Raw genomic sequence first — 57,135 nt, 5'->3', positions numbered from 1 at the left:
AGCCTTCATCCAACAACTGCACCGCAGAATTCACCTGCCCCGGCGCACAGCCAATTTCACCAGCAATCCGCTGAGAAATCCGCAAAGCAACATCCGCAGGCAATGCACCAGCTTTGGCAGAAGAGGAAGAAGAAGCAACAGAGCTCAGATCAGACATTCAAATCTCATAGGCTTATTAATATTGAAAGCCCACCCTAGGTCCCCAATGCGGGCAAAACTAGGTGCGAGAAAGGAATATGAACAGGGAAAGGGAGGCGACTTATTGGTAAATCAAATTTAATATGGAGTAACAGTTGGAGGCATCATGAGCTCTCATATCCATTCCGAGTTCAGTTAGAAACTTTCATAGAACTTCTTCTCTTTTTTATGATAATTGTGGCAACCGCAATTTATTGGTGCATTTAGGAACTCAAGAAAATGAATAAGCCTAAGATCTTTCTAAGCCACATTACCGAAGAGGCCGATTTTGCGAGTGCTTTTCGCTCGGAAATTGAAAGTTCTTTTCTTGGGATGGTAGACGTGTTTCAGTCCTCCAGCCAGAATAGCCTTCGCGTTGGGCGAAACTGGCTAAACGACATCACAGAAGCACTTCGTGATTGCCAAGCAATCATCGTCTTTTGCAGCCCTTATAGTGTGGGAAGACCTTGGATCAACTTTGAATGCGGAGCCGGATGGGCTAGAGACATCGAAGTTGTACCTGTCTGTCACTCCGGCACAAGACCAGTTGATCTACCTGTCCCAATAAATCTATTGCAGGGCATTGAAGGCGACGATGCATCGAAACTCCAGCAAATTTTTGATATGATTGCCAGCAAGCTTGGTGCTCAATCGCCGTGTGTTGATACGAGAGAACTAGCGCGAAAAATTCACACGCTCTCATTAGCCTATGTTGAAGAGGTAGAAATTACCAAGCATGTTCGCACGCTCAAATCTATAAACCTAGAGCTGTTTAACATAATCTGTACCTCCCCAGCAAATGTAGTGCAAGCAATTGAAGGAGTACCTCAACTCTTAGTAGAGAGATGTCGGCAACCTTTCGAAGCTCTACAAACACGAGGAAAGCTGCAATATGGCTTTAACATGAACGCGGTTGCATTTGGGGGACCTGGAGGCGGTGGAAACTTGGGAACTTTGTCATTGCAATTAGATATGACACTTGTTGAGTTATTTAAAAAAGTTGCAGATGAAGAAGAGGCATAACACACTCTATAAGTGAGGAGTTAGCAAGTCACTCAACCGAGAGCTAACGGAAATACGACTGGCTCTGAACTCTTATAGGAGCCAGTCTTCATCAAATGAGCAACATCATTCCAATAATAGGATGAAAGCTTAGCTACCCTTCTAGCGCTTCAATCATCTCCACGCGCGTTGTATGTCGCCCACCTTCGAACTGAGCGGATAGGAATGCATCCACGATATCAAGTGCAACTCCTTCGCCAATCACGCGAACACCCATAGAAAGCATGTTGGCGTTGTTGTGCTCACGGATCATGCGAGCGGAGAATGTGTCACTACAAACCCCACAGCGAACACCTTTGACCTTGTTTGCTGCCATCATGATCCCTTGGCCAGTATCGCACAAAACAATCCCAAACCGGCAATCACCGGAAGCAACAAGCTGCGCAGCTGCTTCTCCATGCTTTGGGTAGGGTGTGCTTTCAGGCGTTGTCGACCCAATATCGACAACTTCCCAACCCTTCTCAGCGATATGAGCAGCAACGATTTGTCGAAGCTGAATACCTGCATGATCACTAGAAAGAACAACCCGTTTGTTGGATGACATGAAGAAAAATTCCCGTTTCTTGAAGGCTGAGGCAATTCTCAGATGAGATGGGTACCTTGTTTCACTTCACCGCACCACATCTATCAGCGCCACACCTTCATTCACACCGTCTCCCCAGTCTGCTCAGCAACTCTCCGCTTCCCCTTCGTCGTCCCCAGATAGACCGACCCAATAATAACAAACAACGCGATAAAGCGCTGAGGGGTCATCGCTTCACCCAGCAGAACAACACTAAGAATAGCGCCGCCAACAGGCACCGCGAAATTGACCTGAGACATTCTGTTGGCACCAATTTTCGGGACCAGATAGAAGTAAATCAGATTGGCGCACGCTGTTGAGATCACGCCCAGATAGACAACGGCGCCCAGAGAAGAACTAGTCAACTCAATGGCTGAAAAGTCTGTGGCTGTAGCAACAGCATAAAGCCCGATGGTGACCGTCCCCACAATCATTGAACCAGCCGCCATCTCCAACGGCGGGCGCTTCACATACTTTCTGATGTAAACCGTTGAGGTTGCGTAAGAAGCTGTTGCAGCGATGATGGCAAACTGCCCCGCAACCTGCACACCCAATCCAGAAAGCGCACCTGGCCCAACAAGGATCGCGACACCAGTCAATCCACCCAGCACACCAAGTGTTGTTCTGAGCGTGAGTGCCTCTTCAGGCACAAGCCACGCAGCAAGCAACAAAGTCACCATCGGGGACGTCCCCATGAGGATAGAGGTCAAAGCGCTATCAACCGACTGCTCTCCATAACTGATAAGCAGAAAAGGAAGTGCACTGCCCAGAAGCCCTGTCACCGCATAGGAAATCCAGTCGGCGGGATCTTTGGAAAGAGAAAGACCACGTATTTTCAAAGCACTAAAGACAATCAAGCTGCCAACAAGCATCCGCCCGAAAACCAGCAATGCCGGTTCTAGGGAAGCAACGCCAATCTTGATCACGACATAAGACGAGCTCCACATGGCGGCGAGCAGTAGCCACAAGGAAAGATGAAAAAGAGTTGTCTTGTGCATTTTCTGAAATCCGGTAACTTGCTACTATATTAGAAGCATTACACCGCTTCGATTTTAGAAGCAAGGAACATGCACTATGAGTGAAGAAGACCGTCCAGTCGCAAAACACGGCGAGCCTGTACCCGGCTCTCAAAGCGGGCAACCGATCATGGTCCTGTTCGACCTGCTCAGCAGGCGATGGGCGATGGGCATACTATGGGGGCTGAGCGAGAAAAACCGCACATTTCGCGAGCTTCAGGCCTATTGCGGCTCTGCCTCACCAAGCGTTCTGAACACACGCCTCAAAGAACTGCGCAGCGTCGGTCTCATTGAAAAAGCCTCCGACGGTTACACCCTGACCAAGACAGGCCGGGAACTCTATAACCGCCTGGAACCTTTAGGCGACTGGGCAATGGAATGGGTGCCGACGATTTAGAGAGTGCATCCAACAGCACAAAAGCGGCTCAGAAACGACCTGAATAAAATATCGGCCTACGCGAAAAGTCAAAGAAAATAGTATTGCCATTTTTTCCATGGGCTTCTGAACTTGGCGAGCAGCTGGCACACCTATACCATCAGCAGCATTTGAATCACGAGCACAGCACCCCAGACGGAATGGAGCATAAGCATGGCAGTTTCTAAGAGTGATCTAGAGAAGTACGCTTCAGTGACCACGGACAAGCTCCGCTATTGCGATGCGGACAGCCAGGGTCATGTCAACAATGCCGTGTTCAGCACATTCTTAGAAACCGGACGGACCGAACTGTTCATCCATGAGAAGCTAAACCTGTTCACAAAAACCAGCGGCTTCGCTCTGGCAAACCTCAACATGGATTTCCTGCGCCCTGTGTTCTGGCCCGGAGAAGTGCAGATCTACACCGGCATCGCCAGAATTGGCGGAAGCTCACTGGAGCTTCAGCAACTCGTTGTCCAAAACAACGAAATCGCCGCTTCAGCCAAAACAACCATGGTTCAGATCGACCTGACTACAAATAAAGCCAAGAAGTTCACCGATGACATCCGTGAGGAGCTGTCGAACTACTTGTTACCAGCAGCTTGAGGATGACAAGCAATGCACTAGTATTTCTATCACCCTTAAGTGAGCAGTAATCTTCTATGACTCTTTCTCACATTGCGCCCTACTGACAATGCAATCTCACAGTGATACTCCTAAGGAATGCAGATAGTTATTCTACCAGGCTTGGATGGAACAGGTGTTCTCTCGTGGAAGATCCATGAAGCTCTGACACCACATCATAAGGTCGTGACGCTATCATATCCGCCAGATTTATCCCAATATGATGAATTAAAGAATTGGGTTCACACGCAACTTCCTGACGAACCTTTTGTGATTGTTGCGGAATCTTTTTCGGGGCCACTTGCTATCATGATTGCAGCAGAACATGCTGAGTTCCTAAAAGGAGTTACTTTCGTTGCAACCTTCGCTCAAAAGCCGCGAACTTTACCTGTGATATGCGCCTACCTATTTCAAATCATACCGATAAATTCTGTTTTCTTAACGCAGCTGGCACAACCCTTCCTGATGGGAAATTGGTCTAACCGTCAGTTTACGAGTAAATTTAGGCAGGCATTAAGCAAGGTTCCAGCTTCAACACTTGCAAAGCGACTGGCTGGAACTCTCCAAGTCAACGTCATTTCGATGCTTACTGAGATAAACGTTCCTATGATGTACTTAAGGGCCAAAAATGACAGATTGGTACCACGCCGAACGTCAGCTCCATTTAAACATGCCGCAGTCACGATTTATGAGATTGAAGGCCCTCACTTCCTGCTACAGGCAAACCCCAAGGAAACAGCTGCGAAGATATCTGAGTTCGTAGAAAGCTTAGATTGAACTGCGACTGAAACGGCAGTCCAATTCTCAATTACACTCATGTGAACTTCGGCGCATTACATGCAACAGCGATATACAAACCAGCACCGTACCAACATGCATCAAGACTCAACTTTTTATAGTATCTGGCTGTAGCGGTCAGCCCTCACCGCACCACTGTAATCTTCTTCGCAGCACGCGTCACAGCCGTGTAGAGCCAGCGGGTTTTGTGCTCGCGGAAGGCCCAGCTTTCGTCGAACAGCACCACATCATCCCATTGAGAACCCTGAGATTTATGCACGGTCAGCGCATAGCCGTAGTCAAACTCGTCAGCCCGGCGGCGGATGGCGTAAGGGAGCTGCTCGCTGCCTTCCTCAAACATCGCTGGCAGTACCTTCACCTTGACGGCTTTCTTGGAAAAATCATCCTCTGAAATCACGTCAAAGCGTAGCGTATTGCCGCGTGGCGGACGCAGGCGGGAGACTTCCCAGAGGCCACCATTCAGCAAGCCCTTGGTCTTGTCATTGCGCAAGCAAACCAACTTGTCACCTACAGACGGCATCTGCGTGGTGAAGCCCTTCAGGTCACGGATACGGCCATTGTAAAGGCGACGCGTCTTGTTGGTACCAACGAGCACCTGATCAGAGGCAAGGATGCGCTCCTTGTCGATCTCCCGGCGGGAAATCACGGCGCTGTCACCATACTGGCCAAAGTCCAGCTCTTCCCCATAACGAATGTCCATAGACATGCGCACGATCGGATTGTCTTTCGCCTGACGGTGAACCTCGGTGAGCATAATGTCCGGCTCAGCCTCGGTGAAGAAACCACCACCACGCACAGGTGGCAACTGCGCAGGGTCACCCAGCACCAACACCTTCTTGCCAAAGGAAAGCAGGTCGCGGCCCAGCTCTTCATCCACCATAGAACATTCATCGATGATGATCAGATCCACTTTGGCAGCAGGACTATCGCGGTTGATGGCAAATTGCGGGCTTTCATCCTCGTCTTCATCATCCTTCTTCGTCCCCTTGGGGCGATAGATCAACGAGTGGATGGTCGACGCATCCGCACACCCTTTTTGGCGCAAAACATGCGCTGCCTTACCGGTGAATGCACCAAAGGCCACTTCACCGTCCAAACCCTCTGCCAGATGGCGAGCCAGCGTGGTCTTTCCAGTTCCGGCATATCCAAACAAGCGAAACACCTGCGGCCCGTGAGAGCGTGCCCAGCGCGCCACTTCAGTGAGTGCATCATCTTGTTGCGGAGACCAATCCATTCCAGACCACCTGTAATAACTTTCTCAAACGTCAATGAGTAATAAACGAAGCTGACCTGAAACGCCCTCGTTTTCTTAAAAAGGTCAACAGGACACTCCAAATTGAACGTGTGAAACTTACGCGGAATTCAGGCACTGTCGCTAGGGTTGCATCAGCCTATCAATTTCGGAGCAACCCCATGCCACTGTGGAAGACATGTGCCAGCGAAAGTCCCGACATCTACGCCACGGCCCGCGCCGTTGAAGGCTTAGCCAAAGCCCGCATTCCAGAAACCGGAGTGAGCCCTCAAGAAGCCTACAATCTTGTGCGGGACGAGCTGTATCTGGATGGCAATGCACGGCAGAACCTTGCCACGTTCTGCACCACGTGGGTGGAGGATGAAGTCCACAAACTCATGGCTGATTGCATCGACAAGAACATGATCGACAAGGATGAGTATCCACAAACGGCAGAGATCGAAGCCCGCTGCGTTCACATCATTGCTAGCCTCTGGAACTCGCCGGAAGCCGAAGAAACGATCGGTTGCTCTACAACTGGCTCCTCAGAAGCCGCCATGCTGGGTGGCCTTGCCCTGAAATGGGCATGGAGAGACCGCCGCAAGAAGGAAGGCAAACCCCACGACAAGCCCAATATGGTTTGCGGCCCTGTTCAGGTGTGCTGGCACAAGTTTGCAAAATACTTTGATGTGGAACTGCGCCAGATCCCGCTCAGCGAAGGCTCCCTGCATATGCGGCCTGAGCAGTTGAAAGACTACGTGGACGAAAACACAATCTGCGTCGTCCCCACATTGGGCGTGACCTTCACTGGCGTTTACGAACCTGTCAAAGAGATTTGCCAGGAGCTGGATAGGCTTCAAACCGAAACCGGTCTGGACATCCCGGTCCACGTGGACGCCGCATCCGGTGGCTTCGTCGCGCCTTTCCTGCATCCAGAACTGCTGTGGGATTTCCGCCTCGACCGCGTGAAATCCATCAACGCCTCCGGCCACAAGTTCGGCCTCGCACCTCTGGGTGTGGGCTGGGTGATTTGGCGCGATAAAAAAGAGTTGCCGTCTGATCTGGTGTTCAACGTTGATTATCTGGGCGGCAACATGCCCACCTTCGCGCTGAACTTCTCCCGCCCCGGCGGACAGATCGTCATCCAGTATTACAACTTCATGCGATTAGGATGGGATGGCTACCGGGACATCCAGTCCGCCTGCGCAGAAAATGCTCAGTATCTGGCGGAAAAGCTAGCGGAACTTCCTGAGCTGGATATCCTTTACGATGGCAACGGCGCCCTGCCCTGCGTGTGCTATCGGCTCAAGCATCCGGACAAAGCTCACTACACGCTCTACGACCTTTCAGAGCGCGTGCGCATGAATGGATGGCAAATCGCATCCTATCCGCTGCCATCAGATATGGAAGATACGGTTGTCCAGCGCGTCATGATCCGCCACGGCGTTTCTCACGATGCCGTCGAGCAGCTCTACTTGGATATCAAGAAAGCCTTGAACTATCTGGACAAAAACAACATCAAGTGGTCCGAGGCAGGACCAAGCTTCTCTCACGGATAGAGCATATCCCCGAAAAGTGGAAACCGGTTTTCGGAAAAGGATATGCCCCAAACAAACCCGTGAGAGAGGATCTTTGAGTATCAGGCCAGCTGTTCCAGCAGCTGCGCCAGATAGTCTGGCTCATCAAGATGGTTCTCAACCATCAGCTCAAACTCTTTGTAAGTCGCCACGTACTGCACAGCCCCCATCAGATCACGGGTTTCATTCTCCCGTGCGGCCAATGGGTGAGACGAGCCTTTAAGCCCTGCAAAGTAAGCATCAACAAACGCTTCGCCCAGCGACTTGTCGATCTCACAAAGGAACGGATAGACGCCAGCCACATCATAAACCGGCAAATCCCAACGGCATTCATCCCAATCCAGAATACCAACCAGCTCACCAGAGTTCTCGCTGATCAGCGTGTTCGGCGGGCCAAAATCACCATGGATCAGATGCTTGGTCTCATTCAGCTTCGCCAGCGCCTCAAGGGCATCATTCAGTGACGCTTCCACATCAGTCCAGTACTCAGAAGTCAGATACTTGCCGTCAATGTTCTTGGAAGCTTCCATCTCGGAAAGCGCGTCCAGCAACGCAGTGCCAGATTTCAGCGTCTCCTTGCTGACACCCGGACGTTCTTCCTCCGCAAATTTAAACGCATCCCGCTCCTCCCAAAGCTTGATGTGCAGATTTGCCAGAGCCTGACCGCTTTGCTTGCAGGTCTCAACCTTGTCAAGTGGAGGTGTTTCCCCTTCGATCAGCTCAAAGAGAGAGTAATGCGCACCTTCCACCTCGGTCACGCGCTCCTGATTAACACCATACAGCGCCTTCGGAACCTCATAACCAATCAGATCATGAAGCAGGTCCAGACATTTGAACTCGGAGAGGATCTGCTCTTCGGTTCTGTTTGGATTGTGACGACGAAGAACCACGGGCTCGTCACCGTCTATCTCTCCCAACCATGTTTCATTGGCATGGCCTTCTCCAAAAGAGGACCACTTGGTGTTTTCCGGCAAGGCAAAAGCTTCATCAAGGAGCTTGATTTCCTGCTTATTCATTTGCATCCCCCATTAACTCGCCAAAATCTCCCAGTGCATAGCGTGTGTTGCCATCACGACCCGTCACGCGTTCTGCATTCAACATTGAATTGACGATTGCTTCTTCTGTAGCTTCTGCTGCTGCTCTAAACACTCTGTCAATTCGCCGCTCATCCATTTGTTCCACCGAATGCGTACGTTTTCTGCTCTTAATGTCCACCGGATCCGCAGTTGTGAACGCTAAAGCTATATCGCCACTTCCATGACCAAGGAATGAACCAGTTCGTGCAAGTCCTACGGATGTCCGTCTGGCAACTCGCTTCAACTGTCGCTCACTCAGTGGCAGATCCGTTCCAACGATCATGATGATGGAACCTTTCTCAGGCCCACTCTCATCACGTGCTAGCTTCTCTTCAATCTGCGGACCAATGTGCCGTCCAGCCAATGTAAAGTCCGGCATGCGGCCCATATTGGAAAGCACCAGAGCACCCACATGGTACTCTTTATTGCCGAGCTTCACCTGACGAGAGGCACTCCCAATGCCCCCCTTCAGCCCATAACAGGACATGCCGCGACCTGCACCAACTGCACCTTGTTCAAACTCGTCTGAAACTGCAGAAATCGCCTCCAGAGCATGATTGGGCCGAACATACAACGCACTGATCTTGTTCAGAAAAGCATCATTACATTCAAACACAACAGGGTTGATGGTTCCCATCACGAAATCGATGTCTGGCGTTTCTGCCAGCGTATGCTGGATAAGCCCCTCACTCACAGCACCAACGCTCAGCGTGTTGGTCAGCAGGATAGGTGTTTCCAGCTCTCCCAGTTCCTCAACCTGCACCAGTCCGACACTCTTACCGAACCCATTGAAAACATGGGAAGCCGCGCGGGTTCTCAGGTTAAAGGCGTTCTCATCGTGAGTGGTAATTGCTGTCACGCCAGTCTGGCAGTCTCCATCCGAAAGCGTCACGTGCCCAACTTTGACACCCGGAACATCACAGATTGTGTTCCGCTGACCCTTTGGCAAAGACCCAATATTGATTTTCTGAAACATTCCAACCTCTGGCACAAATCGTATTCCACTCAGGTGTACCAGTCCTATTTCATAGTTAATCAGCAAACAACGCCACCAAGGCAAATGGTGGCTCATTTCAGGAAAGATCCGCCTCAATATTGGCCGACCAATTTCACCTCCAGTATAACCTCCCTGTATACATCCGATGGTTTTCCCGTTTTAACTCATCAAGAATTTCAATAAAATCAACGAAAATAAGTGTAAGCAGCTAATTGCAAAATACCCCGAAATATCGGAAAATGGTCTACCAATTAACTGTCACCACATTCCAAACATCAGAATCTTTCCTGCATCATATCAACCACTCCGGCTGCAGGAAACTGATAGGACTGGCCAAAAGTGACGCATGCTGCCTGATACACTTTGAACAATGAGGACAAAATGACCGCAGAAATCATCAGCTTTGGGGAGCCGTTGTTCGAGTTCAATCAGGTCAAGGAATACAGCGGTGAAGGCCCGGACTATCTCTCCGGCTTTGGTGGTGATGCCTCAAACTTTGCGTGCTGCGCAGCCCGTCAGGGCGCTAGCGTCGCAATCCTGACCCATCTGGGTACTGATGTTTTCGGCAACAAGTTCATTGATCTTTGGGAGAAAGAAGGCGTCCAGACCCACCTTGTTGAACGCAACGCCATTGCGCCAACCGGTATTTACTTCATCTCTCACGACGAGCAAGGTCACCACTTCAGCTTTGCCCGCAAAGGCTCCGCCGCATCGCAGATCACACCAGAGCAGCTACCAGCAGATGCAATCCGCGCAGCGAAGCTGTTCCACGTCACCGCAATCACACAGGCCATCTCCACCAGTTCTTGCGACAGCGTATTCAAAGGCATCGAAATTGCTAAAGAGGGCGGTACGCTCACCTCTTTCGACACCAACCTGCGCCTCAAACTGTGGGATCTGAACCGCGCCCGCGGCATCATCCACGAAACTGCACGTCTCGTTGATTTCATCATGCCAAGCGTTGATGAAGCCGAAGTGCTGACCGGCCTGTCTGATCCAGACAAAATTTGCGACTTCTACCTCAACCTCGGCTCAAAGAACGTTATTCTGAAGCTGGGTAAAGAAGGCGCCATGTACGCCACCGCATCTGAGAGAAAGCGCGTGGCAGGTAATCCGGTTGAGGCTATCGATGCAACAGGCGCAGGCGACTGCTTCTCCGGCTCATTCTTCACCAATGTGGTGGCAGGCAAGTCACTGGAAGAGAGCCTCAAGTACGCCAACGCCGCAGCAGCGTTGACCACTCAGGGCTACGGTGCAGTTGCTCCAATCCCAACACGGAACCAGGTCGAAGCCTTTATGAAGGCCCGAGATATCTGATAGGCAGGTATGAGAGTAGGCTCGCTCTAAAACAGCGGGCCTTTTTCTATTTGAACTGATCGCCAAAGAAGCCGATGTGATTGCGCATTTCCCGGCGCGCACCTTCCACATCCCGCGCGCGGATCGCATCCAGAATGGCCTTGTGCTCTTCAATGCCATGACGACGCGCAAATTCCGGCAGCAGCGGGTAAAGCCCCTTGCTCATGTTCATGCCCACGAGGATCTGCGGCTTCATTAGCTCATAAACAGCAGCGGCATATTCATTCTTCGCAGCCTTCACCACCGCAGCATGGAACCGCATATCACCATCAATGGTACCGACGGAGTCCAATCCATCGCTATGGATCTGCGCCAACGCAGCATCCAACTCTTCCATTTCCTCGTCTGTCCAGCGCTCAGCAGCCAGTGCCGCCATCTCGCCTTCAAACGCCATACGAGTTTCCTGGCATTGGATGACATCACCAATACCAGAGATCGCAAACTCACCAAGGGTTGGAGCAAATGGAGTTGGGGTGACGTGCTCTTTGATGACAAAACTGCCTGAACCACGCACAGTCTTGATGTAGCCTTCCTTGCGCAGGCGCTCCATCGCACCGCGCACAACAGGCCGCGAGACACCGTACCGCTCACAAAGCGCGTTTTCAGTCGGAAGCTTCAAGCCTTCCGGAAATTCTCCGGAATCGACAGCTTCTTTCATCTTGTCGTAAACCGCATTCGAGAGGTTTGCAGGACGGGCCACCGCTCACTCCAATTATTCTTGTTTTTCTTAGCTGTTTGCAGCTTTTGGAATTGCATTAATTTACAACAGCCCGCCTGAGCTAACAAGCTTGCCACCCTAAACCCGGCCAAAGCACATAGTGCAAAAACATCAGCAGAGAAATCTGAGAAAAATCAAAAAACTACGCCAATTGTGAGTTCATCCAGATAAGCGAACAACCATGTCTGCTTAAGCAACTGCGACATTATGTAGTCTACTTATTTACAGCGCATCTTTCTAATATATCTGAGAGGGATTGTGGGGTCTCTCCAAGGTTGGGGGTGTTATTATGCGTCGACTTCCTTTCAAGACTATTCAGTGTGCGGCAACTGACTTCTGTGGCACTTTGGCTGTCACCAGTATCCTCGTAGGCCTCCTTTATCTGATCTTCACGCTGACCTGAGTTCTCTGCGTTTTCCAACAGCTTAGGACGCAGCATCTGTTGGACAGGTCAAACTCTGCTCTGGCGAACTTCCGCAACTTGAGTCATTCTTGACGGTGACGTTCAAGTAATCTTCAGATGACTGTACATGACCGATGTTCTGCAACTAAGCCCTTATGCACCCGATGAAATCAACGAGGAGATGGATCGCCGCTTCTCGCCCGCCCGCTATTGGGAGTTTCAGCAGGACGAAGACCTGAAAGCGCAAATCCTGCCAAACATTCGTGTGGTCGCCACCAAGGGAGATGTGGGCCTGCCAACAGAACTCATGGCCTCCCTGCCCAATCTAGAGCTCATCACTGTCTACGGTGCTGGGTACGACAAAATCGATCTGGATCAGGCCCGCAACCGCAACATCATCATCACCACGACGCCAGACGCACTGACCGAAGCCGTTGCCGATCATGTGGTCGCCCTCGCTCTCGCCTCCTCTCGCAGAATTGCAGAGGGAGACCGCTTTATCCGCAGTGGCGGTTGGCTCGAAGGTAAACTCGGCATCGGCTACAGCTTACGCGGCAAAACACTCGGCATTTTCGGGTATGGGCGCATTGGTAGAAAAACCGCAGAGATTCTCGGCGGTACATTTGGCATGCATGTCTTGTATTGCGACAGGAACAGCGACCCGGCCAAGGACAGCCAATGCAGAGCCACACCTCTTGAGCTGGCAAACGAATCTGACGTACTGGTTATCGCCGCCTCAGGCAGTCCCGACACAAAAAATATTATAGATATTAATATATTAGAAGCACTCGGACCTCAGGGCCTTCTTATCAATATTGCCCGCGGTTCATTAGTAAACACTCAACATTTGATCGCTGCACTTGAGAGCAGAAAACTCGGCGCAGCAGCATTGGATGTATTTCCAGGTGAGCCCAATGTTCCCAATGAACTGATCAGTTCACCCTACACAACACTCACACCCCATCTCGCAAGTGCCACACTGGAAACGCGACTGGAGATGGGACGCCAAGTAATTGAAAATATTTCATCTTATACGCGAAATGGAGAAGTATTTAGCCGACTAAATTTCTAACCTATACGTAACCCCAACAACATTTACTTAGAAAAAACAAAAATATAGCTCACACCCACTCGATTCAGGTGTTATTGTTACCTGCGAGTTCCACTTACTTTATAAATAAAGCAAATTCATGCCTTTAAAAAAATCCAGAGTTACTGTGTCCGATATTGCGAAAGCAGCGGGGGTATCGGTGGCGACCGTGTCGAATACAATAAACGACACCGGCCGCATGACGGAAGAAACCAAAGCTCGCGTAAAGAAAGCAATGCAGGAACTGGGCTTTGTAAGAGATTACAACGCCGCCAAGCTCCGTTCCGGCCGCTCTCGCCTCATTGGCGTACTCGTGCCGGACATCTCAGTCCCGTTTTATGCCGAATTCTGTACCTCACTGGAAGCCGCGCTTTCAGAACACGGCTATCTGCCTGTGATCGCAAATGTCGGAGAGGACACCAAGCGCCAGCAGACCATGCTGGAGGAAGTCATCGGCCATGGGGTTGCCGGCATCGCTATCAGCCCAAGCGCAGGCACCAAACGTAGTGATTTCGAAATCGCCAGCACACGCAAGATCCCTGTCGTCACCTTCTGCCGCGAGATTGAAGGTCTGGCCATGGATTACATCGGCTCCAACAACTATCAGGCTGCCCAGCTGGCCACCAAACACCTGCTGGAACAAGGCCACCGCAAGTTCGCGATGATCGCAGGCCTGCAGGAAACAATGCCGGGCCGCGAGCGCAAGCGTGGTTTCTACGATGCCTTGAAGGCAGCGGGCATTCCTGAAGCAGATATCCATGTGGAAGTATGTGGCTTTGACCGTGAATGTGGCCGCATCAAAGCGCAGGAGCTAATCTCAAACCAAACCGAGTTCACCGCCCTGCTCTGCCACAACGATCTGGTCTCAGTCGGCGCAGCAGCAGAGCTAAAGAAAGCAGGCCGCAATATTGGCGAGGATCTCGCCGTGGTCGGCTTCGACAACCTGCCAGAAGGCGAAGCATGGACACCGGCCCTCACCTCAGTGGAGAGTTACCCACGCACCATCGGCAAGGACGTCGCCAACTTGCTCATCAAACGCCTTGATGGAGACACCGCGCCAACCATGACGGAGCGTGTAGAGCCGCATCTGTTGGTACGCGACTCTTCCAGATTTCAAGTCTGACGCCCTTACTCAGGACGAGGCTCGTCCCAGAGGTTTTCCCAAGTGTAAGGGCTACCAGGCAGGAAATACTCATCGCCAGGAATGAAGCGATGGTTCTTGTCCAGATGTGCAATACGGGACATGTCGTGCTCATCAAGATCACACGCGAGCGCCGCAAGGTTCTGCGCAAGGCGCTCAGGGTTGCCTGACTTCGGCACAACGATGATGCCGTTCTGGATCGCCCATTTCAGCACCACCTGAGATGTGGTCGCATCATGCTTCTCGGCAATCTCCTCAATAACAGGATGTGCCAGAACAACCTCCTGCTTCTGCTGCTCAGTCAGATCAGCAGGAATGCCGCGGCCAAGCGGTGAGTAAGCCGTAATCGCGATGTTGTTGTGCAGGCAGTAAGAGCGCAATTCATTCTGCTGAAGGAACGGATGCAGCTCCACCTGATTAATCGCAGGCGCAACCCGCGCTTCCATGATCAGGTCTTCCAGCTTGTGAGTGCTGAAGTTGGAAACACCGATGGTGTTCACCAAGCCCTCATCAAAACACTCTTCTAGCTCACGCCACGTGCTCATCAACGGCACGTCCTCAAGCGAATAGTAATCCGCGGAACTGGTCGGCTTCTTCACGTTCTTCTTCAGCGCAACAGGCCAGTGCATGAGGTAAAGGTCGAGATACTCCATCTGAAGATCTGCAAGCGTCTTCTCCAGTGCGCCTCTCACATCCTCAGGCTTATGAAAGCTGTTCCAAAGCTTGGAGGTGATGAAGAGGTCGCTGCGCTTGATGCCGTCTTCCTTCATTGCATCCGCAATTGCCTGACCGATCTCCGCTTCATTGTCGTACATCATCGCGCAATCGATGTGACGATACCCAGCCTTCAAAGCCGCACGCAGCGCAGGATAGGTTTTGCCTTCTCCAAAGTTCACCGTGCCAAGGCCCAGCATTGGCATCTTGTAACCGGTGGAAAGTGTCTTAGATCGCATGATGCCCCCTCAAAAAAGAAAACCTGCCAGCATACGCCAGCAGGTTTCCTTACAACGTATTGTGCACCAGATAAACACCAGCGCAAACCATTTCAGCTCATCAAAGAGCCAAATACTCTAAGCCACGTACTTGTTGAGTACCTCAAGAGCAGCCAACTTGCGGGAAAGGTCTCCCTCCAGCCATTGCTCCATGGCACCAAGGACTTTTTCCTGAGAATAACAACGCAGGCACGTTGCAGCTCCCGGGATAAGAACCCCGTTTTCCATCTGCGCAGCTTCGAAGATATCGTCCAGCGCACCAGTATCTGCTTCAGCGCTTACAAGCTCCAGAGCAGTCACCCGCAAACGGCGGCGCGGACTTGATAGATAGCTACGCACATCAATGTTAGCCTCAGCTTTTCCGGCCAAAACTTTCAGTGCAGACGCGGACACAGCATCGGTCTTGTCCTTCAATGCGGCTGTCACAACCTTCTCAGCTTCCGGCTTGGAAGAGGTGCCAAGCAGCTCCACACGCATAGCACGCACGGCAACATCGTTCTCAGGCGGCAGAGTTAGAATGCGATCAATCACATCCTCGGAAAGCTCAAGGCCGTTCTCGACCAGATGCACAAGGCTTTGGCTCGCGGCAAAGCGCACCTGCATCTGACGATCAGAAAGTGCAGAGACCAATGCATCAATCAATTCCGGACGCTTCGCATCACCACAGATACGCAGAGCCAGCAGACGGATGTCCAACGCTGGATCATCAGGACGACCCGGCACAACACGCTTCTTCTCGATCAGCTCATTCGCCAACTCAAGGAAGTGCATGTCTTTCTTGCCAAGCTCAACAGGCTCTTCTGCAAGCTTCTCAAGCTCATCTTCAGTGTTCAGGATAGCGCCAAGGGTAGAACCCGGGAAGGCAACAACATTGTCCGGCAGATCTTCAGCTCTCTCAATCGCACCTTCTGGCACCTCTTCAGAGACCACCTCGTTTGCACCGGAGGTCACCTTCGCAACCAGATCCTCAGCAGCAGGCTCTTCCACGACAACCTCGTCTTCAGCAACGGTCTCTTCCGGTGCCTGCGGCTCGATCACATTGCCTTCACGGTCAATCTGAACACGTGGTGGCTTATCTTCGCCTTTGCCGTTGTTGCCTAGGTCAGACGGATCTTTCTCTTTCGCAGTGTCGAGAATATCCTGATCATGCGCTTCAGGCATCAGTTTGCCGGATACAGCCCAGACCAGCTGCACAGATGCGTTGTCTGCAATGTCACCCTCACCTTCAGCCAACTTGGCAAGAGAGCTCAAAGCAGCAAGGCGGATTTCCTGTTCAGCACTGGTAACCTGCTCCTGCAGAACAGCCAGCCCTTCAATGCTCGGCTTCTCCCCATGCAGCACGATGAATGCCTTCAGAACAGCTTCTTCCGTGCGATGGGTCGCAATTTCAGTCAGCAGTGAGGTTGCAACTTCACTTTCAACCTTCGCCAAGACCGGGATAAGAGCGGCAACAAACACATCGCTCGCGCTGCGCAGGGAACGTTCAATCCGCTCAATCAACGCATCCGGCTTGGTGATCTCAATGGAAGCCATCCGCTCCAGCGCCATCACGCGTAGAGTTTCTTCCTCATCCTCAAATGCCACTTTTTCAAGCTTTGAATAGGAGATCTTACCTGGAGCCTTTAGAGCCAGCCGGCGCATCTGCGGCTCACTATCTGCCAGCAGAACAGCCAAATCAGCTTCCTCTCCACGCGCCATTAGCACTTCAGCCGCTGCAACGCGTACATCCGGATCAGCATCAGCAAACAGTGCCCGCAGGATCTCACCAACGCGCTCATCTTTCGCAGAAGACAGCGCACGCGCCGTATGCTCGCGCACACGAGCGGAAGCATCAGACGCCAGCCCAGCCAGTTCCAGCAGGCCAGTCACACCCATTTCAGCGAGCGCCACAGTCACTTCCGGCCAGACTTCCTGACCAAACGGATCCCGTGCAGCTTCCAGCAAAGTAGCCGCCGATGCTTCACACTTGAGCGTGCCAAGCGCCAGAATGGACTTACGCTGCACATCCAGCCAGTCATCCCACTCAGCACCGTAACCATCCCAGGCAACGTCATCTTCGCAGCGATCTTTGGCAAGCTTCGTCAGCCACTCCTCAGCAACTGTTCCGCCCACAATTGCAAGGCCATCAATAGCCGAGAGCTTCACTTCCAGCACTGGGTCGTTCAGCAGGCTCCAGAGAAGCACATCAGCATCAAGGCCTTTGCCCGCGCTGATCAGAGCTTCAACCGCATCACTGCGAACGTCTTCATCCTCATCCCGCAAAGCTTCTGCGAGCGCAGTCTGAGCTGTCGTATTTCCAAATTTTCCAAGAATTTGAGCGGACAAACACTTTTCACGCTCTTCGCCGTTTGCAAGCAACTCACACAGGATCTTCACGAGCTTATCGGTAGCTTCGGTCTGCTCGATTGCAAAATCCTGATCCAAACGCCTGGTGGAAACCGTCATGATTGGCTTTTCTCCTCAAGCGTATTCTCGAAAAGTGGGCACCGGATCACGGCAAGAATACGCAAAACTAAAACTCAAAGCAGATTGAAGGTTCAACATCGAAAGCCAACCGCTTCAAGGTCCACTTCTGCAAAAAGGCCAACCTCTGCAAGCCCCTTGGCACAAGCGGAAAAAGAACTGGCGGGGTGCGCCCGCCAGTTCCTGATTTCTTATGCAATATCGCGACGTGCGAAAGACATAGACCGGAAACTATCCTTGTATGGGCTTGTGCCGATCTTCTTGATGCGACCAACACCCATCTTGTAGTTGTAGTTACCGCTGATCCAGTCAACCACGCGGCCAGACAAAGCGTTCGCTGGCTGTGCAGTATGCAGGAAGTCCATGTAAAGCATGCCCTTCTTCAGCGCTGGGGTAACAATTGCTACCGCAGTGATCGCCGCTTCAGTCAGCTCGATGTGGCCTTCGTCCATCAGCTTGGTGAAGGTGAAGTCATCGCCTTCAATACCCACTGTGGTGTCTGTCTGAACCGGAATACGGTCAGAATAGAGCATCACGTAGTCACCGTTCTCGATACCGCGCTCTTTCGCATCATCTGGGTGGATTTCAACCCAGTTTTCAGGCCAGCGCTGTACGATGTAAGGACGACGGCGGTCATCATAACCAGACTGCCAACGCTCGTTGATACGACCGGAAGTCACCCAGAGTTCATCATCCTTCGGCTTCATCCATGCCCAGTAATCGGAGAACAGGCTCCATGGGCTCTTCTGGATGTTACATTTACCAGTCTGAGAGTTGAAGTGAGTGAGCTTCTTGTTGTAGCGGTTGGAACCACTTGGACCAGTCGCAGACAGTTCACGGGTGGTATCATGCAGACGCTTGGTACCCTGCAGGGTGCCATCTTCAAGCATAACAACCGGGCCCTGAATACCGTCAGTACCGAACTCGGCAAATTTCTCGTGAAGTGTCTTGCCTTCCTTCTGCGCAGCAACCTTCAGCATAAAGAAGTCTTTACGGCTACCACGGGAGAAGCGGGCTGCTTCTTCAAGCACTTCGTTGGAGTCTTTCCAATCGTAGCCTTTGAAGCCCATCTTCTTCGCGAGGTTCGCAACAATCCACCAGTCAGGTTTTGCTTCACCCGGTGCATCGTAGAATTTTGGATACAGACGCAGACGACGCTCACCGTTTGCACGGGTGAAGGTGTCTTCACCCCAACCAGCAGCTGGGAAGACGATGTCAGCGAAACGTGCACCAATTGGATCTACGAGGTAGATGTCCTGGTTCACAACAACCATACCACCGCTGTCTACACGCTTCTTCAGTGTGTCGATGATGGTTTGCTTGTCGTAAGAACGCACCTGATTTGGGTTCTGAACGGTCAGCTCTTCAAACTTCGCAGCAAGAGACTGAGAACCACACATGGACTGGATCCAGGTGTTCCCGATCACGTGAGCAAAGCGGGTGTGACCACTCATCAGATACCGGTCGGTATCCATTGCGCGGCGACGACGGCCTGGCAGTTTCTCTGGAGACTTGTTGCGTGGGTAAGAACCACCCTTCAAGCCACCACGCTGGTGACCACCAGCACGACCGATAACCTGACCTGGGCGACCACCACAGCCACAGATAATACCAAGGGAAGAAATCGCATTGGTGTTACCGGTGTTGTTGGACCAATAGAAGCCCTTCTCGATCATGATGGACGTCTTAGGACGGGATCCATCTTCACGAGGTTTCGCCATCCACTCAGCAGCTGTGTAGATTTTCTCTACATCGATTTGAGCGATTTCAGCAGCTGCAGTTGGTTCAAACTCATCCTGAGCCATCAGCCACTTAACGAAGTCTTCGTAGCCTTTGGTCTGGAATTTGCCCCAAGTGGTACGCCATTGCCATGGAGTGTTACGGGTACCCTGACCGAAGCCTGAGGAGCTTTCCCATTTGTTGTTGACCCAGTCACGGATCCACTCAGCGTCCTGCCAGCCATTTTCGATGATCACACGAGCAATCGCGTTCACAACGAGAAGGTCAGTACCAGGCTGGATGTCGAGCCACAGACCGCCATTCTTCTCAGCGTAAGCCACACCAGCGGTCTTACGTGGGATCATGAAGATGGTCTTCTGACCATTCTGGATTGCAGGCATCATCCAGTCAGTAAACAGGATGGTTTTGGACTCGTATGGGTCCGTACCGCAAACCATCAGGGTCTCAGCATCTTTCCAGTCCTGATAGGATGGACCGAAGTTGTCGAAACCAGCATCACGGAAGCCCGGTGTGGAGGTCACATCAGACGGAGTGTCGTGGAAAGTGAAGTTCGCAGTGCTAACAGAGCGCAGAGCATACTTGGAAATCGCATAGGTGTTTTCCATGTAGCCATAAGAGAATGTTTTCACGCAGAAAGCGTTCTCGCCGTGCTTCTTGATAACGTGCTTACCAACTTCCGCAGCAACTTCCAGCGCCAGATCCCAGGTTACTGGCATCAAAGTGCCGAACATGCGGATCATTGGTGACTTCAGACGATCGCGAGTTGGGGTCTGAGGGTTGTAAACCTTCTTCGCCAGCGCACCACCACGGATGGAAGAGTTACCATTGATGTTTACATGCTTGGTATCTTTATCCGGAATGATGATCACATGGTGAGGTTCACCCTTGTGCAGCACAACGTTGTACTGGTTAGGAGCAACCCATGGGCCCAGCGGATCAACCGGGAAATCCACGCCAAAGGCGTTTTCAGCGGCTTTCTCACCACCTACTTTTCCGCCCTTAACAGGCCAGCGATAGATCTTATAACCACACGCTACGATACAATAATCACAAGCAGTGGAAAGAACATCAGCGTCTACCGGAGGCAGCGGAATGTTTGTTCCAGGAATGTAGTAGGGAGTTGACATGATTTACTCCTCACCCTTTGAGATTGTCGTAGCGGCCATAGATCAGCCCGAACATACCAACAGCGTAGATATCGTCGCCGTCCAGCTCGAGAAGAACCTGAGGCAGACTCTGGTAAGCCTGGCCGGAGATGAAGATACCGTGACGGGTTAGGTCAAAGGTGGTCAGGTGCAGCGGGCATGGGCCCAGCGCCTTATCACCTTTCTGATAGGTACCCTGCAGCGGACCACCCTGGTGAGTACAGGTGTAGTTGAACGCGACAATGTCCTTGTCAGTACCGATACCGCCGCCAGCTTCCTTGCCCAGCTTAACAATCATGGACTCGGAGTAAGCGCCATCATCTGGGTAGCTGAAGTCAAATGGCTCGTCTTCTTTCAGGTCAGAAAGCTTACAAATGAACTTGCGCTCATAAGTGGAGACCATTGCAGGCACCTTCGCGGAGGAAGGACCAGACTTCAGTGCCACCATTACGGTGAAGGTAGAAATACCGGAAGTCAGCAGGAACTGACGGCGTGTCATCACGCAGCGTTTGCCAGTTTTTGCGATTTCCTCAGGGCCGTTAACGACCTCAATCATCTCAGGAGAGACGGACTTAGGTTGATGTGTCATCTCCATCTCCTCTTAGTTCGTTACAGCCGGAAGCGGTTCATACTCAGGAAGATCAGGTGTTTCCATGAGAAGACGCTCGCCAGAGAAGCTTTCTACGAAGGCCACCAGATCAGCTTTCTCTTTGTCGGTCAGACCAAGAGGTTTGATCAGGTTAGTTTTCGTTGCTGCCCAGTCGTTAGTGCCACCACCCTGGTTGTAGAATTCAACTACGTCTTCCAGAGTTTCCAGCATGCCGTTGTGCATGTAAGGAGCGGTGTACTTGGTGTAACGCAGAGAAGGCACACGGAATTTACCGAGGTCAGCTTCCTGCTTGGTCACGAAGTAAAGGCCCGGATCGTCCTTCCACTTGCGATATTTCTCTTCCGTGGAGCCTTTTGCATAAAGCTCGAAGCGGAAGGTGATCTGTGCAAGCTCATCATCTTCCCAGCCGTCATAAGCTGGAACGCCGAGGTTGTAGTACTTCTGGTTGGAGATCAGAGCACCGTCGTGACAGGTTGAACAACCTGCTTTACCGGTGAACAGTTCCATACCACGCTTCTGCTGGTCAGTCAGAGCATCGTCGTCGCCCAGCATGTACAGATCGAACGGAGTATCGCGCTGAACGATGGAACGTTCAAATGCAGCAATCGCCATGTAAGCGTCGCGCATCAGCGGATATTCTGTGCCGAACACGTCATTGAAGCGCTCACGATATTCAGGAATGAACGCAAGGCGTGCTTCCATCATGTCGTCTTCACCGTTACCGGCAACACCACCACGTGCAGCTGTGCGGGCTTCAGCTTCCAGAGATTTGGAAACACCAGTCCAGAACAGATTGCCGTAATAAGCAGAGTTCACGATGGTAGGTGAGTTACGCCAGTGAACAGTACCTGGGTAGCCCAGAGAGATCTTGTCCGGGAAATCCCAGCCAAGTTCTGGAAGGTGACAGGCCGAACAAGGCATTGCACCGTTACCGGACAGGCGTGGATCGAAGAACAGAAGCTTACCCAGCTCAACCTTTTCAGGTGTCATTGGGTTATCTGGTGGAGAAGGAGGCTCTCCCAAAGGAGCCAGTTCTGCCGGGCGTTTTTCAGCCGCTTGAACACCAGCTGCCACTGCAACAATGGAAACACCAGCAAGTGCAATCGCACTAATGGTTTTTTTGAATGTTGTCATTTTAGCAGCCCCCTAGTTCTTCTTGTTTTTCCAGTCTTCGATCAACTCGTAAGAGTAGTCGTCGGCTGTCCAGACATATTCAGGAGTATCGAAGCTGTCGCCAGACAAGGACTTGAGGAACGCGACCAGATTGGCTTTTTCGCTGTTCTTCAGGTTGAGTGGCTTCAGACGTGAGTCTTTGTTGACATCATCACCACCGCCCTGGTTGTAGAATTCTACAACGTCTTCAAGGGTCGCCAGCATGCCGTTGTGCATGTAAGGCGCGGTGTAGGTCAGCTCACGAAGAGTTGGGGTCAGGAAGGAACGTTTGTTCTCTTCTTTGTGATCCCGGATGTATGCACCCTGATCTTCACGCAGGTTCATGTAGTTTTCTACACCCATGAACTTCGCATAAGTCACATAGGTGATGTGACGCAGTGGATCAGACCAGATGTCCGGGTTGTTTGGAACACCGGTATTATGTGGCTGATCATCAGTGAAGCGGTTGCCGGAGTGACAGGAAGAACATCCTGCTTTGCCCATGAAGAGTTCATAACCGCGTCTCTCAGCGACGGTCAGCTCACCACGGTCAAACGCGGAACCTTGAGATGTAATGGATTTAAGGAATGCTTCCAAAGCACCACGAGCACCACCGTTGGATGGTTCGCCCTTGCCCGCAGCTTTAAACATTTCAACGTAAACAGGATCCTGCTTAAAGCGCTCCTGCATAATACGCATATCCATGTTCATGATGTAGGTCTCTGTGATCATACCACGAGAAACGTCGTTCAGGTTGGTACCCAAACGGCCATCATGCATCCATGCAGCACGGTGTCCGACGTTCGCCAATGTTGGCGTGTTACGGAAACCTTCTGTACCTGTATATGCAGTAGAAAGCTGTTCGCCGTCTGTGAACGCCTTAGCTGGATCATGACATGTTGAACAGCTAAGGTTGGTGTCACCAGACAAACGGCTATCATAGAATAAGCGTTTTCCCAGTTCTACAAGAGCAGGATTCTGCTCAATTTTTGCAACAGGCCCTAAATCTGTTGCGAATGCCGCAGTGCTTGTCATCAAAGCAATCGACATACCGACGAGAAGGCGCATTGTTACCCCCAGTTTGCCTAGGATGACGCCGCCTGGATTCGTTGCCAAGCGGCGTCGATCCCCGAATACGCATTATTTCTGCATGGGGTTGAACTGCATTCATTGATTGCAATCAGAAGCTGGATTTAAGAGTTCTAAACAATGATATTTTTTCACCTTCATCCGGTAACAAAATGTTGAATAAAAGTAATCCTTAGAATATTGATTTATATCAATGTCCTTTACTACAGGGGACTTTACGCCAAATCACGTAATAAGCGGGGAGCTTAACGCATGTCGGGGACAACCCCTCCTAAGATAGCGTCATCGCCTGACCAACCATCTTTTGAATGTGTTCATGAAACCTGCGGTTTTAAGGGCGAAGAATGCATCTGCCGCCCTATGCATCTTCACTTCGACAGAGCTGAACTTCGCACCGCCCGAACCATCGAGCTGAACGAAGGTGATCAGCTGGCGCCCGAAGACTTTCCGGAACCAGTCGTCTTTGCTGTTCTCACTGGTGTGATTGCTGTCGAGAGTCATTTAAGTGATGGCCGCCGCTCTCTGCTAACACTCCGCTTCCCGGGTGAATACCTCGACATGAATCGTGCGGACAGACACGCATCCGGTGAGGTTGTCGCGCTTGCGCCAACATCCGTAAAGCTTGTCCCGCGCAATGTGTTCGAAGAACTGCTCCTGCGGGATGGCAACCTGCGCCGCATTTACTGGCGCCGCGCAACAGACATCATGCATCAGCAGTTCGACCATTCCTCTGATCTGGGCAAGAAGACCCCAACAGAGCGCATGGCCTCCTTTATCTTTGAACTGCGCAACCGCATGAACATCCCGCGCTTCGTGGAAGAGTTCACTCTGCCAATCTCCAGACAGTCTATCGCGGACTATCTCGGCCTGCGCGCTGAAACCGTCAGCCGCGTTCTGAAGAGCCTGGAGAAAGAAGGCGCAGTCAAACTTATCGGCAAGCACAAGATTGAGGTTCTGGACTTCAAAGGCCTGCGCAAGATCGCCAACGGCGCCCGCCCACGCCTATCCAACCACCGCTGATCTAACTGACAAACACAAGAGCTGGCGAACCACCAGCTCTTCCAGCCCTACTCTTCCTCTACATTATTAATACGTGCTGTGATCTCATTAAGACGTGTCAGGCTTTGCATCGTCATGGGCAGCATGATGGCAGCTTCCACAAATTCCCATGAATAAGCGACAATAGAGAAGATCATCCCCGTGCTCATATCCGGCAGCCCTGCTGCAAGCACCAGGTTGGTAACGATAAAAGCAATTTGGAACAGGAAGATCACGCCATAAACGATCGCTTCCGTATCTGAAAGCCGCACTTCATGAGTTCGCAAAGCTTTCAGATGTCGCCAGACACCTTTCCGGCTACCCCGCTCCAGCACATTCACCTGATTTTCGCTCTCCGCATTCAGCGAGGAGTTCAGAAGATAGAATCGGCTATTAAACATCGAGTAGGTCAGCAGCATCAGGAGAACAACTGCAAAAGCAGAGACTGACAGTAACAAATGGAACCCAGCAAGCACCACCAGAGCTACAATGATCTGAATAACAGCTGAAAGTACCTCAGGAACTTCACCTTCCAGATAGTCCACCAGCTCCCGGCTCATGTTCAGCCGCGCAGCCCGCTTCGAGACCGGCTTATTCTGATGCTTCTGATCCAGTGCAGCGCCAAGATGAACGCGGATGGTACCGTAGGCGCGGGTATCATAAATCCGTCGGGCAACAGCAATCACCGTCAGCCCGACAAGCACGGCCCCCATTATAATGACATTATCATAGGCACCCTGCAGCAGGTCATCGATGGCAAACCCGATCAGCAGCGGAATTAACGCCATCAGAAAGTTCTCTGCAAGCACACCAGCCCATGTCAGACAGATCCGATAAGGAAAGGTCTTCACAATGGTAGAAAGCCCAAGATGCCCCTCTAAACGCATTAGGTCCTCAACACGAAGATAATAGATTGTCATTTTAGATAATATATTATCTCATTGTGTCAAGGCTTGCCCGTTGTAGAGCTAAGCCATCATCTCCTCAACACCAACCAACTCAAACGAACCAACCGGCGTTTCCACCCCGTTCAGCAAAACCGCCAGCTTGTGCTCCCCATCGTAATACCGCCGGGTCGTAATGGGCCGCATGCTATGCTGACCTGTAACAGAGAGCTTCTGCCCCGCACGCAATTCCCCGCGCTTCCATTTGAACACCTTGGGTGCCAAAGTCCCGTTGGCTTTCCGATGGTAGATTACAAAATCCAGCATGTAAGAAATCGGCTGGTCGGAAGAGTTCGCGATCTCAGCAGCAAAGGAAAGCTTGGAGCCAAACTCGACACGGCTATCCCGCAGCTCACAAGAGACAACCTGCGCATGTTCAGGATCATACCCGAGCACCGCAAGGCTCGGCAGATGCGCGGCTTTCACGTTGCTCCGCAGAGCATGGCGTACCATCCGCTTCCGCCGCTCAGAAGGCTCTTCCATCCATCTCTTACACACCTCAGCTGTCAGATCTGGATGATCCTTTGAGATGTCATTGAGATGATTGGCAACAGACCGGCGCACATACTCGGTCTCGTCATCCTTCAACGCCTCCAACAAAGGCAAACACTTCTCCGGCGCTTCAATGAACCCCTTCAAGCGCTGCCCCCATGGCAGCCGTGGTCGCGTCCCCTCAGAAACGAGCCGTCGCACATGGGCGCTTTCATCCTTGGCCCATTCAGCCAGCAACACCATCGCTTCGTCTTCATAGCGCTCAATGAAAGCACGAATGGCAAACTCAGCAGAAAACCGACTGGTCATCTCTTTCATGGCCGCCATGGAAAACTCAAAGTGTTCCAGACCATAAAGCAGAACGTAATCCGAGTACGGCATGGTGATAAAACCATAGAGCCCATCCCCTTCATGCTCCCAGACAGGTTCATCATCCATAGCCAGCGGGGCAGAAAGTGTTGCCATCATGATCCAGAGCGCGTCGCTGTAATCTTCTGGCAGATAACGACGCAGACAACGTGCCAAATGAAGTGAGCGCTCCTTCAGCTCCAGGCCACTCAATCCCTCCAGCGCTTCCACCATAAAACCAGCACTGTCAAACGCAGGATGAACCTTCGCCAAAGCGGAGGCCACACGTTGGATAGAGGTTTGATTGAAGACCTCTTTAAAAGGCTCAGCCATAAGTCCCCACCACGCTAAAGAACTCCATTGCACCCGCTTTACGAGGCTGATGCTCACGGCTCATATCAATCATTGAAAAATACGCCTGCCCGGCTTCATGCTGACCAGCCGCAGCAAATGCCCGCTCACTCGCGCTGCTGTCCGCCCAAACCACAATATCAGCGTAAGCACCATCCTCATGCTTCACCAGTGAACGACGCACAAAGCCCTTATGCCTATCCAGAAACTCACTCTGAAACCGCTCAGAAGCAGCGATAAGATCCGCTTCCGTCTTATCAGCAGCAAGATGAAAAGGAGCAAACTCAATCACTTGGTTGGTCATCATTATTATCCTTAAAAGTCTCGATGACCCGTTTGTATGGACAAATATGCCATTTAATGACACATTTCTTTCATGACCACAGAGAGAACCAGAGCAACGGCACTAGAACGCCTTGATCGACTTGAGCAGATCGAAATGCTGCTGAAGTCCGGCGAGTGCCCGACAACCCATGATCTGGCGAAAGAACTCGGTATTTCTCAAAGAACCCTGTTCCGGGATCTGGAGCTGCTCCGAGAGCGCGGCCTGCCGATTGAAGCGGACAAAGGCCGCGGCGGCGGCATTCGCCTGCAATCACGTTGGGGAGTTGGTCGTCTCAAACTGGAGTATAAAGAGGCCATCGATCTGCTTATCAGCCTCGCCATCGCAGAGAGCATGCACTCCCCTCTCCTACTGGCCAATCTCAAGCCAATCCGCCGAAAACTGATCGCCTCTTTCTCCCCGGAACTGCGTTCCCGAGTCGACACCCTGAAGTCCCGCATCTGGATTGGAGGAACAGCTTCGGTCTATGTCTATGGATCCTTTGAGGAAATCGACAGCGAGGCCATGAGCCCGATCAACGAAGCCTTTCTGATGAGCAAATGCATCCAGATCGAGTACAGTGATCAGAACGGCAATCTCTCCCAGCGCACCATCGAACCGCACTATCTCTTCCTGAGCTATCCGGTTTGGTACATCATGGCCTGGGACCACCTGCGCAACGCCGTCCGCACCTTCCGCCTCGACCGTATAAAATCCGCCCAAATGCTCGAAAAAAACTTCCCCTTAAAACCCAAGCAACCCTTCATAGACGCCATCGACGGCATAGAACCAACGACACCGTAAGCGCAGTTTCTCTGGGTTTCGCACCACGTCATCAAAGCTTCAACAAACATTCATAGGCCTGCCATGCGAGGCCCCTAACCAGAAAGCACTTAACCGCAAAACTATTCTGATGGGGGGATTTTCCATGCGAGCTCTTCGCACTTCACTTATGTGCGGCATTTCAGTTGCCATGCTGGCAGCGGGCCTCTCCGCTGCAACTGCATCTGAAGCAAAGTTCTTTAAACGCATCGCGACCATGCCGGTTCACGAAACACTGGCTGAAGGCGTAGACCGCAAGTCTGAAACCGTGGCGGAAATCATCGCAGCGTCTGAGGACGGCATGACCCTAGCCTTCACCGATGGCCCTCAGAATGAGATCGTCTTCCTCGATGCTTCCAACGCCGCGCAGCCAGTCCCAGCAGGGCGTACCGCACTCGGCGGCGAACCAACTTCTGTAGCAATTTCAGGCAACTACGCGCTTGCAGGCGTAAACACCTCTGAAAGCTACACCAAGCCGTCCGGCTACCTCGCAGTCATCGATTTGGCGACCAAACAGATCGCCGCAAAGTGCGATGTAAAAGGCCAGCCTGACTCCGTAGCTGTTTCCAAAGACGGCAAGTTCCTCGCAATCGCTATTGAAAACGAACGTGACGAAGACCTGAACGACGGCGCGCCGCCTCAGCTGCCAGCAGGCTTCCTAACCATCTTCGATCTGGACGAAAACGGCATGCCGACAAACTGCGATGCTGTACGCACCGTGGAAATGACTGGCCTTGCCGCTGAAGGTGGCGATGACCCAGAGCCAGAATACGTCGCCATCAACAGCAAGGGCGAAGCTGTTGTAACTCTTCAGGAAAACAACCACCTCGCTATCGTGGATCTGAATTCCGGCAAGATAATCAACCACTTCTCTGCTGGTACCGCAACCGCTCAAAACGTGCCGGTTAAGAAGGCGCGTCTCTCTGATGCCTCTGGTTCGAAGGTGGATGTTCCTCGGGAACCGGATGCTGTGGCGTGGATTGATGATAATCGCTTCGTGACGGCCAACGAAGGGGATTACAAAGGCGGCTCCCGTGGCTTCACCATCTGGAACAAGGATGGCACCATCGAGTTCGACAGCGGCAACCAGATGGAACATCTGGCCATGTCCCACGGGCATTACCCTGCCAAGCGCGCCCACAAGAAAGGCACTGAGCCAGAGGGCGTAACTGTTGGCAAGTACGGCGGCGAAACTCTGATCTTCGTGAACTCCGAACGCGGAAACTTCGTCGCTGTCTACCGCGACACGGGCGCAGAGCCTGAGTTCGTCCAGTTCCTGCCAACCCACATTGGCCCGGAAGGCCTGCTGGCGATCCCATCCCGCAATCTTTTCGTTGTCGCAAACGAAAAAGACAATGTGGAAGACAAAGTCCGCGCCCACGTTGGCCTCTACGAGTTTGGCGCAACCTCTGCTGAGTACCCGCAGCTGGTCTCCAACACCGATCCGGAAACCAACGCACCAATCGGCTGGGGCGCAATCTCCGGCATGGTGGCAGACAAAGAGGACGCTAACAAACTCTATGCCGTCTCTGATAGCTTCTACGATAAAGCCCGCATCTTCACGCTGGACGTTTCCAAGCAGCCAGTTGAAATCACAGGCCACATGGACCTGACAGGCGGCACTGCGAAAAAGTACGATCTGGAAGGCATCGCCCTGCGCAAAGAAGGTGGCTTCTGGCTGGCATCTGAAGGCAACGCCAAAAAGGAAATGGAACACTTCCTACTTCAGGCTTCTGCCAACGGTGAGATCCAGAAAGAAATCAAACTGCCAGTAAGCCTCGTAGCACAGGCCAAGCGTTTCTCACTGGAAGGCGTGGCCGAGTTTGAGATGAACGGCAAAACTCTCGTAGCTGTCGCAGTTCAGCGTGAATGGAACGACGATCCAAAGGGCATGACCAAGATCGGCATCTACAACCCTACCGATGAAAGCTGGGGTTTCGTCCACTACCCGCTGGACGCACCGCGTAGTTCCGCTGGCGGTTGGGTCGGTCTCTCCGAGATCACAGCTCTCGGCAACGGCAAGTTCGCTATTCTGGAGCGTGACAACAAAGGCGGTAAGGAAGCAGCTATCAAACAGGTGACCACGGTCTCTCTGCAAGGCATCACCCCTGCCCCACATGGCACCGAGCTGCCAGTACTAACCAAGAAAGTCGTACTCGATCTGCTGCCAGCCATGTCCGCAACCAATGGCTGGACACCGGATAAGGTGGAAGGCCTGGCAATCACCAAAGATGGCCGCATCCTCGTCTCTACCGACAATGACGGCGTAGACGATGCCAGCGGAGAAAGCCTCTTCTTCTCCATGGGTGATGCAGCACAGCTGAACTAAGAGCAACACAACTGAATAAAGAACAGCCCGGCGGAACATTTCGCCGGGTTTTTCAATGCTGTGATTGGAAAATTCTGGCGGTGTCCCTCTGCAGCTTTGCATCAGGTAGATATTACCACGTACAAACAATCTATGCGTGCTGTATCAAATGATACAACAGCTAACCAAGCAAAGCACCAATAGTGAATTCAGATAAATACTTCTGATTCTCAATAAAAACGGTGCACACATGCCTATATCCAATGTAAATACACCACAAACAACTGTGCAAATAGATCAAAACGCAAGCCTCACACAAGTTAACTCAAAAGAAACACAAGCCACGAACTTGAGTGATTCCACTTCACAGACAGATGCCCCCCAAAAAACAGGCTTTTATTACGCTCCTTTCGCATCTGAAGATATTTTGCTCTTTGCCGCAGGCACCAATCAATCCCGCAATACCGCAGGCAAGCAACCGCGTCACATCATCGTGGCAAACGATGCAGACAAAGCCAAGCTGGAAACTCTGAAAGAGCAACTGATTGAAAGCAAACAGACACAAGCCAGCGACATTCGTGAAAAAGCAAATGCAGTCATTTCAGAGCTAAACCTTGAAGGGTTTGAGCTTTTAGATTTTATATCTTCAGATGCCTACAATGACATGCTGAAGCTGGCGCAAAACTACTCTTTTGAGGCTGAAGTTCTGCAACAGGCAGACATTATCAGCAATGAGAAAACCGGTATTTTGGGTACGCTGAAGAATGGCGAAAGCAAAATCTACGTACTCGGGCACGGCGCATACGGTTCCAATGAGATTTCCAGCAAACGAAGCGCCAGCGAAGAAGGCTATGAGACGGTTTCCTCAAAGGATCTTGCAGAGCAACTTTCTAAAGGTGGTTTGGACAAATCCTTCACCGATATTCGCGTTGAAAGCTGCTTTAGCGCAGATGCAACAGAGCCTGAGTCATTTGAACCGGAAGAGCTGAAACTGGCATCTGAGCCGGGTTACATAGACGCTCCAGAATATCCGGAACTGGATGGCACCAAAGTGTTCCCGTTTGCCCAGTCCCTCGCCAATGACCTCAAAAGCGCTGGCTTTGAAAACCCTGAAGTCGCTGGCTATCATGGCGCAGGCAAAGCTTACTCAGATGATCCCCATAGATACCAGACACTTCATACAGACGACGCGCCAGTAGCTAGAAGCTCCGAAGTACGAGAGTTGTTCCTGCCCGTCTGAGCTTACCGCTCTCCCAACAGAATGCATAAAGCCCGACAAAGCTTCTTCGCCGGGCCTTCTGCTTAGCGCTGGCTTTCTGCCAGCCTGCGTAAAATTGCATCAGCACGGGTCCAGAGGATCGCACTTCCCTCCTCTGCAACCTGATGCAGCTCGGAGCGGCTTAGTCGCTTGGCAAGCGTAGCGCCAAAATCAGGCGAATGGACTGGGCTGGTATCCTTCAATCCATACCATAACTGCACATCCTGCTTGATGTTTTCGACGTTGAACGACCAACGTCTCATGGCAAGCCCAGTATCACGGGCATACCCGGCAGCACCCTGAGAGAAGCCGGCAGCAAGTGCATCCCGATAAAGAGGAGCAAACGATGCTGAGGCATAGAACGCACGGTCCTCAGGCCCACTCATCCCTTCAATCATCTGCCACAACCAGTCAGCCGTCGCCATGCCTGTAATGTCTGCCTCAAGACGATCCGGATCATCACAAGCAAGCGAAACCATGCCCTTCAACTCATCAGGGAGCATGGCAAATAGCTCTGGAGAGGCCAGCTCATCCTGACCGGAGACAACCGCAACGCCATCAACAAGGCCAGCATCAGCCAACGCCAACGCAAACGGAGCCCCTTGCGAGAAGCCAATCGCAAACGCCTGATCAGCCTTCACAAAATCAAGCAGTTCCTTGATATCCGCTGCCCAACTTTCAAAACTCTTCTCAGGATCAGCCTCGGAGTTCCCCAGCCCAGGACGATCAACGGAGAAAATACGCAGACCAAGATCTGCTGCAGCCTGCTCTCCGAACGGAATGGCCGAGGCCATCCCCGCGCCCTGACACAAAATCACGGGCCGCCCGTCTGCGGCACCCCACTCGCTCCACGCAAGGGCGCGGTCACCGGAAAGTTTCAGTGTTCCATCTTGCAGCTTCACAAACATATTCCTCAATGCAAATTCAAAAGCTAAATCAACAAACTAATAAGGCAGGCAGTCTCTTTTTTAACCTAAAAGCTGCAACTAACAATACGGGTAATCACGGCCAGCTCAAGCCAACAATCTCAATTTCCCCGATCTCACAAACACGATTTAAAAAGAAAGCCCGGAGAAACACCCCGGGCCTTATCGCTTATTTCTTAGTAGCAAGCTGCTCGCCCATGGAAGCCAGCTCTTCAACATGCCAGAACTCCCGGATCTTGCCGTCTTCAACGCGGTAGACCTCAAAGCCTGCAATATCAAAGGTGTTACCGTTCGCTTCAGAGCCAAACAGACCATCGGTGTTTGTGCCTTTATAGCGCCAGTAAATCAGAACCTTATCGTCACCAACCGGCTCAACCATACCAAGCTCATGGCGAGAGTCCGGCGCACCAGCTGCCAGTGCTGTGAAGGTGTCCAGCGCGGCCTGCTTGGCGTTCTGACCGTCATGACCGTTGTGGTCCACCATATCGTCTGCGTAGAACTCAGCCAATTTCGCGCGGTCAAACGGGCGGCTATCAGCAACCTCATAAAATTTGCTTAGAAGATCAGTGGCTTCAGTCGCACCGGCAACAGCAGTTGAAAGGGCAAGAGCTGCGCCTGCAGCAGCGAGCTTCACTTTGTTCATTGGTGTATTTCCCTTGTTTTCATTAGGCAAACCCCATATGAAAGCAAAGAAACAAAAGGTCTAGTACGCACTATTTTAGCAGCTAGTATATAAAAGGGTACTGCATACCATGAGCGATGACAGCACAGACACACCAAGTGGAGCATTCGTTGGCTACGAAACATGCCCGGTGCGCCGAACGCTCACCGTGCTCAATGGAAAATGGAAGCTCTTGATTATATACGAGCTTTTGCCCGCTCCATGCCGCTTTAACGAACTGAAGCGCAGACTGCCCGGCGTCTCCCAACGCCTGCTCACAGCCCAACTGAGATCACTGGAAGCAGACGGAATTGTCGATCGCATGGTGATGGAAGTTGTCCCGCCCCATGTGGAATACTCCCTCTCTGAAAAAGGCAGATCCCTGCAGCCCGTACTTCAGGCAATGGAAACCTGGGGGGAGAACGAGGTCAAGAACTTCCCGATCTCTTAGTCTTTGCGCCCATAGTGATAGGTGATCTTGGGCTTGTTCTTACCGAACAAGATCTTCAGGATCACAAGGGGAATAGTGATGGCAATGATGGCCAGCATCAGGCCAGAGGCAAACCCGATCACAAGGAGGATAAATGCCAGCAAAGCCATTGCGAACAATATCGCGATAACTCGTCCGGTCACATATTCCAGAAAATTCAGCATCACCATCTCCAACGGGCATATCTCTGAAAACCACACAGCGGTTTCTGAACGAGAATACGCAAACAAACGTCCAAAACAGCGCCGTTGCTATGTGCGCTGTTTTGGAGCTACCCCAAGGGTACACCACTAAAAGATGGCGATGCAACTGAAGAGAATCAAGCGTTCTCGTGCTTTTTAGCTGCTGAGTTATTCCCACTCTCTGCATTCAGATCAGCAAAAGTCCGACCAGAAGCAACCAGCTCCTCCAGCAGTTTTGCAGGCTGCCAGAAGTAGGCGTCCTCTTCAGCATACGCCTTGATGTTGCTGAGGATTTTCTCCAAACCAATCTCATCAGCATACTGCATAGGACCACCACGCCAACGCGGGAATCCATAGCCATAGATCAGCGTCATATCCACGTCCAATGGCCGCAAAGCAATGCCTTCCTCAACCACCTTCGCAGCCTCATTCACCATCGCCGCCATATAGCGATCCAGGATCTGCTCTTTTGAAAGGTTTTGTGCGTTGATTTGTTTTTCTTTGCGTTCTTCTGTCAGAATGTTGAGTACAGCCGGGTTTGGCGTCCCCTTCCGCGCTCCATCCTCATAAACGTAATAGCCCTTGCTGGTTTTCTGTCCAAACCAGCCTTGCTCACACATGCTGTCTGCAAATGTGAAATAGCGTTCACGTGGATCACGGGTTGGCGCCTTCCGCTTGCGGGTTGCCCAGCCGATATCCAGACCAGCCAGATCGGCTACTGCGTACGGCCCCATCGGGAAGCCGAACTCCAGCATCACATCATCCACCTCAAACGGCGTGGATCCGTCCACCACAATTGCATCCGCAGCAGCGCGATAAGTGGCCAGAATGCGGTTGCCGATGAAGCCATCACAAACACCCGCCCGAACTGCAACCTTGCGCATGATCTTGCCAAGCTGGAAACCAGTCGCAATCACGTCCGGAGCCGTCTTGTCCGCAACCACCACTTCCAGCAGTTTCATAATGTGCGCCGGAGAGAAGAAGTGCAGACCAATTACATCCTGCGGGCGCTTGGTGACGGCGGCAATGGCGTTCACATCCAGATAGGAGGTGTTGGTTGCCAGAACGGCACCCTCCTTACAAACCTCATCCAGCTTCTCGAAGACCTGCTTCTTAACGTCAATGTCTTCAAACACCGCCTCAACAACCAGATCCACATCAGAAAGCGAGGTATAGTCCGTGCTCAAGGACAGCGCTTCTGCAAAGATCCGTTGCTCCTGTTCAACTGAAAGCTTGCCTTTCTTGACGGCTCCACCAACATTCTTGGCAATTGTCGCCTTCGCACGACCAAGCGCTTCATCATCGCGCTCGATCAGCGTAACGGAAAGCCCGTTCATCAGCGCACCGGTCGCAATGCCTGCGCCCATGGTACCACCGCCGATCACACCGATAGACTTCAACTCACGCGGAGCAATGCCTTCAATCTCAGGCAGCTTGCCAAGAGCCCGATCCGCAAAGAAAGCATGGGCCAACGCACGGTGCTGAGCGGAGTTCTTCAGCTCCATGAACATCTCACGCTCTTTCGCCATGCCATCCGCAAAGCTGGTCTGGCTGGCCACCTCAATGGCTTCAACACAAACCACCGGCGACTTCTGACCACGCGCCCGCTTGGCAACAGCAGCTTTGGCATCCGCAAACACCTGAGCATCAACAGCAGGTGCAACCAACTCAGAACAACGACGCAGCGGCGTTCCGTTGTCGATCACCGACCGCGCAAACGCCAGACCCGCAGCAACCGCATCAGCCTCTTCGCTCACGTCATTCAGAATACCAGCGGCCTTCGCAGCATCCGCCCCAATCGGCGCACCACTCGGGATCATCTCCAGCGCTTTCTCATAGCCCGCCAGTCGCGGCAATCGCTGCGTACCACCAGCACCCGGAATGATACCCAGATGCACTTCTGGCAGGCCAACTTTCGCGCCCTTTACCCCAACACGAAAGTGACAGCCCAACGCAACCTCAAGCCCACCGCCCAGCGCAACGCCATGAATAGCCGCAATCACAGGCTTGGAACAGGCTTCAATACCATCAATCACATCTGGCAGATGTGGTTCAGTGGCCGGGCGCTTGAACTCACGGATATCCGCCCCGGCGATGAACACCTTGCCTTCCCCAACAATCACCGCAGCTTTCGCCGCTTCGTCTTCCTCAAACTGCTTGATGCGCGCAACCAGATCCTGCCGGATCGCCAGAGACAACGCATTCACCGGCGCATTGCTCACGGTCATAACCGCAACATCACCGCGCAATTCATAGGAAACCTGACCTGATGACTTAAATGAAGAAGACACTCGAAACTCCCTGAGGCAAAGCGCACTCCCGCGCCGCACTGTCATTCGCAATTCCACGTAGTTTAGCAGGGCGCGGCAGGAATTCCAGTTGTAAAATACAATTCTAATATGCGGAATTAGAGGTAACAAACACGGCGAACCTCACCGCCTAAGCCGGCTCCTCCAACCCATTAGGCAAAGAAATCCAGATCACGGTCTGAGCTTCCTGAGAATGACGCGAAAGGTGGCCTTTGCCATGCGTATCCTCAATCATCAAAAACTGCCCTGCTTCAACGGTGCGAACCTCACCATCACTGGTCTCATACTCAACCGCCCCATCAAGCCGCACAGTCAAACATCGATCAGGAACCGTATGCCATTCCACTTGGCGCATCCCAGCCGGAATACGGGTAATGCGGACGCGTGAAGCCGGATAGCTGGCAGTCACATCAAACGGCACAGCATCAGGATGCACCGACGCCTGATTGGTCGGTATCTCGATTTCATCGAAATGCGATTCCCCATCCGGTGTAGCAAAGATACGTAGGCACTTCACAGCAGCAGCCTCCCTCAATCTGACCAAGACATCGCGAGATCTACCTAGCACACCACAACCAGAAGACGAAACAACCACCTTGGTTGGTGCTCCCCTTCTGTGCGGCCTAATCTCCCAAAACAAAAAACCCGGCGCCTTTTGGCACCGGGTTTCTCGTTTAGTCTTGGAAGCACATCATCGAAAACGACCTCTGTTCCCGATGATGGACACCTTAGATGCAGTGCTTACTTGGAAGCGTCTGCCCAGCTCTTGATCAGCTCGTCGTAGTCAACGGTGACCGGAGTTGGCTTCTCGTTAGCCAGTTTGGCTTTAGGTGCGCCTGGCTGGTTCAGCCAGTAATCACGATCCTTAACTTCGTTGAGCTTAGGACCACACTCGCCCTGAACACCAGCACGCTCAAGACGCTTCAGAACTTTGTCCTGAGCAGCAGCAAGAGCAGTCATAGCTTCCTGAGGAGTTTTCGCGCCTGAGGATGCATCACCAATGTTCTGCCACCACAGCTGAGCCAGCTTTGGATAGTCCGGAACGTTGGTACCGGTTGGGGTCCACTGTACGCGAGCTGGTGAACGGTAGAATTCAACCAGACCACCCAGCTTAGGTGCGCGCTCGGTAAAGGACGCATCGCGAACGTCACTGTCACGTACGAAGGTCAGACCAACGTGAGACTTCTTCAGAGAAGTTGTCTTTGCAACGGTGAACTGAGCGTACAGCCATGCAGCTTTCGCACGATCTTCCGGAGTAGACTTCATCAGCGTCCAGGAACCAGCGTCCTGATAACCCAGCTTCATGCCTTCTTCCCAGTAAGCACCCTTCGGAGAAGGAGCCATACGCCACTTAGGAGTGCCGTCTGCGTTCACAACTGGAATACCGTCTTTCACCATGTCTGCAGTGAACGCGGTGTACCAGAAGATCTGCTGAGCAACAGAACCCTGTGCCGGAACCGGACCAGCTTCGGAGAACACCATGCCTGGTGCTTCAGCTGGAGCGTACTTCTTCAGCCACTCGATGTACTTGGTGATGGAGTAAACCGCTGCAGGACCATCGGTTGCACCACCGCGCTCAACAGAAGAACCAGCTGGGGAACAGCCGTTCACGCGAATGCCCCACTCGTCAACTGGCAGACCGTTCGGGATACCCTTGTCGCCTGCACCAGCCATGGAGAGCCATGCATCGGTAAAGCGCCAACCCAAGGATGGATCTTTCTTACCGTAGTCCATGTGGCCATAGACTTTTTCGCCGTTGATTTCTTTCACGTCGTTGGTGAAGAACTCAGCGATGTCTTCGTAAGCAGACCAGTTAACCGGAACACCCAGTTCGTAGCCGTATTTCGCTTTAAACTGAGCTTTGATGTCTGGGTTGGTGAACCAGTCATAGCGGAACCAGTAAAGGTTCGCGAACTGCTGATCAGGAAGCTGATAAAGCTTACCGTCTGGACCTGTGGTGAAGGACTTGCCAATGAAGTCTTCAATGTCCAGAGTTGGCAGAGTTACGTCTTTACCTTCGTTCGCCATCCAGTCAGTCAGGTTACGAACCTGCTGGTAACGAGCGTGAGTACCGATCAGATCGGAGTCGTTGATATACGCGTCGTAGATGTTCTCGCCAGACTGCATCTGGGTCTGAAGCTTCTCAACAACGTCACCTTCACCGATCAGATCGTGAGTAACTTTAATACCGGTGATTTCGGTAAATGCTTTTGCAAGAACCTTAGCTTCGTATTCGTGGGTCGCAATGGTCTCGGAAACCACTTTGATTTCCATACCTTTGAAAGGCTCAGCAGCTTTGATGAACCAGTCCATTTCCTTCATCTGCTCTTCCTGAGAAAGAGTAGAAGGCTGGAACTCGTCGCTCACCCACTTCTTAGCGGCTTCCATGTCTGCGAATGCAGAGCTGGAAGCACAGATCATGGCTGCAAAGCCAACGGACGCTAATAGCTGACGTCTCATATATATTCCTCCCGACTATAATTTATTGCACTGACAGTTCCCCTAGACGTCAGTGCGGAGAAAAAAGCTCATTCCTAAACCCAGCGGAACACGCAAAACGCATATGCCACACAGACCAACAGAGCCCACCAAAGGTTTGTGCTAACAAACCCAAGCCAAAACAGGCAGATAAACGCACTGCCCAACAGCGAGACAAACAAGCGGTCACCGCGTGTTGTCTCAAATCTCAAGATGCCATGCCGCGGGCTTCCCCCCGGCACAAACCACTCCCAAACCGCCATTCCAGAAAGAAACAGCGCAATCATGGAAAAGAAGATCGCTGTTGGCTGCGTCCAGGCCATCCAAGAAAAATCCATGCCTTGCTCTCCTGATTAAACGCGACCCAGGGCAAAGCCCTTAGCGATGTAGTTACGTACGAAGTAGATCACCAACGCACCCGGAATAATGGTCAAAATCCCGGCTGCTGCGAGTACACCCCAATCCATGCCGGAAGCTGAAACCGTACGGGTCATGGTCGCCGCAATCGGCTTGGCAGCCGTGGTTGTCAGCGTACGGGCGATCAGCAGCTCAACCCATGAGAACATGAAGCAGAAGAACGCTGCCACACCGATGCCGCTTGCAATCAGAGGCATGAAGATCTTTCCGAAGAATTTCGGGAAGGAGTAGCCATCGATATACGCGGTCTCATCGATCTCTTTCGGAACGCCGGACATAAAGCCTTCAAGGATCCACACAGCCAGCGGCACGTTGAACAGACAGTGCGCCAGAGCTACAGCAATGTGCGTGTCGATCAGACCGAAAGCGGAGTAAAGCTGGAAGAACGGCAGCGCAAACACCGCTGGGGGTGCCATACGGTTGGTCAGCAGCCAGAAGAACAGGTGCTTGTCACCCAGGAACTTGTAGCGAGAGAACGCATAAGCCGCTGGCAGCGCAACCGCCACAGAGATCACCGTGTTCAGCGCCACATAGGTAATGGAGTTGATGTAACCGCTGTACCAGCTAGGGTCCGTGAAGATCACCATGTAGTTGGCTAGCGTTGGCTCATCCGGCCACAGGGTGAACTTGCTCAGGATCTCCTGGTTGGTCTTCAGGCTCATGTTGAAGAGCCAGTAGATCGGCAGCATCAAAAACGTGATGTACAGAGTTGGCACGAGGAAGGAATAACGGCTTCCTGTTCTTTGTGCCTTCGCGCGGGTCCGGCTGCGTGGAGCCTGTCCACCAGCAGCAACACCAGTCTCAATTGTAGCAGTTCCAGTTGTTGTCGACATGGTGCTTACTCCTCGCCTGCGTAGTGTTTCTTCTCAGTCCCGGCATTGTTCATCACGGTGTAGAACACCCAGGAGAACAGCAGGATGATGAGGAAGTAGACGAGTGACATTGCAGCAGCTGGTCCAAGGTCAAACTGACCAATCGCCATCTTCACAAGATCAATACTCAGGAAGGTCGTGGAGTTACCCGGTCCGCCACCTGTAACCACAAACGGCTCGGTGTAAATCATGAAGCTATCCATGAAGCGCAGCAGAACCGCAATCAGCAACACACTGTGCATCTTCGGCAGCTGGATGTAACGGAACACAGCCCAGCGGGAAGCACCATCAATGCGTGCTGCCTGATAATAAGCCTCAGGAATGGAAACCAGACCCGCATAGCACAGCAGCACAACAAGGCTGGTCCAGTGCCACACATCCATAACAATCACGGTGGCCCATGCAGCGACAGGATCCTGCGTGTAGTTGTAGTTGATGCCCAGCGAGTTCAGGAAATAACCCAGCAGACCAATGTCCGCACGGCCAAACACCTGCCAGATGGTGCCAACCACGTTCCATGGCACGAGCAGTGGCAGCGCCATCAACACCAGACAAACCGGAACGCCCCAGCCTTTTTTAGGCATGCAAAGCGCGATACCGATGCCCAGCGGAATTTCAATCGCAAGGATCGTGAAAGAGAAGATCAGGTTGCGCACCAGAGCATCATGAAAACGCTCCGAGGCAAGCAGTTCCTGAAACCATTCAATACCAACCCAAAAGAACTGGTTGTTTCCAAAGCTGTCCTGAAACGCGTAGTTCACAACGGTCATCAATGGAATAACCGCAGTAAAGGCCACCAGCAAAAGAACCGGTAAAACCATGAACCAGGCTTTGTTGTTTACGGTCTTTTCCATGGCTTAAGCCCCCTCACTTACGAGCCAGCTATCGGCATAAAGGTTCGTCTGTGTCGGGTCGAAGAGAGCGGTCGGACTTTCCGGAATGCTCTCGCCTTCGCCAACAATCGCATTCAGCGCAATGCCATCCATCTCACCGCGCAGAATGCGGTAACGTCCGATGTCTTCCACATTGTTGACGGTCAGCGGCAGGCCTTCGCCAGCACCGCCCAGTTTCACGAACTCAGGGCGAATGCCCACTTCGGTCTTCTGAGCAACCTTTTTCGGGTCAAGACCGCACTGCAGCGGAACACTGTGGTCGCCAATGCGCGCCATGGTGCCATCCACCTCACATGGCAGAACGTTCATGCCCGGGGAACCGATGAAGTAACCAACAAACGTATGCTGCGGGCGACGGAACAGCTCATCCGGCGTTCCGATCTGCACCACTTCACCGCCATACATCACTACAACCTTATCCGCGAAGGTCAGCGCCTCGGTCTGGTCGTGGGTCACGTAAACCATGGTGAAACCAAACTGCTTGTGCAGATGCTTCAGCTGCGAGCGCAGAACCCACTTCATGTGCGGGTCAATCACGGTCAGCGGCTCATCAAACAGGATCGCGTTGGTGTCCGAACGCACCAGACCACGGCCCAGAGAAATCTTCTGCTTCTCATCAGCTGTCAAACCCTGCGCCTTACGCTTGGCCTTGCTCTCCAGATCAATGATCCGCAGAATTTCATTGACCTTCTGATCAACCTCAGCTGCCGGAACACCGCGATTGCGCAGCGGAAACGCCAGGTTATCGTAAACAGACATGGTGTCGTAAACGACCGGGAACTGGAACACCTGCGCGATGTTACGCGCTTCGGTGGAAAGCTCCGTCACTGGCTTACCATCAAACAGCAGTTCCCCCTCAGACGGGGTCAGCAGGCCGGAAATGATGTTCAGAAGAGTTGTCTTGCCACAGCCGGAAGAGCCAAGAAGCGCATAAGCACCGCCATCTTCAAAGGTCAGATTAACTTCCTTCAAAGCATAGTCGCTTGGGCTCGTTGGGTTCGGCAGATAAGAGTGGCGAATGTGGTCGAGATCAATACGTGCCATGCTCGCCTCCTTAAGCCGCTTCGCTCATGAGAGACGCAACAGAGCGACCCTCATCATCAAAGATCATGAAGTTCTTGGCGTCCACGTACACCTCGATCTCAGCATCCACATCCACGTTATGAATACCATGCTCCAGCGCCACCCAGCGGTGGTTCAGGCAGGTCAGGTGGATGAAGCTCTCAGATCCGGTGATCTCGGAAACATCAACAACGGCAGGAAGACACACAGCATCTTCGCTCGGGCGCTGCAGGTAGAGGTGATGGGGCCGGAAACCTGCTTTGTAATGTCCATCAGGAAGACGCTTCTCTTCCTCAGATGCCGGAATGACTGTGCCGTTGGATGTGCGGAACTCACTTCCGCTTTTTGTCAGGCCCAACAGGTTCAGCGGCGGATCAGAGAAAGTCTGCGCAGTGACGATGTCCTGAGGATTTCTGTAAACATCGATGGTAGGGCCAAACTGAGAAACACGGCCTTCATGCAAGGTCGCAGTGCGCCCACCCAGCAGCAGCGCTTCAGTTGGCTCAGTGGTTGCGTAAACAAACACGGCACCGCTTTCGGAGAAGATCTTTGGCAGCTCGTCGCGCAGTTCTTCACGCAGCTTGTAGTCCAGGTTCGCCAGCGGCTCATCCATCAGCACCAGATGTGCACCTTTCACCAGCGCGCGCGCCAAAGCAGTACGCTGCTGCTGACCACCAGAAAGGTTCAGTGGGGTTCTGTCCAGATACGGAGAGAGCTTCATCAGATCCGCAGCTTTGCGCACCTGCTTGTCAACCTCATCCCCTTTCAGCCCTGCAACGCGCAGCGGGCTGGCGATGTTTTCGTAAACCGTGAGAGCCGGGTAGTTGATGAACTGCTGATAGACCATGGCGACATCGCGCTTGCGCACGGAAACACCGGTCATGTCCTGTCCATTTACGAGCACTTGCCCTGCAGTTGGTTTGTCCAGCCCTGCCATCAAACGCATCAGCGTTGTTTTGCCCGACAGTGTTGGTCCCAACAATACGTTCAATGAACCACTTTCAAGACGCAGAGACACGTCACGAATATGATCCATGCCGTCAACAGTTTTGCTGACGCCCCTTAATTCAAGCATGTTGCCCTCCCGGAACAGAAAGCGACCCGACTGCTTTCTGCGGTACGCGCTGCTTGCACTGCGGTACCTTTAAATTCCTGACTGTAATTCCATAAACAGCTCAAAACCGAGCTGAATCCCATAGTAAAGGCCGAGGCCTTTTAAAGAACATCGCAGCTTTTTGATGCTGCGTTCCTGTCAAATTTTCACGAGCCTCCCCGAACACTTTCAAGTTCTGCTTTCTTACGCAGCTCCGTCCCTACAAAGTGCCATTAGAGACCAAAATTAAACTACGTCCTAACCTACACGTCAATTTTCGTTTACAGCCGATTACGCGCATATTCGCGTAATTTCGAAATATAAGCGAAACCACTTAAGCGTCAATTCGAAAATTGACAAAACGAAACTCCCGGTTGTTATCCATTAGGATGAGAACGCACCACGTGCGGCTAAAAATGTTGAAGATCTGTCATTCCTGCACCCCACACCCGTCTCCTTTAACACCTTGAAAAGACTGAGGTGTTCACTCAAACTCAAATATACTGAGCCGACTAATATTTTCGCGGCGAAATAATTCGAACTTATTTTCGGCAATCTGACGTTCTCCACCGGGTGTGTTCAAATCCTGAATTTCCTTTGCTTAAAGATCGATTCTGGAGTCCAGCTTGACGGTTCGCACTCGCACCTCCCGCCAGTTTCGCAGCACCCCTTGCCCTACAGGTAGATGCAATTCTATTGTCGTGGAGCAAGATTAAACTGAAGCGACAGGCTTTGGTTGATCAGGGAGGGGAACTGCATCATGGATTTTTGCCTACAGCTTTACAGCGCACGAAACTTCCAGCCCTGGAAAGAGGTCATTCAGGAAACCGCTCTCCTCGGATACACGCAGGTCGAAGGCTTTGAAGAACTCTACCCGACGCTAGAAGCAGCCCAGGAAATCCGCGAGCTGCTCGACCAATACGACCTGGACATGCCCTCCGGCCATTTTGACCTGAAGGATCTGGAAGAAAACCTAGACCAGTGCATCAAGATCGCAGTCCTCCTTGGCATGCACACAATCTTTGCCCCCTACCTCACACCAGAAGACCGCCCCAAAACCAAGCACGAATGGACCGTCTTCGCCCACCGGCTGGAGCATCTTGCAGGCACGCTCAAGCACAAAGGCTTTCACTTCGGCTGGCACAATCACGATTTCGAGTTCCGCCCCCTCCCCGATGGCACCATCCCCATGGAGATCATCATCTCCGAAGCGCCCTCTGTGGAATGGGAGATCGACGCTGCATGGATCATCAAGGCAGACCTTGACCCGCTGGATTGGATCGAAGCCCACGGCACCCGCATCACCGCCGTCCATATCAAGGACATCGCACCAGAGGGCGAAGGTGCAGATGAAGATGGCTGGGCAGATGTAGGGTTTGGCACCGTTCCATGGGGTCACATCCTCGCCGCCTTGCAGGAAAAGAGCCGCGCCAAAATCTACATTCTGGAACACGACGACCCGAACAATTTTCTCCGCTTCGCTGACCGTTCCTTAACCTCACTTAAAATGCTTGAGGGCGTATAGGTAGTTTGCCATAGACACGCCTCTCCCATGCATTAAGGCAAGCCGATTGTCTCCACCAAGGAGACGGCATAAGGGAGAGGTAGGATGAACAGACGAGAGTTTCTCGGAGCATCTGCCCTAACAATTTCCAGCGCCTATTACATGGGCATCGTAGCTGGACCAGTCTTCGCGGAAAGCAAAGACAAAGCAAATTCCATCAAAAACGCAAAGGTCACGTACTTTGACGCCCGCCCCGGCGCGCGCTCCAGAGACGTTGGCTTCGATTCCGATGGCATGGTTTGGTACTGCGGACAGGCAGATGGCACGCTCACACGTCTTGATCCTGACACTGGAGAACTTCACCAGGTTTCACTGGGCGAAAAAGCAGCGCCACACGGCGTGGTACTTGGCCCGGACAACGCAATGTGGGTCACAGAAGGCGGACAGAACGCCATTGCCCGCGTAGATCCGGCCACCGACGCCGTCACCCTCATTCCGCTTCCAGCCGAGTTTGAGGACGCAAACCTCAACACCGGCGTGTTTGACCACGACGGCATCTACTGGTTCACCGGACAAAACGGCGTCTATGGCCGCGTTGATCCCGTAACGCAGGAGATTGAAGTCTGGCCAAGCCCACAAGGCCCCGGCCCTTATGGCATCACCGTCACCCCGCAAGGAGATGTCTGGTACGCTTCCCTCGCAGGCAGCCACATTGCCAACATCGACAGAACCAACGGACGCGCCCGCATTGTGACGCCTCCCACAGAGGAACAAGGCGCCCGCCGTGTCTGGTCCAACTCAGAAGGCAAGCTCTGGGTCAGTGAATGGCTCTCAGGGCAGGTCAGCGAATACGACCCGCAAGCCGACACATGGCGCGAATGGCGCCTCCCCGGTAATGACCCACTGCCTTACTCTGTCTATGTCGATGAAAACGACAAGGTCTGGCTCACCGACTTTGATGCCGATGCCGTTGTCTACTTTGATCCAGACACAGAAGAGTTCACCAACTTCCCAAGCAACAAAACCGATCCTGATGTCCGCCAACTGGCAGGACGCAAAGGTGAAGTTTGGGGCGGAGAATCCGGAACGGACAGGATCGTGCGCATTCAGTTTGAAGAAACAGAAACAACGCCATCCTGATCCAATCACATTGGCAAAAAAGAAGGGCGCTCATCCGGGCGCCCTTTTTGCTTAGAAGGAAAATGCCATCTGATCTTTATTGGCTTTGGTTCCGTGAGGAATGCCCTCGTGATCCAGCAGCCAGATCTTGGTATCTATGCCACCACCAAAACCAACCAGAGCCCCATTTGAGCCAATCACGCGGTGGCAGGGAATAACAATCGGCAGCGGATTCGCATTGTTCGCCAAACCAACGGCACGGCTCGCCCCCGGATTGCCTAGCGCTTTCGCTACATCGCCATAGCTGCGCGTCTCACCAAACGGGATCGCCGCAAGCTGTTCCCAGACACTCTTTTGAAACTCAGTGCCAATCAGCTTCCAACTGAGAGAAAACTCCTTGAGGTCACCAGCAAAGTACGCAGCCAATTGCGCAATCAGATCTGCGTAAGGCGTTGCATCTTCAATCCAACCATCCTCAACATACCGTCTACGCGCACTTTCAGGAAAATGGATAAACTCCAGCCCACCGGCTTCACCACCAATCAAAAGCTCCCCAACCGGGCTCTCATAAGTGCAATATGTGATTGGCTTGTTTGTGCTCATAGTCAGTTAAGTTCCTTAGTTGGGTCAATTGGTTTGAGCAACGTTGGTGCAGCTATCTTATGGAAATGGAAACTCATCCAGGCGTCTAGTAAAGTAGTCGCTCACATCATAGATGAGATATCTCATATTCTTGGGTATGTTGTCGGCATAATGTCATCGGTTCCATCGCTTGATAGATTGAAATGAAATTATCCTAACTCCTTTTAAGAACTGTATCGTTGCTCAGTTAGCTGACAAGCAAATTCGAACATTTCGATCAGAGCATCACTTTGGTGTCTGTTGTCATACAGCCTTTTGAAGTCGCTCGATAAATGATGAGTTAGATTAGCATATCCATTTCGGGCTTTATTTTTCAGAATATTTCGAGACTTTGACAAGCCAGGGTAGTCTGCATCACGCCCATCTTGAGCCAGCTTTTCCTGAATTGCTTCGATTAAAGCCAAGAGTTCTTCTTCTGAAGCCCTTTCATGGTCAAGTGAAAGTTGCATCATCAATCTCTCCCCTGCCAGTAAACAAAAAACTCTCCGCCGCGATCAGCAGCGGAGAGTTCTGTAAAGCTTAGTGAAGGAGCCTCAGCTCCGCAAGCTCACGCCCCTCATTCAGCAGCGTAAGTAACCTGTTTTTGAACGCCGAGACCTTCGATGCCCAGCTCCATCTTGTCACCCGGTTTCAGGTAAGTTTCTGGCTTCTGGCCCATACCAACACCCGGAGGCGTACCGGTGGAGATCACATCACCCGGCTGTAGGCTCATGAACTGGGACAGATGCGAAATCACCTGCGCCACGCCAAACACCATGGTCTTGGTAGAACCATCCTGATAGCGGTGGCCGTTCACTTCCAGATACATGGAAAGGTTCTGTGGGTTCTCCACTTCATCACGGGTCACAAGCCATGGACCAATCGGGCCAAAGGTGTCAGCAGACTTGCCCTTCACCCACTGACCACTGCGATGCAGCTGAAAATCACGCTCAGACAGATCATTGACCACGCAATAGCCAGCCACGTGATCCAGCGCCTCTTCCTCGCTCACATACTTGGTGTGCTTACCGATCACCACACCAAGCTCCACTTCCCAGTCTGTCTTCACAGAACCGCGTGGGATCTCAATGTCATCGTTCGGACCACAAATGGCAGAGGTCGCCTTGAAGAACGTCACAGGCTCTTCCGGCACCTGCATGCCAGCTTCTGCGGCATGGTCAGAATAGTTCAGGCCGATGCAGATGAACTTGCCAACATGACCAACACAAGCACCAATGCGCGGGTTCCCATCCACCACAGGCAGGCTGTTCAGATCCAGAGCCGCAATCTTCGCAAGTCCCTCTGCGCTCAGCGTGTCACCGGCAATGTCACCTACCACACCAGAAAGATCACGAATATTGCCATCCGCATCCAGAACACCTGGCTTCTCGGCGTTCATCTCACCAAATCTAAGGAGCTTCATGTCCTACCCTTCTTATTAAACCGCCCATCCGCCATCAATGGCGTGTGTCTGTCCGGTTGTAAATCCGCTTTCGTCACTACCAAGGTACACAGCCAGCGCAGCAATTTCCTCTGGCTTGCCAATGCGTCCCATGGGCTGACGCGCAATAAAATCTTTCATGGCCTGTTCGTAGTTCCCGGTCGCCTTCAGGCGGTCATGCAGGGATGGACTATCAACCGTACCCGGACAAATCGCATTACAGCGAATGCCCTTGGTCACGAAATCCGCCGCAATCGCCTTGGTCAGGCCAATCACCGCCGCTTTGGAAGAACAGTATACGAACCGGTTCGGCACGCCTTTCAGCGAAGAGGCCACGGACGACATGTTGATAATGGAGCCGCCACCATTTTCCAGCATCCCTGGAATCGCCACACGGCATAGACGGTACATCGCCTTCACATTCAGATTGAAAGAGAAGTCCCAGGCATCCTCATCACACTCCAGAATCGTTCCGTTGTGCACGAAGCCAGCGCAGTTGAACAGGATATCCAGCGGGCCGGTCTTCTTCAGCGTTTCCTGAACCTCATCCGCATTGGTCACATCCAGCTTCAGGCCGGTGACACCATCAATGGCATTCAACTCCGCAAGCGCAGCCTCGTTGATGTCAGTCGCAAAAACCTTTGCACCTTCAGCGGCATAGGCTGCCACCGTCGCACGGCCGATCCCCTGCCCTGCCGCAGTGATCAGGGCTGTCTTGCCAGTAAGTCGTCCCATGTGTCCTCCCCCGGACTGAATTTCATAAAAAATATAGGCTCGGCCGAACCAACCAGAAACGCGGATTATTAGAGAGGAAGCACTGCTTATCGTCAAAGCAAAAGGCAGGTGACCCCTTGGCCTTCTCCCAAAGACCGCAGAAATCCGTCAGTTCACCAAATCACACAATGGCATAACTTAAATATAAAAACTTCTTTCAAATGTAAATTAGAAATTGACAACTGCCGGTTTTGCATCAAACAATAAGCTCAAATCGAACAGAGCTGATTATGGCAGACACACAAGCAGTAAAAGACAAAGCTGAGAAATACCGCGCTCCCGCCCTGGAGAAGGGACTGGATATTCTGGAGTTACTCTCCCAGTACGCATCCGGCCTGTCTCAGGCAGAAATCGCGAAAGCACTCGACCGGTCTCCGAACGAGATCTACCGCATGCTCACCACACTGGTGCGCCGCGAGTATGTATCCCGCTCCATCGAGGGTGATCGCTTTCAGCTCAGCCTCAAAATGTATTCCATGTCGCATCGCCACCCACCGGTGACCCGCCTGCTGGAAGCAGCAGTGCCCATGATGCGCAAGACGGCCAAAGACGTTCACCAGTCCAGCCACATCGGCATGGAACATCAGGGAGAGATCGTCGTCGTCGCCAGCGTGGAAGCACCGGGCAACTGGAGTTTCGTGCTCAAAACCGGCTCGGTCATCGGCCTCTGGAACACAGGCACCGGACGGGCAATCGCTGCCTTCCAGAAACCGGAGATCCGCGAGCTCATGTACAACCAGCATGAACGCGCCCTTGGAGAACCGGAGATGAGCTACGACCAGTTCCGTGCCATTCTGGACGAGGTACAGCAGCAGGGCTTCGTGCGCATGCCTTCCGCCAGCACGGTCGGCGTTACCAATCTGGCCTTCCCAATTCTGGGACCAGACGGCCATGCGGTTGCGGCACTCAGCTGCCCGTTCATGGAGCGGATAGACGACTTTAAAGCACCCGGAATTGAAGAAGTTCAGGAGGCCTACGCTCAGGTCGCAAAGGACATAACCAACATTTACGGCACAGTAACAACCTAAGGAAATCGCTATGGGCTTGGGAGGGAAGCTGGCTCATCGACAATTGGGAGGAACAAATCTGCAGCTACCGACGTTGGGGATCGGCGGCGCAGCATTTGGCGGGCTGTTCGCAACAGCACCTCGCAAAGAGTCCATGAGCACATTGGATCGCGCCAAAGAGGTTGGTCTCACATACATTGACACCGCCCCTTACTACGGCTTTGGCCGCTCTGAACGCGTCATTGGAGATGCTGTGCGCAAGTACGACTACATCATCTCCACCAAGGTTGGCCGCCTGCTGAAACCCGGCATGGCAGATAATCCAGCCCAGTTCGGCTGGCCTGATCCGCTTCCCTTCCACCCGGTCTACGACTACTCGTATGACGGTATCATGCGCTCCTACGAGGCCAGCCTGCACCGCACCGGCCTTGATCGCCTCGACATCCTGCTGGTCCACGACATAGGCACCGCCACCCACGGCCCGGAAGAAAACCTGCGCCATATGAAAGACCTGAAAGGCGGCATCAGAGCCCTTCAGGAACTCAAGAGCTCCGGTGCGATCTCAGCCATGGGCCTAGGCGTCAACGAGACCGCCATTTGCATGGAGCTGATGCAGCAAGCCCATTGGGATGCCTTCCTGCTCGCAGGGCGTTACACCCTGCTGGAACAAGCCCCTCTGCAAGACCTGCTACCAGCATGCCTTGAAGCAAAAACCTCCATCATTCTGGGTGGCCCCTTCAACTCTGGCATCCTCGTAGGCGGCAACACCTGGAACTATGAAAGCGCTCCACCTGAAATACTGACACATGTGAACGCGCTGAAAGAGTGCTGTCAGGAGTTCTCCGTTGATCTCGCTGCCGCTGCCCTCCACTTCCCACTCGCACACCCAGCAGTCGCCAGCGTCATTCCCGGAATGCGCAATCGCAGCGAGCTGGAAGGCATCCTCAAATGGATCGCAGCTGACATCCCAGATACTTTCTGGGCGCGACTAAAAGAAAGAGAATTACTCCCGGCAGACGCCCCTGTCCCTTCTGGCAATCTTTTCTTCGAACAAGAGGTGAAGCATGCTTAGGATTGATGCCCACCACCATTTCTGGAAGCTTTCCCGCGGCGACTACAGCTGGCTGACACCAGACCTGAACGTCCTTTATCGCGACTTTCTCGTCAGCGACATCCAGCCCCTGCTCACGCAAGCCAAGATAGACGGAACCATTCTCGTTCAGGCCGCTGACACTATTGAAGAAACCCACTTCATGCTGGAACTAGCCGCAGAACACGACTGGATCCTCGGCGTTGTCGGCTGGGTGGATATGGAAGCCGCGAACGCCCCTGAGGTCATTCGGGAGCTCTCACAAAATCCAAAGCTGGTCGGCATTCGTCCGATGATACAGGACATTGAGGACGATGAGTGGATGCTGCAGGACAACCTGCGCCCAGCCATTCAGGCTCTCATCGACAACAACCTGACGCTCGACCTTCTGGTCCAGCCCCGGCACCTGCCGCACCTTAAAACCTTCCTCAGCCGCTATCCAGGTCTGCGCGCGGTCATCGATCATGGCGCAAAGCCGGATATCCGCAACAAGGCCATCGAGACGTGGTCCCAACACGTCGGCGACATCGCCCGCACCTCCAACGTCTGCTGCAAACTCTCCGGCCTCCTCACCGAAGCCTCCGAAAACGCAGAGATCGAGGATATTGCCCCCTACGCCTTTCACATCCTGAAATGCTTCGGGTCTGAGCGCGTGATGTTCGGCAGCGACTGGCCGGTTCTTCTCCTCGCGAATACCTATCAAAACTGGGTGGACATGGTGGAGCAGCTCACCGCTGACCTGCCTCAGGCAGATTGGGAGGCCATCTTTGGTGGCACCGCTGCAAAGTTCTACCTCACCAAAACAATGGAAACTCTCTGAAATGTCGGCACCCATTCCAGCAAGCGTCAAACTTCAGCCAGCTGACAACGTCATCATCGCCACAAGAGCGCTACAGCCGGGCGATCAGGCAGGCGATCTTCAGGTCCGAGACAACATCCCGGCAGGCCATAAAATCGCTGAGCGTGACATCAAGCAAGGCGAAGCACAGATCAAGTTCGGCCAGACAATCGGCTTCGCCATCACCGACATTCAGGCAGGCTCTCACGTGCATTCGCACAACATGGAGTTTTCCGATCCCGGCGTGCACCACAGCTTCTGCAAAGACTACAAGCCAACCCAATACGCAGAACATCCCGAAGAACGCACCTTCCTCGGTTATCACCGCGAAGACGGCAGCGTCGGCACCCGCAACTACATCGCCGTCCTCACCAGCGTAAACTGCTCTGCCACAGCAGCCCACCGCATCGCCGATGCTTTCAGCGACGAAGATCTGCTCCAGTTTGAGAACGTCGACGGCGTTGCCTCCTTTGCCCATGGCACAGGCTGCGGCATGGCAGGCGACAACGAAGGCTTCGCCAACCTGCAACGCGTGCTCTGGGGTTACGCTAGAAACCCCAATGTCGGCGGTGTTCTGCTGGTCGGTCTGGGCTGCGAAGTCAATCAGATCGACTTCCTGCTGGATGCCTACGGCCTGAAGCAATCACCGACCTTCCAGTTCATGAACATTCAGGGCATGGGCGGTCTACGCAAGACCATTGAAGCGGGCATTGAGAAGGTCAAAGCTATGCTGCCGGAAGTCAACAAAGCCACCCGCCAGCCAGCACCAGTTTCCAAGTTGATGGTCGGCCTGCAATGCGGCGGCTCCGATGGCTGGTCCGGCGTCACAGCCAACCCGGCCCTTGGCTACGCAACTGACCTGCTCGTCAAATACGGCGGCACTTCCGTCCTCTCTGAAACCTCAGAGATCTACGGCGCAGAACATCTGCTCACCAGCCGCGCCGCCAACCAGAAGATTGCCGAAAAGCTCGTTGAACGGGTCCGTTGGTGGGAGGACTACACCGCCCGCAACAACGGCACCATGGACAACAACCCCTCACCGGGCAACAAACGCGGTGGCCTGACAACCATCCTAGAAAAGTCCCTCGGCGCAGTCGCCAAAGGCGGCACGACAGCGCTGCAAGGCGTCTACAAATACGGCGAACCTATCGAGACCAACGGCTTCGTCTTTATGGACAGCCCCGGCTACGACCCTGCTTCTGTGACGGGTCAGATCGCCAGTGGTTGCAACCTGATCGTCTTCACCACGGGTCGCGGCTCCGCCTTTGGCAGCAAGCCATCGCCAACGATCAAAGTCGCCAGCAACACGGCTCTCTTCGAGCATATGCCCGAGGATATGGACCTCAACGCAGGCTCCATCATCTCCGAAGGAAGATCCGTCGAAGAGGTTGGAACGGAACTGTTTGAGCTGATGATCAAAGTCGCTTCTGGCGAACACAGCAAATCAGAAGCGCAAGGTCTGGGCGACTACGAGTTCGTGCCTTGGCAAATTGGCGCGGTGATGTAGCCAGCCAGCCAGCTACCGGCGAAACCTCGCCCTGTACTCGCGCGGTGTCATGCCCTTCACCGCGCGGAACTGGCGATTAAAATTTGCTAACGCCGAATACCCAACATTATGTGCAATGAGCGACACAGGTGCATCCCCGCCAGAAAGCTGTGCGCACGCATCCCCAATCCGAATACGTTTCAGATACTCAGAGACCGTCTGCCCAGTATGGCGTTGAAACAGCCGGTGCACCCCTGAAACGCTTAGCGCAGCAGTTTCCGCCAGTTCTTCCAAAGGCAACACTCGTGAATACTCGGAGTGAATAAGCGTCAGCACCCGGTCAATCCGCTCATTTCCACCATCCGCGCTGGAAAGCACCACCGGATCATGGGCAAGCTGCATCGCATACTCATCCTCAGAAAGCTCCGCCAGCACCCGCAGGATAGTGAACAAGCGCTCCAACGGATCTTCCTTAAAGAATCTCCTGATCTTCGGCACCACCCGATACCTTGCATCATCGCTGAAACTCAAGCCTGCCAAGGCCCGCTGAAACAGCTTCTTCACGCCGGAGAGCTCTGACATCTCATTGGTGATCCGCTCAATCCACTCCGGCTCGAACCAGATCACCAGCGCCTGATGGGGCTCATCATCATCAGGCCTGCTGTTGGACGCCCATGTATGCGGAAGATTAGGCCCAAGCAGCACAAGGTCTGCATGCCCATAGTCGCCCACATGATCACCCACGTAACGCTGGCCTTCAGAGTTCAACGTCAGCGTCAGCTCATATTCAGGATGATGATGCCAGGAGAACGGAATGCCATCATGAAGACGCCGGTTCATCACCTTGAATGAACCGTCTTCAGACTCTGGCACTTTCTCCAGATATGACCGCATTTCACCCTCTGAACCAGTAAGACGCCAGAATAGTATCAGTATCAGCTAGTTTAGAACAACTCTCACATACCAAAGTGAATAAACTTACAAGCCATTGAAGGATCTGGGAGGACCACATGGACGCTGAACTGCTTGCAGACAATCACTGGGGCTCAACCGCAACTGATACCCAGTTGAAGGACATCAGGAAAACCCTGCCCTTGCGCGTACTTTCAGAAGATGACTGGCAACACTGGATCACCCGCGGCTATGTCATCGTACGCCAGGCCGTTCCGCAGGAAAACGTAAAACGCCTGGTGGATCTACTTTGGGAATTTGATGAGAAAAATCCTAAGGATCCCTCCACCTGGTACACCCCACAACGCCGCGCTCACAAAATGCTGGAGCTTAACAATGCGGGCATGCTGGAGATTTATAACCACCAGTACCTGTGGGACAACCGCATGCAGCAACGCATCTACGATGCCTTCGTAGATATCTGGGACCGCGAAGACCTCTGGGTCAGCATCGACCGCGCCAATCTCAATCCCCCCAAGAAAGACCGTAACGGCAAACCCGGCTTCATTCATTGGGACGTCGACACATCCCTACGCCCGCTACCAATCAGCGTGCAAGGCGTCCTCTCACTGGTAAAGCAGGACGAAGAAACCGGCGGCTTCCAATGCATCCCCAAACTCTTCGAAGACTTTGAGGAGTGGGTTATAACCCAACCAGACGACCGCGATCCCAAACATCCAGACTACTCGGGCTTTGAAATAGAAAAGATCGAGATGGAACCGGGCGACTTGATGATCTTCAATGCGCTCCTAGCCCACGGTATCCGTCCCAACAATTCCAAAGACAAGGTGCGCATCGCCCAATACATCTCCATGTTCCCATCTGAGCAGAGCAATGAAGATTTACGGCAGGAGCGCATCCATCAGTGGCGCAATATGGAACCGCCACAAAGAGCATCCTTCCCCGGCGACCCACGCGAATGGGAAAAGAAGAACGCCCAAACCGCTGAACTGACCGATCTCGGCAAAAAACTTCTGGGACTGGAGCTCTGGTAAAACGAAAAAGAGCGTTTCCTCATTATGGGGAAACGCTCTTGCACCGACACTCATTGAACTAGGCGTAGCTAACGACCTCAAACTCAATGCCGTCATCATCATCGAAGTAGAAGCGGCGACCAGGCTCGTAATCTGCGTGATTTCGGGTCTTATACCCGCCTGCCAGCACTTTCTTCTCAACCGCATCCAGATCATCAACCACTACACCAACGTGGTTCAGACTACCATGAGTGACGTAATTGTCTTCCTTGGTCGCATTGGTGTTTCCAAGAGAATAAACGGCGATATAACTGTCATCTGTTCCAACATGAACAGTGGTTCCACCCGCCCGGGCAGCACCCTGCCAACGCACATGCCAGCCAAACCAATCTGAAAGACGGCCTGCGGTCGCAACTGGGTCAGAAACGGTGATGTTTACGTGCTCTAAAAAACTCTTTGTCATCGCAATAGCCTTTCTTTTGACTTCTGATGACACCCTGTTTAGGACTTCAAGTTAAGTTTAAGTCAAGCACTATTTTTGAGAAATTTATGAAGCACTCAGACGTCATGACAATCGGTGAACTCGCCGAAAGATCCGGCCTCACCACATCCGCCATCCGCTTTTACGAAACCAAGGGAATAGTCACAGCCAGCCGCAACGCAGGCGGCCAACGCCGCTTCATGCGCGCCGACATCCGCCGCCTGTCATTCGCTCTCGTTGCACAAGAGTTTGGCTTCACCATCAAAGAGATTTCAGAGCAACTGGGAACGTTGCCACCCGGTCGTGCACCCAACAAAGCAGAGTGGAAACGCTTGAGCCAACAGTTCAAAGTGCACTTGGATGAGCGTATCACCCGCATGGAACGCTTAAGATCCCAGCTGGAGGGCTGCATGGGTTGCGGCTGCCTCTCCCTCGACAAATGCGAGCTCTACAACGCCGGCGACGCTGCCGCCAGCTACGGACGCGGCCCCCGCTTCATCTACGGCGACAAGTCTTTCAGGCAGCAAACAGAACCCGCTGAATGACAAGGACAGGTCCGTCCTTGTCATCATCAACCACACCGGTTGAAATGCGGGCAAAGTTGGAGGACTAAGGCTTTCATGAGCCCGCCCGCGAAAAAACCTTAGTTCTGCACCAGAACCACTTGGCCACTCTCTGAACTGCCAAGAACATCACGGTAATGTTCTGCAACCTTGGCAGCAGGCACACAATGCGTACTGTCCATACCGAACTTCTCAGCAGATTCTTTCACGAGCGAGAGGCTCACAGAGTTGATGCGCTTATCATCAGCCAGTTCCAGCGCCACAGTTCGCACAAACGCATCAACACCAGCCGTTGCAATTGCGATTGCAGCAGTATTCGGCATCGGATGTTGGGCGACAGCACCGGAGGTTAGAGTAATGGAGCCACCCTTATTGAGGTACTTGTGACCAACACGGGTCAAGTTCACCTGCCCCATGACTTTACTCTGCAAAGCCCGCTCATAGGCATGGTCCCCTTCCTCATCAAAACCACCAAACACGCCATCACCAGCAACACTGATGATCGCATCTACGGCACCAACCTTTTCAAAAAGCGCCTCCACAGAAGCTTTGTCTTCAATATCAGCCTGCATATCACCACTGGACCTGCCAACAGTGATCACGTCATGCTCTTGTCCCAGCAGTTTCGCAACTTCACTTCCAACGAGGCCAGTACCACCTACAACAACAGTTTTCATATCAAACTCCTAATCAGTCTGTATTTCTTGAAAACTGATGTACGCCCCAACTCACTCAGAAAAAAGCATAGCTTTCTGACCAACTCCGTCACATTATTAGACCATGACGAATTTAGATCATCTCAATGTCATCAGCACGATCTGTGAAGTCGGAAGCTTCCAACTCGCAAGCGAAAAGCTGAACAAGGCACGCTCCGCGGTTTCTTATTCAGTGAAGCAGGTCGAAGAGTTCTACCAACTCCAGATCTTCGATCGCTCCAAGTACCGCCCAGGGCTCACGCCTGAAGGAAAAACTCTACTGGTTCAGATCAGAAGACTTCTGGAGCAAGCCAAAGCCTTCGAAGATTCAGTGAAAGACCTGAAGGGAGAAAACGAGCCAGAGATCCGCTTGGCTGTCAGTAGCATCTTTCCAGTCACCTGGATCACCGACCTCCTAAAGTCACTTCGCACCAAGTTCCCTCAGACGACAATCCATCTGGACGTAGAAGTAGCCTCTGGAGAGCGCATGCTCTTATCCGAAGCCGTCGACATGGCGATCTTCGCCGCCCCAACTCGCAATGCATCATTGGACTACAAGCCTATAACGAACATGGATGTGCCCCTTGTCATCTCAGGTAGTTTGCTTGGAGAGATTACCCCATCTTCTCTCACGCGGGCGAGTTTGGCTGAGCATCCTCAGATCGTGGTGAAGTCCTCTGATGCCCAATCACCGAACAGCGGCCTGCTTGCGGATGCCCCAAAGTGGTATGTGACGGATCTGCAGGCGAAGAAGGATCTGATCACATCAGGACTGGGCTGGGGCCGCCTCCCCCATCATATGATTGCTCAGGAGCTTTCTGAGGGCGTTCTGAAGACCCTGCCAACTCTTGGCGAGATCAGCCTGCCAATCTGCCTTGCCAAGCGCGGCAA

The 57,135-nt window shown here is 52.7% G+C and carries 56 protein-coding genes (1 of these 56 only partly in view); 22 read left to right on the top strand and 34 right to left on the bottom strand.

The genetic code is table 11. From position 1 onward, the window contains the following. Positions 1-157, bottom strand: partial view of a Tex family protein gene (locus tag AC3CB2_RS23045; RefSeq protein ID WP_352936686.1) — the start only. The gene continues 2,300 nt to the left of window position 1, outside the view; only the first 157 of its 2,457 coding nucleotides appear in the window; its start codon is at positions 155-157; its stop codon lies off the left edge, out of view. A gap of 260 nt (positions 158-417) precedes the next feature. Here AC3CB2_RS23045 and AC3CB2_RS23040 point away from each other — a divergent pair, with 260 nt between their 5' ends. After that, positions 418-1,200 (top strand): toll/interleukin-1 receptor domain-containing protein, encoded by a 783-nt coding sequence (locus AC3CB2_RS23040; RefSeq protein WP_352936687.1) that lies wholly within the window; start codon positions 418-420, stop codon positions 1,198-1,200. 133 nt (positions 1,201-1,333) lie between these two features. Here the strand turns inward: AC3CB2_RS23040 and rpiB are convergent, their stop codons facing one another. Together rpiB and AC3CB2_RS23030 are read right to left on the bottom strand one after the other, a co-directional pair. Next, positions 1,334-1,783, bottom strand: a complete 450-nt coding sequence (gene rpiB, locus AC3CB2_RS23035) for a ribose 5-phosphate isomerase B (RefSeq protein WP_352936689.1) — start codon at positions 1,781-1,783, stop codon at positions 1,334-1,336. A gap of 101 nt (positions 1,784-1,884) precedes the next feature. After that, positions 1,885-2,799, bottom strand: coding sequence for a DMT family transporter (locus AC3CB2_RS23030; protein ID WP_352936691.1), 915 nt, complete (start codon positions 2,797-2,799; stop codon positions 1,885-1,887). 76 nt (positions 2,800-2,875) lie between these two features. Between AC3CB2_RS23030 and AC3CB2_RS23025 the strand changes: the two genes are divergently transcribed. The 3 genes from AC3CB2_RS23025 (at position 2,876) to AC3CB2_RS23015 (ending at position 4,633) form a co-directional block, all read left to right on the top strand. Beyond that, positions 2,876-3,214 carry a winged helix-turn-helix transcriptional regulator gene (locus AC3CB2_RS23025; RefSeq protein WP_014287230.1) on the top strand — a complete coding sequence of 113 codons (339 nt, stop codon included), beginning with the start codon at positions 2,876-2,878 and terminating at the stop codon, positions 3,212-3,214. 192 nt (positions 3,215-3,406) lie between these two features. Beyond that, positions 3,407-3,838: an acyl-CoA thioesterase gene (locus tag AC3CB2_RS23020; RefSeq protein WP_352936693.1), complete on the top strand. Its 432-nt coding sequence runs from the start codon at positions 3,407-3,409 to the stop codon at positions 3,836-3,838. 117 nt (positions 3,839-3,955) lie between these two features. Further along, positions 3,956-4,633 carry an alpha/beta fold hydrolase gene (locus AC3CB2_RS23015; protein ID WP_352936695.1) on the top strand — a complete coding sequence of 226 codons (678 nt, stop codon included), beginning with the start codon at positions 3,956-3,958 and terminating at the stop codon, positions 4,631-4,633. 145 nt (positions 4,634-4,778) lie between these two features. Here AC3CB2_RS23015 and AC3CB2_RS23010 read toward each other — a convergent pair whose 3' ends face one another. Next, complete coding sequence (locus AC3CB2_RS23010) at positions 4,779-5,888, bottom strand: ATP-dependent DNA helicase (RefSeq protein ID WP_352936697.1); 1,110 nt, start codon at positions 5,886-5,888, stop codon at positions 4,779-4,781. Between the two features lie 179 nt (positions 5,889-6,067). On the opposite strand from AC3CB2_RS23010, the gene gad reads away from it, so the two are divergent. Further along, on the top strand, positions 6,068-7,444 hold the full coding sequence (gene gad, locus AC3CB2_RS23005; RefSeq protein WP_352936699.1) for a glutamate decarboxylase: 1,377 nt from the start codon (positions 6,068-6,070) through the stop codon (positions 7,442-7,444). 80 nt (positions 7,445-7,524) lie between these two features. Here gad and AC3CB2_RS23000 read toward each other — a convergent pair whose 3' ends face one another. Both AC3CB2_RS23000 and AC3CB2_RS22995 read right to left on the bottom strand, forming a co-directional pair. Next, on the bottom strand, positions 7,525-8,478 hold the full coding sequence (locus tag AC3CB2_RS23000; RefSeq protein WP_352936701.1) for a phosphotransferase enzyme family protein: 954 nt from the start codon (positions 8,476-8,478) through the stop codon (positions 7,525-7,527). Then, positions 8,471-9,514, bottom strand: a complete 1,044-nt coding sequence (locus AC3CB2_RS22995) for a DmpA family aminopeptidase (protein ID WP_352936703.1) — start codon at positions 9,512-9,514, stop codon at positions 8,471-8,473. The genes AC3CB2_RS23000 and AC3CB2_RS22995 overlap by 8 nt, the downstream gene beginning before the upstream one ends. Positions 9,515-9,916: 402 nt before the next feature. Here AC3CB2_RS22995 and AC3CB2_RS22990 point away from each other — a divergent pair, with 402 nt between their 5' ends. After that, positions 9,917-10,852, top strand: coding sequence for a sugar kinase (locus AC3CB2_RS22990; RefSeq protein ID WP_352936705.1), 936 nt, complete (start codon positions 9,917-9,919; stop codon positions 10,850-10,852). A gap of 46 nt (positions 10,853-10,898) precedes the next feature. On the opposite strand, the gene AC3CB2_RS22985 is transcribed toward AC3CB2_RS22990, so the two are convergent. Continuing rightward, positions 10,899-11,591, bottom strand: coding sequence for a FadR/GntR family transcriptional regulator (locus AC3CB2_RS22985; protein ID WP_008552540.1), 693 nt, complete (start codon positions 11,589-11,591; stop codon positions 10,899-10,901). A gap of 548 nt (positions 11,592-12,139) precedes the next feature. On the opposite strand from AC3CB2_RS22985, the gene AC3CB2_RS22980 reads away from it, so the two are divergent. Both AC3CB2_RS22980 and AC3CB2_RS22975 read left to right on the top strand, forming a co-directional pair. Beyond that, entirely contained in the window at positions 12,140-13,084 is a 945-nt protein-coding gene (locus AC3CB2_RS22980) for a 2-hydroxyacid dehydrogenase (protein WP_352936707.1), read from the top strand. A 118-nt stretch (positions 13,085-13,202) separates the two neighbouring features. Next, positions 13,203-14,225: a LacI family DNA-binding transcriptional regulator gene (locus AC3CB2_RS22975; RefSeq protein ID WP_083417503.1), complete on the top strand. Its 1,023-nt coding sequence runs from the start codon at positions 13,203-13,205 to the stop codon at positions 14,223-14,225. 5 nt (positions 14,226-14,230) lie between these two features. Here AC3CB2_RS22975 and AC3CB2_RS22970 read toward each other — a convergent pair whose 3' ends face one another. The 6 genes from AC3CB2_RS22970 to AC3CB2_RS22945 form a co-directional block, all read right to left on the bottom strand. Next, entirely contained in the window at positions 14,231-15,196 is a 966-nt protein-coding gene (locus tag AC3CB2_RS22970; protein WP_352936709.1) for an aldo/keto reductase, read from the bottom strand. 117 nt (positions 15,197-15,313) lie between these two features. Then, positions 15,314-17,680 carry a HEAT repeat domain-containing protein gene (locus AC3CB2_RS22965; RefSeq protein ID WP_352936711.1) on the bottom strand — a complete coding sequence of 789 codons (2,367 nt, stop codon included), beginning with the start codon at positions 17,678-17,680 and terminating at the stop codon, positions 15,314-15,316. 209 nt (positions 17,681-17,889) lie between these two features. Further along, entirely contained in the window at positions 17,890-20,565 is a 2,676-nt protein-coding gene (locus AC3CB2_RS22960) for an arsenate reductase (azurin) large subunit (protein ID WP_014287240.1), read from the bottom strand. A gap of 10 nt (positions 20,566-20,575) precedes the next feature. Further along, entirely contained in the window at positions 20,576-21,172 is a 597-nt protein-coding gene (locus tag AC3CB2_RS22955) for an arsenate reductase (azurin) small subunit (RefSeq protein ID WP_008552535.1), read from the bottom strand. 12 nt (positions 21,173-21,184) lie between these two features. After that, the gene (locus AC3CB2_RS22950) at positions 21,185-22,327 is read right to left on the bottom strand and encodes a cytochrome-c peroxidase (protein WP_352936713.1); all 1,143 of its coding nucleotides are present in this window, start codon (positions 22,325-22,327) and stop codon (positions 21,185-21,187) included. Between the two features lie 12 nt (positions 22,328-22,339). After that, entirely contained in the window at positions 22,340-23,461 is a 1,122-nt protein-coding gene (locus tag AC3CB2_RS22945) for a cytochrome-c peroxidase (protein WP_208978925.1), read from the bottom strand. A gap of 225 nt (positions 23,462-23,686) precedes the next feature. On the opposite strand from AC3CB2_RS22945, the gene AC3CB2_RS22940 reads away from it, so the two are divergent. Beyond that, complete coding sequence (locus AC3CB2_RS22940) at positions 23,687-24,454, top strand: Crp/Fnr family transcriptional regulator (RefSeq protein WP_208609282.1); 768 nt, start codon at positions 23,687-23,689, stop codon at positions 24,452-24,454. A 47-nt stretch (positions 24,455-24,501) separates the two neighbouring features. On the opposite strand, the gene AC3CB2_RS22935 is transcribed toward AC3CB2_RS22940, so the two are convergent. Genes AC3CB2_RS22935 through AC3CB2_RS22925 form a run of 3 tightly spaced genes read right to left on the bottom strand, consistent with a single transcriptional unit; the run spans position 24,502 to position 26,914 of the window. Further along, positions 24,502-25,392, bottom strand: coding sequence for an ABC transporter six-transmembrane domain-containing protein (locus AC3CB2_RS22935; RefSeq protein ID WP_352936715.1), 891 nt, complete (start codon positions 25,390-25,392; stop codon positions 24,502-24,504). Positions 25,393-25,440: 48 nt separating this feature from the next. Beyond that, positions 25,441-26,589: a DNA alkylation repair protein gene (locus tag AC3CB2_RS22930; protein ID WP_352936717.1), complete on the bottom strand. Its 1,149-nt coding sequence runs from the start codon at positions 26,587-26,589 to the stop codon at positions 25,441-25,443. Further along, positions 26,582-26,914, bottom strand: coding sequence for a hypothetical protein (locus tag AC3CB2_RS22925; protein ID WP_352936719.1), 333 nt, complete (start codon positions 26,912-26,914; stop codon positions 26,582-26,584). The genes AC3CB2_RS22930 and AC3CB2_RS22925 overlap by 8 nt, the downstream gene beginning before the upstream one ends. Before the next feature lie 69 nt (positions 26,915-26,983). Here AC3CB2_RS22925 and AC3CB2_RS22920 point away from each other — a divergent pair, with 69 nt between their 5' ends. The 3 genes from AC3CB2_RS22920 (at position 26,984) to AC3CB2_RS22910 (ending at position 31,299) form a co-directional block, all read left to right on the top strand. Next, positions 26,984-27,733, top strand: a complete 750-nt coding sequence (locus tag AC3CB2_RS22920; protein ID WP_352936721.1) for a helix-turn-helix transcriptional regulator — start codon at positions 26,984-26,986, stop codon at positions 27,731-27,733. Between the two features lie 124 nt (positions 27,734-27,857). Next, positions 27,858-30,080 (top strand): esterase-like activity of phytase family protein, encoded by a 2,223-nt coding sequence (locus AC3CB2_RS22915; protein WP_352936723.1) that lies wholly within the window; start codon positions 27,858-27,860, stop codon positions 30,078-30,080. Between the two features lie 406 nt (positions 30,081-30,486). Then, positions 30,487-31,299, top strand: coding sequence for an OspB (locus AC3CB2_RS22910; RefSeq protein ID WP_352936725.1), 813 nt, complete (start codon positions 30,487-30,489; stop codon positions 31,297-31,299). Between the two features lie 62 nt (positions 31,300-31,361). Here the strand turns inward: AC3CB2_RS22910 and AC3CB2_RS22905 are convergent, their stop codons facing one another. After that, positions 31,362-32,225 (bottom strand): alpha/beta fold hydrolase, encoded by an 864-nt coding sequence (locus AC3CB2_RS22905; protein ID WP_352936727.1) that lies wholly within the window; start codon positions 32,223-32,225, stop codon positions 31,362-31,364. A gap of 187 nt (positions 32,226-32,412) precedes the next feature. Then, positions 32,413-32,886, bottom strand: a complete 474-nt coding sequence (locus tag AC3CB2_RS22900) for an ester cyclase (RefSeq protein WP_014287251.1) — start codon at positions 32,884-32,886, stop codon at positions 32,413-32,415. Positions 32,887-32,995: 109 nt separating this feature from the next. Between AC3CB2_RS22900 and AC3CB2_RS22895 the strand changes: the two genes are divergently transcribed. Continuing rightward, positions 32,996-33,355, top strand: coding sequence for a winged helix-turn-helix transcriptional regulator (locus tag AC3CB2_RS22895; RefSeq protein ID WP_352936729.1), 360 nt, complete (start codon positions 32,996-32,998; stop codon positions 33,353-33,355). On the opposite strand, the gene AC3CB2_RS22890 is transcribed toward AC3CB2_RS22895, so the two are convergent. The 9 genes from AC3CB2_RS22890 to AC3CB2_RS22850 form a co-directional block, all read right to left on the bottom strand. After that, positions 33,352-33,558: a hypothetical protein gene (locus AC3CB2_RS22890; RefSeq protein ID WP_352936731.1), complete on the bottom strand. Its 207-nt coding sequence runs from the start codon at positions 33,556-33,558 to the stop codon at positions 33,352-33,354. The genes AC3CB2_RS22895 and AC3CB2_RS22890 overlap by 4 nt on opposite strands. Positions 33,559-33,713: 155 nt before the next feature. Beyond that, positions 33,714-35,867 (bottom strand): 3-hydroxyacyl-CoA dehydrogenase NAD-binding domain-containing protein, encoded by a 2,154-nt coding sequence (locus AC3CB2_RS22885; RefSeq protein WP_352936733.1) that lies wholly within the window; start codon positions 35,865-35,867, stop codon positions 33,714-33,716. A gap of 148 nt (positions 35,868-36,015) precedes the next feature. Next, the gene (locus AC3CB2_RS22880; RefSeq protein WP_352936735.1) at positions 36,016-36,402 is read right to left on the bottom strand and encodes a cupin domain-containing protein; all 387 of its coding nucleotides are present in this window, start codon (positions 36,400-36,402) and stop codon (positions 36,016-36,018) included. A gap of 224 nt (positions 36,403-36,626) precedes the next feature. Continuing rightward, positions 36,627-38,345 carry an ABC transporter substrate-binding protein gene (locus tag AC3CB2_RS22875; protein WP_008552567.1) on the bottom strand — a complete coding sequence of 573 codons (1,719 nt, stop codon included), beginning with the start codon at positions 38,343-38,345 and terminating at the stop codon, positions 36,627-36,629. 74 nt (positions 38,346-38,419) lie between these two features. Beyond that, a complete protein-coding gene (locus tag AC3CB2_RS22870) occupies positions 38,420-38,701 on the bottom strand; it encodes a DUF2160 domain-containing protein (protein ID WP_037038130.1) in 282 nt (93 codons plus the stop codon). Positions 38,702-38,716: 15 nt separating this feature from the next. Then, the gene (locus AC3CB2_RS22865; protein WP_425328968.1) at positions 38,717-39,613 is read right to left on the bottom strand and encodes a carbohydrate ABC transporter permease; all 897 of its coding nucleotides are present in this window, start codon (positions 39,611-39,613) and stop codon (positions 38,717-38,719) included. Between the two features lie 5 nt (positions 39,614-39,618). Continuing rightward, entirely contained in the window at positions 39,619-40,506 is an 888-nt protein-coding gene (locus AC3CB2_RS22860; RefSeq protein WP_008552533.1) for a carbohydrate ABC transporter permease, read from the bottom strand. Positions 40,507-40,509: 3 nt separating this feature from the next. After that, on the bottom strand, positions 40,510-41,589 hold the full coding sequence (locus AC3CB2_RS22855; protein ID WP_352936738.1) for an ABC transporter ATP-binding protein: 1,080 nt from the start codon (positions 41,587-41,589) through the stop codon (positions 40,510-40,512). Between the two features lie 10 nt (positions 41,590-41,599). Next, positions 41,600-42,682: an ABC transporter ATP-binding protein gene (locus tag AC3CB2_RS22850; protein ID WP_352936740.1), complete on the bottom strand. Its 1,083-nt coding sequence runs from the start codon at positions 42,680-42,682 to the stop codon at positions 41,600-41,602. A 778-nt stretch (positions 42,683-43,460) separates the two neighbouring features. Here AC3CB2_RS22850 and AC3CB2_RS22845 point away from each other — a divergent pair. Both AC3CB2_RS22845 and AC3CB2_RS22840 read left to right on the top strand, forming a co-directional pair. Beyond that, complete coding sequence (locus tag AC3CB2_RS22845; protein ID WP_352936742.1) at positions 43,461-44,225, top strand: sugar phosphate isomerase/epimerase family protein; 765 nt, start codon at positions 43,461-43,463, stop codon at positions 44,223-44,225. A gap of 84 nt (positions 44,226-44,309) precedes the next feature. Continuing rightward, the gene (locus tag AC3CB2_RS22840; RefSeq protein ID WP_352936744.1) at positions 44,310-45,344 is read left to right on the top strand and encodes a Vgb family protein; all 1,035 of its coding nucleotides are present in this window, start codon (positions 44,310-44,312) and stop codon (positions 45,342-45,344) included. A gap of 51 nt (positions 45,345-45,395) precedes the next feature. On the opposite strand, the gene AC3CB2_RS22835 is transcribed toward AC3CB2_RS22840, so the two are convergent. The 4 genes from AC3CB2_RS22835 to AC3CB2_RS22820 form a co-directional block, all read right to left on the bottom strand. Further along, entirely contained in the window at positions 45,396-45,926 is a 531-nt protein-coding gene (locus AC3CB2_RS22835; RefSeq protein WP_352936745.1) for a methylated-DNA--[protein]-cysteine S-methyltransferase, read from the bottom strand. 203 nt (positions 45,927-46,129) lie between these two features. Further along, the gene (locus AC3CB2_RS22830) at positions 46,130-46,417 is read right to left on the bottom strand and encodes a hypothetical protein (protein ID WP_352936747.1); all 288 of its coding nucleotides are present in this window, start codon (positions 46,415-46,417) and stop codon (positions 46,130-46,132) included. A gap of 104 nt (positions 46,418-46,521) precedes the next feature. Beyond that, positions 46,522-47,367, bottom strand: a complete 846-nt coding sequence (locus tag AC3CB2_RS22825; RefSeq protein ID WP_352936749.1) for a fumarylacetoacetate hydrolase family protein — start codon at positions 47,365-47,367, stop codon at positions 46,522-46,524. 15 nt (positions 47,368-47,382) lie between these two features. Next, entirely contained in the window at positions 47,383-48,120 is a 738-nt protein-coding gene (locus tag AC3CB2_RS22820; RefSeq protein ID WP_352936751.1) for an SDR family oxidoreductase, read from the bottom strand. A gap of 269 nt (positions 48,121-48,389) precedes the next feature. On the opposite strand from AC3CB2_RS22820, the gene AC3CB2_RS22815 reads away from it, so the two are divergent. Genes AC3CB2_RS22815 through AC3CB2_RS22800 form a run of 4 tightly spaced genes read left to right on the top strand, consistent with a single transcriptional unit; the run spans position 48,390 to position 52,601 of the window. Continuing rightward, positions 48,390-49,187, top strand: coding sequence for an IclR family transcriptional regulator (locus AC3CB2_RS22815; protein WP_054785341.1), 798 nt, complete (start codon positions 48,390-48,392; stop codon positions 49,185-49,187). 10 nt (positions 49,188-49,197) lie between these two features. Beyond that, positions 49,198-50,238 carry an aldo/keto reductase gene (locus tag AC3CB2_RS22810; RefSeq protein WP_352936753.1) on the top strand — a complete coding sequence of 347 codons (1,041 nt, stop codon included), beginning with the start codon at positions 49,198-49,200 and terminating at the stop codon, positions 50,236-50,238. Next, on the top strand, positions 50,231-51,076 hold the full coding sequence (locus tag AC3CB2_RS22805; protein WP_352936755.1) for an amidohydrolase family protein: 846 nt from the start codon (positions 50,231-50,233) through the stop codon (positions 51,074-51,076). Before AC3CB2_RS22810 ends, AC3CB2_RS22805 begins: the two co-directional genes overlap by 8 nt. 1 nt (position 51,077) lies before the next feature. Continuing rightward, the gene (locus AC3CB2_RS22800) at positions 51,078-52,601 is read left to right on the top strand and encodes a UxaA family hydrolase (RefSeq protein WP_352936757.1); all 1,524 of its coding nucleotides are present in this window, start codon (positions 51,078-51,080) and stop codon (positions 52,599-52,601) included. A gap of 12 nt (positions 52,602-52,613) precedes the next feature. Here the strand turns inward: AC3CB2_RS22800 and AC3CB2_RS22795 are convergent, their stop codons facing one another. Then, complete coding sequence (locus AC3CB2_RS22795; RefSeq protein WP_352936759.1) at positions 52,614-53,474, bottom strand: helix-turn-helix domain-containing protein; 861 nt, start codon at positions 53,472-53,474, stop codon at positions 52,614-52,616. A 116-nt stretch (positions 53,475-53,590) separates the two neighbouring features. Here AC3CB2_RS22795 and AC3CB2_RS22790 point away from each other — a divergent pair, with 116 nt between their 5' ends. Then, a complete protein-coding gene (locus AC3CB2_RS22790) occupies positions 53,591-54,526 on the top strand; it encodes a phytanoyl-CoA dioxygenase family protein (protein WP_352936761.1) in 936 nt (311 codons plus the stop codon). 58 nt (positions 54,527-54,584) lie between these two features. On the opposite strand, the gene AC3CB2_RS22785 is transcribed toward AC3CB2_RS22790, so the two are convergent. Then, positions 54,585-54,968: a VOC family protein gene (locus tag AC3CB2_RS22785; protein ID WP_054785335.1), complete on the bottom strand. Its 384-nt coding sequence runs from the start codon at positions 54,966-54,968 to the stop codon at positions 54,585-54,587. An 86-nt stretch (positions 54,969-55,054) separates the two neighbouring features. On the opposite strand from AC3CB2_RS22785, the gene soxR reads away from it, so the two are divergent. After that, positions 55,055-55,531: a redox-sensitive transcriptional activator SoxR gene (gene soxR, locus AC3CB2_RS22780; RefSeq protein ID WP_352936763.1), complete on the top strand. Its 477-nt coding sequence runs from the start codon at positions 55,055-55,057 to the stop codon at positions 55,529-55,531. A gap of 98 nt (positions 55,532-55,629) precedes the next feature. Here the strand turns inward: soxR and AC3CB2_RS22775 are convergent, their stop codons facing one another. Beyond that, a complete protein-coding gene (locus tag AC3CB2_RS22775; RefSeq protein WP_352936765.1) occupies positions 55,630-56,226 on the bottom strand; it encodes a short chain dehydrogenase in 597 nt (198 codons plus the stop codon). Positions 56,227-56,329: 103 nt separating this feature from the next. Between AC3CB2_RS22775 and AC3CB2_RS22770 the strand changes: the two genes are divergently transcribed. Next, positions 56,330-57,135, top strand: an 806-nt coding sequence (locus AC3CB2_RS22770; RefSeq protein WP_352936767.1) for a LysR family transcriptional regulator, incomplete at its 3' end; no start/stop codon positions are given.

The sequence above is a fragment of the Pseudovibrio sp. SCP20 genome (genome assembly GCF_057774105.1).
The sequence above is the reverse complement of the archived record's forward strand: the minus strand, read 5'-3'. Positions and strand labels throughout refer to the sequence as shown.

Coding starts and splice junctions, on each gene's coding strand:
- AC3CB2_RS23040 (WP_352936687.1), top strand. CDS start 418: ATGAATAAGCCTAAGATCTTTCTAAGCCACATTACCGAAGAGGCCGAT.
- rpiB (WP_352936689.1), bottom strand. CDS start 1,783: ATGTCATCCAACAAACGGGTTGTTCTTTCTAGTGATCATGCAGGTATT.
- AC3CB2_RS23030 (WP_352936691.1), bottom strand. CDS start 2,799: ATGCACAAGACAACTCTTTTTCATCTTTCCTTGTGGCTACTGCTCGCC.
- AC3CB2_RS23025 (WP_014287230.1), top strand. CDS start 2,876: ATGAGTGAAGAAGACCGTCCAGTCGCAAAACACGGCGAGCCTGTACCC.
- AC3CB2_RS23020 (WP_352936693.1), top strand. CDS start 3,407: ATGGCAGTTTCTAAGAGTGATCTAGAGAAGTACGCTTCAGTGACCACG.
- AC3CB2_RS23015 (WP_352936695.1), top strand. CDS start 3,956: ATGCAGATAGTTATTCTACCAGGCTTGGATGGAACAGGTGTTCTCTCG.
- AC3CB2_RS23010 (WP_352936697.1), bottom strand. CDS start 5,888: ATGGATTGGTCTCCGCAACAAGATGATGCACTCACTGAAGTGGCGCGC.
- gad (WP_352936699.1), top strand. CDS start 6,068: ATGCCACTGTGGAAGACATGTGCCAGCGAAAGTCCCGACATCTACGCC.
- AC3CB2_RS23000 (WP_352936701.1), bottom strand. CDS start 8,478: ATGAATAAGCAGGAAATCAAGCTCCTTGATGAAGCTTTTGCCTTGCCG.
- AC3CB2_RS22995 (WP_352936703.1), bottom strand. CDS start 9,514: ATGTTTCAGAAAATCAATATTGGGTCTTTGCCAAAGGGTCAGCGGAAC.
- AC3CB2_RS22990 (WP_352936705.1), top strand. CDS start 9,917: ATGACCGCAGAAATCATCAGCTTTGGGGAGCCGTTGTTCGAGTTCAAT.
- AC3CB2_RS22980 (WP_352936707.1), top strand. CDS start 12,140: ATGACCGATGTTCTGCAACTAAGCCCTTATGCACCCGATGAAATCAAC.
- AC3CB2_RS22975 (WP_083417503.1), top strand. CDS start 13,203: ATGCCTTTAAAAAAATCCAGAGTTACTGTGTCCGATATTGCGAAAGCA.
- AC3CB2_RS22970 (WP_352936709.1), bottom strand. CDS start 15,196: ATGCGATCTAAGACACTTTCCACCGGTTACAAGATGCCAATGCTGGGC.
- AC3CB2_RS22965 (WP_352936711.1), bottom strand. CDS start 17,680: ATGACGGTTTCCACCAGGCGTTTGGATCAGGATTTTGCAATCGAGCAG.
- AC3CB2_RS22960 (WP_014287240.1), bottom strand. CDS start 20,565: ATGTCAACTCCCTACTACATTCCTGGAACAAACATTCCGCTGCCTCCG.
- AC3CB2_RS22955 (WP_008552535.1), bottom strand. CDS start 21,172: ATGACACATCAACCTAAGTCCGTCTCTCCTGAGATGATTGAGGTCGTT.
- AC3CB2_RS22950 (WP_352936713.1), bottom strand. CDS start 22,327: ATGACAACATTCAAAAAAACCATTAGTGCGATTGCACTTGCTGGTGTT.
- AC3CB2_RS22940 (WP_208609282.1), top strand. CDS start 23,687: ATGTCGGGGACAACCCCTCCTAAGATAGCGTCATCGCCTGACCAACCA.
- AC3CB2_RS22935 (WP_352936715.1), bottom strand. CDS start 25,392: ATGACAATCTATTATCTTCGTGTTGAGGACCTAATGCGTTTAGAGGGG.
- AC3CB2_RS22930 (WP_352936717.1), bottom strand. CDS start 26,589: ATGGCTGAGCCTTTTAAAGAGGTCTTCAATCAAACCTCTATCCAACGT.
- AC3CB2_RS22925 (WP_352936719.1), bottom strand. CDS start 26,914: ATGATGACCAACCAAGTGATTGAGTTTGCTCCTTTTCATCTTGCTGCT.
- AC3CB2_RS22920 (WP_352936721.1), top strand. CDS start 26,984: ATGACCACAGAGAGAACCAGAGCAACGGCACTAGAACGCCTTGATCGA.
- AC3CB2_RS22915 (WP_352936723.1), top strand. CDS start 27,858: ATGCGAGCTCTTCGCACTTCACTTATGTGCGGCATTTCAGTTGCCATG.
- AC3CB2_RS22905 (WP_352936727.1), bottom strand. CDS start 32,225: ATGTTTGTGAAGCTGCAAGATGGAACACTGAAACTTTCCGGTGACCGC.
- AC3CB2_RS22900 (WP_014287251.1), bottom strand. CDS start 32,886: ATGAACAAAGTGAAGCTCGCTGCTGCAGGCGCAGCTCTTGCCCTTTCA.
- AC3CB2_RS22895 (WP_352936729.1), top strand. CDS start 32,996: ATGAGCGATGACAGCACAGACACACCAAGTGGAGCATTCGTTGGCTAC.
- AC3CB2_RS22890 (WP_352936731.1), bottom strand. CDS start 33,558: ATGCTGAATTTTCTGGAATATGTGACCGGACGAGTTATCGCGATATTG.
- AC3CB2_RS22875 (WP_008552567.1), bottom strand. CDS start 38,345: ATGAGACGTCAGCTATTAGCGTCCGTTGGCTTTGCAGCCATGATCTGT.
- AC3CB2_RS22870 (WP_037038130.1), bottom strand. CDS start 38,701: ATGGATTTTTCTTGGATGGCCTGGACGCAGCCAACAGCGATCTTCTTT.
- AC3CB2_RS22865 (WP_425328968.1), bottom strand. CDS start 39,613: ATGTCGACAACAACTGGAACTGCTACAATTGAGACTGGTGTTGCTGCT.
- AC3CB2_RS22860 (WP_008552533.1), bottom strand. CDS start 40,506: ATGGAAAAGACCGTAAACAACAAAGCCTGGTTCATGGTTTTACCGGTT.
- AC3CB2_RS22855 (WP_352936738.1), bottom strand. CDS start 41,589: ATGGCACGTATTGATCTCGACCACATTCGCCACTCTTATCTGCCGAAC.
- AC3CB2_RS22850 (WP_352936740.1), bottom strand. CDS start 42,682: ATGCTTGAATTAAGGGGCGTCAGCAAAACTGTTGACGGCATGGATCAT.
- AC3CB2_RS22845 (WP_352936742.1), top strand. CDS start 43,461: ATGGATTTTTGCCTACAGCTTTACAGCGCACGAAACTTCCAGCCCTGG.
- AC3CB2_RS22840 (WP_352936744.1), top strand. CDS start 44,310: ATGAACAGACGAGAGTTTCTCGGAGCATCTGCCCTAACAATTTCCAGC.
- AC3CB2_RS22835 (WP_352936745.1), bottom strand. CDS start 45,926: ATGAGCACAAACAAGCCAATCACATATTGCACTTATGAGAGCCCGGTT.
- AC3CB2_RS22830 (WP_352936747.1), bottom strand. CDS start 46,417: ATGATGCAACTTTCACTTGACCATGAAAGGGCTTCAGAAGAAGAACTC.
- AC3CB2_RS22825 (WP_352936749.1), bottom strand. CDS start 47,367: ATGAAGCTCCTTAGATTTGGTGAGATGAACGCCGAGAAGCCAGGTGTT.
- AC3CB2_RS22820 (WP_352936751.1), bottom strand. CDS start 48,120: ATGGGACGACTTACTGGCAAGACAGCCCTGATCACTGCGGCAGGGCAG.
- AC3CB2_RS22815 (WP_054785341.1), top strand. CDS start 48,390: ATGGCAGACACACAAGCAGTAAAAGACAAAGCTGAGAAATACCGCGCT.
- AC3CB2_RS22810 (WP_352936753.1), top strand. CDS start 49,198: ATGGGCTTGGGAGGGAAGCTGGCTCATCGACAATTGGGAGGAACAAAT.
- AC3CB2_RS22805 (WP_352936755.1), top strand. CDS start 50,231: ATGCTTAGGATTGATGCCCACCACCATTTCTGGAAGCTTTCCCGCGGC.
- AC3CB2_RS22800 (WP_352936757.1), top strand. CDS start 51,078: ATGTCGGCACCCATTCCAGCAAGCGTCAAACTTCAGCCAGCTGACAAC.
- AC3CB2_RS22795 (WP_352936759.1), bottom strand. CDS start 53,474: ATGCGGTCATATCTGGAGAAAGTGCCAGAGTCTGAAGACGGTTCATTC.
- AC3CB2_RS22790 (WP_352936761.1), top strand. CDS start 53,591: ATGGACGCTGAACTGCTTGCAGACAATCACTGGGGCTCAACCGCAACT.
- AC3CB2_RS22785 (WP_054785335.1), bottom strand. CDS start 54,968: ATGACAAAGAGTTTTTTAGAGCACGTAAACATCACCGTTTCTGACCCA.
- soxR (WP_352936763.1), top strand. CDS start 55,055: ATGAAGCACTCAGACGTCATGACAATCGGTGAACTCGCCGAAAGATCC.
- AC3CB2_RS22775 (WP_352936765.1), bottom strand. CDS start 56,226: ATGAAAACTGTTGTTGTAGGTGGTACTGGCCTCGTTGGAAGTGAAGTT.